Source organism: Candidatus Chromulinivoraceae bacterium (assembly GCA_035478595.1).
GTDB lineage: Bacteria > Patescibacteriota > Saccharimonadia > Saccharimonadales > Saccharimonadaceae > CAMLKC01.
This window is the reverse complement of record DATIJL010000010.1, coordinates 57,444-115,114: the sequence shown is the minus strand read 5'-3', so window position 1 is coordinate 115,114 and position 57,671 is coordinate 57,444. Positions and strand designations below refer to the sequence as shown.

At 46.6% G+C, this 57,671-nt stretch carries 59 protein-coding genes, 2 tRNA genes and 1 pseudogene (2 of these 62 cut by a window edge); 13 read left to right on the top strand and 49 right to left on the bottom strand.

Going from position 1 to position 57,671, the window contains the following annotated elements:
* The 7 genes from VLG36_02760 to VLG36_02730 form a co-directional block, all read right to left on the bottom strand.
* Positions 1–360, bottom strand: partial view of a hypothetical protein gene (locus VLG36_02760; protein ID HSW77693.1) — the 5' portion only. It extends 57 nt beyond the left edge of the window; the window shows 360 of its 417 coding nt (coding positions 1–360); the start codon lies at positions 358–360; its stop codon lies beyond the left edge, outside the window.
* Positions 361–443: 83 nt separating this feature from the next.
* Positions 444–1,781: a histidine--tRNA ligase gene (hisS, locus tag VLG36_02755; GenBank protein HSW77692.1), complete on the bottom strand. Its 1,338-nt coding sequence runs from the start codon at positions 1,779–1,781 to the stop codon at positions 444–446.
* The gene (locus tag VLG36_02750; protein HSW77691.1) at positions 1,753–2,379 is read right to left on the bottom strand and encodes a TIGR00725 family protein; all 627 of its coding nucleotides are present in this window, start codon (positions 2,377–2,379) and stop codon (positions 1,753–1,755) included. The genes hisS and VLG36_02750 overlap by 29 nt, the downstream gene beginning before the upstream one ends.
* Complete coding sequence (locus VLG36_02745) at positions 2,376–2,981, bottom strand: hypothetical protein (protein HSW77690.1); 606 nt, start codon at positions 2,979–2,981, stop codon at positions 2,376–2,378. The genes VLG36_02750 and VLG36_02745 overlap by 4 nt, the downstream gene beginning before the upstream one ends.
* Positions 2,953–3,075, bottom strand: a complete 123-nt coding sequence (locus VLG36_02740) for a hypothetical protein (protein HSW77689.1) — start codon at positions 3,073–3,075, stop codon at positions 2,953–2,955. The genes VLG36_02745 and VLG36_02740 overlap by 29 nt, the downstream gene beginning before the upstream one ends.
* A gap of 165 nt (positions 3,076–3,240) precedes the next feature.
* A complete protein-coding gene (locus VLG36_02735) occupies positions 3,241–3,834 on the bottom strand; it encodes a hypothetical protein (protein ID HSW77688.1) in 594 nt (197 codons plus the stop codon).
* A gap of 41 nt (positions 3,835–3,875) precedes the next feature.
* On the bottom strand, positions 3,876–4,475 hold the full coding sequence (locus VLG36_02730) for a TrmH family RNA methyltransferase (protein HSW77687.1): 600 nt from the start codon (positions 4,473–4,475) through the stop codon (positions 3,876–3,878).
* A 367-nt stretch (positions 4,476–4,842) separates the two neighbouring features.
* Between VLG36_02730 and VLG36_02725 the strand changes: the two genes are divergently transcribed.
* Both VLG36_02725 and VLG36_02720 read left to right on the top strand, forming a co-directional pair.
* Positions 4,843–5,007, top strand: coding sequence for a hypothetical protein (locus tag VLG36_02725; GenBank protein ID HSW77686.1), 165 nt, complete (start codon positions 4,843–4,845; stop codon positions 5,005–5,007).
* Between the two features lie 317 nt (positions 5,008–5,324).
* Positions 5,325–5,876, top strand: a complete 552-nt coding sequence (locus VLG36_02720) for a hypothetical protein (GenBank protein ID HSW77685.1) — start codon at positions 5,325–5,327, stop codon at positions 5,874–5,876.
* 443 nt (positions 5,877–6,319) lie between these two features.
* On the opposite strand, the gene VLG36_02715 is transcribed toward VLG36_02720, so the two are convergent.
* Positions 6,320–6,772 carry a MarR family winged helix-turn-helix transcriptional regulator gene (locus VLG36_02715; protein HSW77684.1) on the bottom strand — a complete coding sequence of 151 codons (453 nt, stop codon included), beginning with the start codon at positions 6,770–6,772 and terminating at the stop codon, positions 6,320–6,322.
* Between the two features lie 145 nt (positions 6,773–6,917).
* Between VLG36_02715 and VLG36_02710 the strand changes: the two genes are divergently transcribed.
* Positions 6,918–7,283, top strand: coding sequence for a VOC family protein (locus tag VLG36_02710; GenBank protein ID HSW77683.1), 366 nt, complete (start codon positions 6,918–6,920; stop codon positions 7,281–7,283).
* Between the two features lie 120 nt (positions 7,284–7,403).
* Here the strand turns inward: VLG36_02710 and VLG36_02705 are convergent.
* Together VLG36_02705 and VLG36_02700 are read right to left on the bottom strand one after the other, a co-directional pair.
* Positions 7,404–7,490: transfer RNA gene (locus tag VLG36_02705), tRNA-Leu, on the bottom strand.
* A gap of 46 nt (positions 7,491–7,536) precedes the next feature.
* A complete protein-coding gene (locus VLG36_02700) occupies positions 7,537–9,171 on the bottom strand; it encodes an FAD-binding oxidoreductase (protein ID HSW77682.1) in 1,635 nt (544 codons plus the stop codon).
* A 113-nt stretch (positions 9,172–9,284) separates the two neighbouring features.
* Between VLG36_02700 and VLG36_02695 the strand changes: the two genes are divergently transcribed.
* A tRNA-Leu gene (locus tag VLG36_02695) sits at positions 9,285–9,369 on the top strand.
* Positions 9,370–9,531: 162 nt separating this feature from the next.
* Here the strand turns inward: VLG36_02695 and rsmD are convergent.
* The 6 genes from rsmD to tyrS are packed head-to-tail and all read right to left on the bottom strand — an operon-like array spanning position 9,532 to position 16,663.
* Complete coding sequence (rsmD, locus tag VLG36_02690; GenBank protein ID HSW77681.1) at positions 9,532–10,080, bottom strand: 16S rRNA (guanine(966)-N(2))-methyltransferase RsmD; 549 nt, start codon at positions 10,078–10,080, stop codon at positions 9,532–9,534.
* 1 nt (position 10,081) lies between these two features.
* A complete protein-coding gene (locus tag VLG36_02685; protein ID HSW77680.1) occupies positions 10,082–10,885 on the bottom strand; it encodes a hypothetical protein in 804 nt (267 codons plus the stop codon).
* Between the two features lie 4 nt (positions 10,886–10,889).
* Positions 10,890–12,923, bottom strand: a complete 2,034-nt coding sequence (gene recG, locus VLG36_02680; GenBank protein HSW77679.1) for an ATP-dependent DNA helicase RecG — start codon at positions 12,921–12,923, stop codon at positions 10,890–10,892.
* Positions 12,924–12,972: 49 nt separating this feature from the next.
* A complete protein-coding gene (locus tag VLG36_02675; protein HSW77678.1) occupies positions 12,973–13,614 on the bottom strand; it encodes a hypothetical protein in 642 nt (213 codons plus the stop codon).
* Between the two features lie 5 nt (positions 13,615–13,619).
* Positions 13,620–15,401, bottom strand: a complete 1,782-nt coding sequence (locus VLG36_02670) for a phospho-sugar mutase (GenBank protein ID HSW77677.1) — start codon at positions 15,399–15,401, stop codon at positions 13,620–13,622.
* A gap of 47 nt (positions 15,402–15,448) precedes the next feature.
* Entirely contained in the window at positions 15,449–16,663 is a 1,215-nt protein-coding gene (gene tyrS / locus VLG36_02665) for a tyrosine--tRNA ligase (protein ID HSW77676.1), read from the bottom strand.
* A 109-nt stretch (positions 16,664–16,772) separates the two neighbouring features.
* On the opposite strand from tyrS, the gene VLG36_02660 reads away from it, so the two are divergent.
* The gene (locus VLG36_02660; protein ID HSW77675.1) at positions 16,773–19,475 is read left to right on the top strand and encodes a transglycosylase domain-containing protein; all 2,703 of its coding nucleotides are present in this window, start codon (positions 16,773–16,775) and stop codon (positions 19,473–19,475) included.
* Positions 19,476–19,524: 49 nt separating this feature from the next.
* On the opposite strand, the gene VLG36_02655 is transcribed toward VLG36_02660, so the two are convergent.
* The 8 genes from VLG36_02655 to VLG36_02620 all read right to left on the bottom strand — a co-directional run bounded on the left by VLG36_02655 (position 19,525) and on the right by VLG36_02620 (position 27,988).
* Positions 19,525–20,469, bottom strand: coding sequence for a hypothetical protein (locus tag VLG36_02655; protein ID HSW77674.1), 945 nt, complete (start codon positions 20,467–20,469; stop codon positions 19,525–19,527).
* Between the two features lie 19 nt (positions 20,470–20,488).
* Positions 20,489–21,841, bottom strand: a complete 1,353-nt coding sequence (gene radA, locus VLG36_02650) for a DNA repair protein RadA (GenBank protein HSW77673.1) — start codon at positions 21,839–21,841, stop codon at positions 20,489–20,491.
* 8 nt (positions 21,842–21,849) lie between these two features.
* The gene (locus tag VLG36_02645; protein ID HSW77672.1) at positions 21,850–22,848 is read right to left on the bottom strand and encodes a hypothetical protein; all 999 of its coding nucleotides are present in this window, start codon (positions 22,846–22,848) and stop codon (positions 21,850–21,852) included.
* On the bottom strand, positions 22,826–25,321 hold the full coding sequence (locus tag VLG36_02640) for an ATP-dependent Clp protease ATP-binding subunit (GenBank protein ID HSW77671.1): 2,496 nt from the start codon (positions 25,319–25,321) through the stop codon (positions 22,826–22,828). The genes VLG36_02645 and VLG36_02640 overlap by 23 nt, the downstream gene beginning before the upstream one ends.
* Positions 25,322–25,495: 174 nt before the next feature.
* Positions 25,496–26,620 (bottom strand): transcription termination factor NusA, encoded by a 1,125-nt coding sequence (gene nusA, locus VLG36_02635; protein HSW77670.1) that lies wholly within the window; start codon positions 26,618–26,620, stop codon positions 25,496–25,498.
* A gap of 127 nt (positions 26,621–26,747) precedes the next feature.
* Positions 26,748–27,056, bottom strand: coding sequence for a hypothetical protein (locus tag VLG36_02630; GenBank protein HSW77669.1), 309 nt, complete (start codon positions 27,054–27,056; stop codon positions 26,748–26,750).
* A gap of 14 nt (positions 27,057–27,070) precedes the next feature.
* Positions 27,071–27,637, bottom strand: a complete 567-nt coding sequence (locus tag VLG36_02625; GenBank protein ID HSW77668.1) for a DNA-3-methyladenine glycosylase — start codon at positions 27,635–27,637, stop codon at positions 27,071–27,073.
* Positions 27,638–27,643: 6 nt separating this feature from the next.
* The gene (locus tag VLG36_02620) at positions 27,644–27,988 is read right to left on the bottom strand and encodes a hypothetical protein (GenBank protein ID HSW77667.1); all 345 of its coding nucleotides are present in this window, start codon (positions 27,986–27,988) and stop codon (positions 27,644–27,646) included.
* Between the two features lie 130 nt (positions 27,989–28,118).
* On the opposite strand from VLG36_02620, the gene VLG36_02615 reads away from it, so the two are divergent.
* The gene (locus tag VLG36_02615) at positions 28,119–28,634 is read left to right on the top strand and encodes a hypothetical protein (GenBank protein HSW77666.1); all 516 of its coding nucleotides are present in this window, start codon (positions 28,119–28,121) and stop codon (positions 28,632–28,634) included.
* A 129-nt stretch (positions 28,635–28,763) separates the two neighbouring features.
* Positions 28,764–29,762, top strand: coding sequence for a CNNM domain-containing protein (locus VLG36_02610; protein HSW77665.1), 999 nt, complete (start codon positions 28,764–28,766; stop codon positions 29,760–29,762).
* On the opposite strand, the gene VLG36_02605 is transcribed toward VLG36_02610, so the two are convergent.
* Together VLG36_02605 and VLG36_02600 are read right to left on the bottom strand one after the other, a co-directional pair.
* Complete coding sequence (locus VLG36_02605; protein HSW77664.1) at positions 29,759–30,292, bottom strand: type 1 glutamine amidotransferase domain-containing protein; 534 nt, start codon at positions 30,290–30,292, stop codon at positions 29,759–29,761. The two genes, VLG36_02610 and VLG36_02605, sit on opposite strands and share 4 nt — an antisense overlap.
* A 14-nt stretch (positions 30,293–30,306) precedes the next feature.
* Positions 30,307–30,486, bottom strand: a complete 180-nt coding sequence (locus VLG36_02600; GenBank protein ID HSW77663.1) for a DUF6496 domain-containing protein — start codon at positions 30,484–30,486, stop codon at positions 30,307–30,309.
* A 265-nt stretch (positions 30,487–30,751) separates the two neighbouring features.
* On the opposite strand from VLG36_02600, the gene VLG36_02595 reads away from it, so the two are divergent.
* Positions 30,752–31,177: an Hsp20/alpha crystallin family protein gene (locus tag VLG36_02595; protein HSW77662.1), complete on the top strand. Its 426-nt coding sequence runs from the start codon at positions 30,752–30,754 to the stop codon at positions 31,175–31,177.
* A 173-nt stretch (positions 31,178–31,350) separates the two neighbouring features.
* A complete protein-coding gene (locus VLG36_02590) occupies positions 31,351–33,873 on the top strand; it encodes a M1 family metallopeptidase (GenBank protein ID HSW77661.1) in 2,523 nt (840 codons plus the stop codon).
* A gap of 110 nt (positions 33,874–33,983) precedes the next feature.
* Here the strand turns inward: VLG36_02590 and VLG36_02585 are convergent, their stop codons facing one another.
* Complete coding sequence (locus VLG36_02585) at positions 33,984–34,556, bottom strand: ribonuclease HII (protein HSW77660.1); 573 nt, start codon at positions 34,554–34,556, stop codon at positions 33,984–33,986.
* A 78-nt stretch (positions 34,557–34,634) separates the two neighbouring features.
* Between VLG36_02585 and VLG36_02580 the strand changes: the two genes are divergently transcribed.
* Complete coding sequence (locus VLG36_02580; GenBank protein HSW77659.1) at positions 34,635–34,961, top strand: hypothetical protein; 327 nt, start codon at positions 34,635–34,637, stop codon at positions 34,959–34,961.
* Positions 34,962–35,157: 196 nt separating this feature from the next.
* Here the strand turns inward: VLG36_02580 and rplS are convergent.
* A pseudogene (rplS, locus tag VLG36_02575) lies at positions 35,158–35,493 on the bottom strand (50S ribosomal protein L19).
* Positions 35,494–35,605: 112 nt separating this feature from the next.
* Between rplS and VLG36_02570 the strand changes: the two are divergent.
* A complete protein-coding gene (locus VLG36_02570) occupies positions 35,606–36,739 on the top strand; it encodes an NADP-dependent malic enzyme (GenBank protein ID HSW77658.1) in 1,134 nt (377 codons plus the stop codon).
* Here the strand turns inward: VLG36_02570 and VLG36_02565 are convergent.
* The 4 genes from VLG36_02565 to VLG36_02550 all read right to left on the bottom strand — a co-directional run bounded on the left by VLG36_02565 (position 36,732) and on the right by VLG36_02550 (position 39,761).
* Positions 36,732–36,956, bottom strand: a complete 225-nt coding sequence (locus tag VLG36_02565; protein HSW77657.1) for a hypothetical protein — start codon at positions 36,954–36,956, stop codon at positions 36,732–36,734. The two genes, VLG36_02570 and VLG36_02565, sit on opposite strands and share 8 nt — an antisense overlap.
* An 80-nt stretch (positions 36,957–37,036) precedes the next feature.
* Entirely contained in the window at positions 37,037–37,438 is a 402-nt protein-coding gene (locus VLG36_02560) for a hypothetical protein (GenBank protein ID HSW77656.1), read from the bottom strand.
* 39 nt (positions 37,439–37,477) lie between these two features.
* Entirely contained in the window at positions 37,478–38,122 is a 645-nt protein-coding gene (locus VLG36_02555; protein ID HSW77655.1) for a hypothetical protein, read from the bottom strand.
* Between the two features lie 16 nt (positions 38,123–38,138).
* A complete protein-coding gene (locus tag VLG36_02550) occupies positions 38,139–39,761 on the bottom strand; it encodes a GspE/PulE family protein (GenBank protein HSW77654.1) in 1,623 nt (540 codons plus the stop codon).
* A gap of 54 nt (positions 39,762–39,815) precedes the next feature.
* Here VLG36_02550 and VLG36_02545 point away from each other — a divergent pair, with 54 nt between their 5' ends.
* On the top strand, positions 39,816–40,304 hold the full coding sequence (locus VLG36_02545) for a TrmH family RNA methyltransferase (protein HSW77653.1): 489 nt from the start codon (positions 39,816–39,818) through the stop codon (positions 40,302–40,304).
* Here VLG36_02545 and VLG36_02540 read toward each other — a convergent pair whose 3' ends face one another.
* The 15 genes from VLG36_02540 to VLG36_02470 form a co-directional block, all read right to left on the bottom strand.
* Positions 40,305–41,501 (bottom strand): CHAP domain-containing protein, encoded by a 1,197-nt coding sequence (locus tag VLG36_02540; protein HSW77652.1) that lies wholly within the window; start codon positions 41,499–41,501, stop codon positions 40,305–40,307.
* Between the two features lie 60 nt (positions 41,502–41,561).
* Positions 41,562–45,305, bottom strand: coding sequence for a DNA polymerase III subunit alpha (gene dnaE, locus VLG36_02535; GenBank protein ID HSW77651.1), 3,744 nt, complete (start codon positions 45,303–45,305; stop codon positions 41,562–41,564).
* Positions 45,306–45,364: 59 nt separating this feature from the next.
* Positions 45,365–45,655: a DUF5665 domain-containing protein gene (locus VLG36_02530; protein HSW77650.1), complete on the bottom strand. Its 291-nt coding sequence runs from the start codon at positions 45,653–45,655 to the stop codon at positions 45,365–45,367.
* 73 nt (positions 45,656–45,728) lie between these two features.
* On the bottom strand, positions 45,729–46,007 hold the full coding sequence (locus VLG36_02525) for a YtxH domain-containing protein (GenBank protein HSW77649.1): 279 nt from the start codon (positions 46,005–46,007) through the stop codon (positions 45,729–45,731).
* 273 nt (positions 46,008–46,280) lie between these two features.
* A complete protein-coding gene (locus VLG36_02520) occupies positions 46,281–46,523 on the bottom strand; it encodes a GlsB/YeaQ/YmgE family stress response membrane protein (GenBank protein HSW77648.1) in 243 nt (80 codons plus the stop codon).
* A gap of 82 nt (positions 46,524–46,605) precedes the next feature.
* Complete coding sequence (locus VLG36_02515) at positions 46,606–47,499, bottom strand: sugar phosphate nucleotidyltransferase (protein HSW77647.1); 894 nt, start codon at positions 47,497–47,499, stop codon at positions 46,606–46,608.
* Positions 47,500–48,048, bottom strand: coding sequence for an NUDIX hydrolase (locus VLG36_02510; protein ID HSW77646.1), 549 nt, complete (start codon positions 48,046–48,048; stop codon positions 47,500–47,502).
* A gap of 59 nt (positions 48,049–48,107) precedes the next feature.
* Entirely contained in the window at positions 48,108–49,562 is a 1,455-nt protein-coding gene (gene gatB, locus VLG36_02505; protein HSW77645.1) for an Asp-tRNA(Asn)/Glu-tRNA(Gln) amidotransferase subunit GatB, read from the bottom strand.
* A complete protein-coding gene (locus tag VLG36_02500) occupies positions 49,562–49,984 on the bottom strand; it encodes a hypothetical protein (protein HSW77644.1) in 423 nt (140 codons plus the stop codon). Before VLG36_02500 ends, gatB begins: the two co-directional genes overlap by 1 nt.
* Entirely contained in the window at positions 49,977–51,386 is a 1,410-nt protein-coding gene (gene gatA / locus VLG36_02495; protein ID HSW77643.1) for an Asp-tRNA(Asn)/Glu-tRNA(Gln) amidotransferase subunit GatA, read from the bottom strand. The genes VLG36_02500 and gatA overlap by 8 nt, the downstream gene beginning before the upstream one ends.
* Positions 51,386–51,676, bottom strand: coding sequence for an Asp-tRNA(Asn)/Glu-tRNA(Gln) amidotransferase subunit GatC (gene gatC, locus VLG36_02490; protein HSW77642.1), 291 nt, complete (start codon positions 51,674–51,676; stop codon positions 51,386–51,388). Before gatC ends, gatA begins: the two co-directional genes overlap by 1 nt.
* Before the next feature lie 101 nt (positions 51,677–51,777).
* Positions 51,778–52,887, bottom strand: a complete 1,110-nt coding sequence (locus VLG36_02485) for an ABC transporter permease (GenBank protein HSW77641.1) — start codon at positions 52,885–52,887, stop codon at positions 51,778–51,780.
* Positions 52,888–52,894: 7 nt separating this feature from the next.
* The gene (locus tag VLG36_02480) at positions 52,895–53,656 is read right to left on the bottom strand and encodes an ABC transporter ATP-binding protein (protein ID HSW77640.1); all 762 of its coding nucleotides are present in this window, start codon (positions 53,654–53,656) and stop codon (positions 52,895–52,897) included.
* Between the two features lie 96 nt (positions 53,657–53,752).
* The gene (locus VLG36_02475) at positions 53,753–54,238 is read right to left on the bottom strand and encodes a hypothetical protein (GenBank protein HSW77639.1); all 486 of its coding nucleotides are present in this window, start codon (positions 54,236–54,238) and stop codon (positions 53,753–53,755) included.
* Positions 54,239–54,373: 135 nt separating this feature from the next.
* Positions 54,374–55,594 (bottom strand): DEAD/DEAH box helicase, encoded by a 1,221-nt coding sequence (locus VLG36_02470; protein ID HSW77638.1) that lies wholly within the window; start codon positions 55,592–55,594, stop codon positions 54,374–54,376.
* A 287-nt stretch (positions 55,595–55,881) separates the two neighbouring features.
* On the opposite strand from VLG36_02470, the gene VLG36_02465 reads away from it, so the two are divergent.
* A complete protein-coding gene (locus VLG36_02465) occupies positions 55,882–56,238 on the top strand; it encodes a hypothetical protein (protein ID HSW77637.1) in 357 nt (118 codons plus the stop codon).
* 123 nt (positions 56,239–56,361) lie between these two features.
* Here the strand turns inward: VLG36_02465 and VLG36_02460 are convergent, their stop codons facing one another.
* Positions 56,362–57,201: an endonuclease/exonuclease/phosphatase family protein gene (locus tag VLG36_02460; protein ID HSW77636.1), complete on the bottom strand. Its 840-nt coding sequence runs from the start codon at positions 57,199–57,201 to the stop codon at positions 56,362–56,364.
* Positions 57,202–57,203: 2 nt separating this feature from the next.
* Positions 57,204–57,671: the end of an excinuclease ABC subunit UvrB gene (gene uvrB, locus VLG36_02455; GenBank protein HSW77635.1), read on the bottom strand. It continues 1,506 nt past the right edge of the window; the window shows 468 of its 1,974 coding nt (coding positions 1,507–1,974); its start codon lies off the right edge, out of view — the gene reads right to left on this strand; its stop codon occupies positions 57,204–57,206.

The window sequence follows — 57,671 nt, the reverse complement described above, 5'->3', positions numbered from 1 at the left end:
AACGACAAGTTTGCGCTCGACGCCACCGAGATTGGCGTCCATGATGATGCGGTCGGGCGTCTCAGTCGAAGCACGCAGCATCTGCAGGGTGATGACACCCTCCAGAGCCAGTAGCAGTCCCTGGAACGGACCCACACCGACATAGGCGATCTTGTCACCGTTGCCATCACGGATGTCGCCAGCGATGACTCCCTCGACGTCTCGCTTGATCGGCGACGGGTTGATCGACGACAGTGCACCGCCGAGAAAGTCGACGGATACAACCCACTTGCTCTCTCTGACAAACCCCTTCTGATCGAAGATGGTGAACATACCACCTTCAACCGTCCAGTTAACACCAGACACGATACTAATCCCCATGAAACGCTCCATCTGTTGTCGGGGGTGGCAGAAGTGCCACTAGAGAAAAACTATAACACACATCGACTAGTATCGGCTACGTTCTACTCAAAAAGATCTGAAAGATCATCTTGCGATTTGCGACGACGATCCTTAACGCTGCTCACGATACGCTCAAACGCAAACTTTTGCTCTTCACTTGAAGCAGTATCCTTAAACGGGTAAATCTCTGATTGCAATTCTTTTTCACCTACGAATACAATGAATGGAATCTCTTTTTTAACCGCTGTCTTAAGTTGCTTGTCGAGTTTGCGACCAGTAATATCCACTTCAACCATCACACCCTCGCTTCGCAGTTCGTCAGCAAGCTTCATTCCGCCTTCGAGCGCATCACCCAGGACAACCATATAGACCTCAGTCGTTGAAGGTAGCTTAGGCAACAAATTGTGTGTTTGCAAGAATAGTTCAGTCATCGTGTAGCCCGGCGCCATGCCAACAGCCGAGATAGGTTCAGCACCAAATAAACCGACTAAACCATCGTAACGGCCTCCACCAAAGAGTGAACGATTATTTTCGGGGTCAGTATCAAAAAACTCAAATACCGTACCAGTATAATAGTCGAGGCCACGCATAAGAGTAATATCAAACGTCGCATTCTTAACGCCTGAGCGCTCTAGAAGTTTAAAAAGTTGTTGAACTTCTTTAACAGCTTCGTTTTCACGAATGCTATCCGGCAGCTCCGCCATTGCCTTAGCGCTAAGTAGCTTGGCGATCTTAGAAAGACCCTCAGGAGCTTTATCATCTCCAAAGATTTCGATCGCTTGATCACGGAAATCTTCGTTTGAGATTTTATTTTTTCGGTCAAATAGTTTAATCATAAGCTGCGACTGAACCGCATCAAGACCAAGATATTCACTCATCATATAGTTAATAACCTTGCGGTTATTAATCTTGATGATAAACATATCATCAGTCGCGCCAAAACGTTTCATAAAAGTTGCACCCATTGTAATGATCTCCGCCTCAGGCAAAGCACCATCCACGCCAAAGATATCGACATTCAGTTGCCAAAACTCGCGCTCACGACCACGCTGAGGGCGTTCATAGCGCATAAAATTGGCAATGCTAAACAAGCGAGCTGGATACGCCATCTCTTGACGACGAGCAGCAACCATACGGCTAATACTTGGTGTCATTTCTGGACGAATAGCAACCGTTCGCTCTCCACGGTCAGAAAAAGCATAGGTTTGTTCATTGGCTAGCTCTTGGCCTGATTTAGCCGCATAGACTTCAAGCGGCTCCAAAAGCGGTGCACCGTACTCTTCATACCCAAAACTTATCGCAATTTGTTTCCAGTTGGAAAAGATATAATTTTGCACACGCTTTTCAGCAGGATAGAAATCTCGGGTGCCTTTATATGGCTGTGATGACAACGTACTCATTGGGGTTATTGTTGCATTTTTTTCCTCGGAAAGCAAGGTTGAGCGGTTTTCTGCCGACATTATTTTTCTCCTTTTTTGCCAATTGGATGGCCTTAATGACTGCTAATTCTTCGGTATTTACTTGAACAAATTGCACAAGTTGACGCTCATCGAGATAGTCAAGTTTTGCAACACGGTCAGTCCAACCGCCAAAGCCCGTATAGAGAACTATCGGTTTGCGCATACGATAAGCTACTGACAACTCTTGAAGTGTTCCCGCACCACCGCCTAGAGAAATAACCGCGTCACTCATACCAACAAGCAGAGATGGACCACGAAAACCGCTATCAGTAGTTACGATCTCTATATCAACATAGTCATTACCCTCTCCGCGACCATCACCAGATATTTCGGCAACAGTGAGACCACCTGCACTTTTAGCGCCTCGACAAACCGCCTCCATAACACCGTCCTTACCGCCATTAACGATAATGCATTCTTTCTGCGCTAGGAGTCGACCTATCGTTTCGGCAGCAGCGTACATAGCTTTAATTGGTTTATCATAGGCATATTCCTCAGGTCCGGCCGATCCAATAACGGCAATCTGTAGTTTTTTCATAAAAGAACTCCTCGTTCGTAGGTTTTTATAATGCTCTCCATGGCTTTCTCATTACCAAACTTTGCAACCGCATACTGACGCCGTATATCCGAGCGTTCCGCGAGGGTAGCCAGAGTATTGACGGCGGGACGCCCTCCTCCCTCCTGCTGATACTGAATAGCGCTGTACACTTTCATGCCAGCTCGTTTTTCAAGACGCTTTGAGGCCATAGCCATACCCACAGCTGCTATTGATGTGTCGTCAGCATCGAAAGCTTCGCGCGCTACGGCAAGCGTCAGGCCACTTACCGCCACATCATCAACAAAGCAGAAAGGTCCGTTTGCTACAGTTGTATCCCCGGCTTCGAGTCGGCGAAGCTCTCTTACTCGATTGTCATCGACCGTACGCATTCGTAACTCCGTAATAGCCAAGCTGCGGGGCCAGAATTGTGTAATATCTCCTGCGCTATTGCCGACTGAAATGAGTTGCTTGCGCTTTTCACATAGAGATAGCGTCGTGAGCGCAAGTTTTTGAAGTGCTATGGGTACAATGCGTTCGTCAAGTGCCTCGGCCTCTTCAGCTACTTCTTCAAAATTACGGTCGATGAAGCCAGCACAGAGCACCCGAAGGTAGTCGAAGATCTACAGACTCACGATTATCAAGCATATCGTTCAGTTCGCGTTTAGTTCTTTTATTTGTAATTTCAAGTTTATTCATTTAATTCTCCTTGGTTATTTTTCACAACATAAAAACGCCGAAGCGATATCCGGCGTATTTATATAAATAAGGGTTATAGAAAACTATCCGGATCACTTCGGCAATATATGTGAATGATGGAATGAATGATGGATAGCAATGTAGTTCATGTAATAATTATATCATTTATTCTGCAAGTGGCAAACCTTCGCGTTCAGCAACGGAATACATCATATCTCTCGTGACGATATGTAGTCCGATTGCCGTCATACGATATTGTGCGGAGGGATGCCGCAACTCCGCCCCTATCAAATCACGTCCCTCCATCACCTGCTCTCGACGCCGTCTGCGCTCGTGAGCTAGGCCGCCCTTGGCAATCTCGACATAGAGTAAATCGTTTTCGTCTGGTTCTTCAAGTCCTTCAATAGCGTTCAACTGTTCGCCGACCCACCGAAGATCGCGTGTGTTTTTAGATGCAACATTAAAAAACAGACGGCCACTGCCGTCTTGATGCTCTTGCAGTCCAAGTGGCTGCGCTAGAACAAACGCACGCTGCGCAAGTGATCGCTTTCGCATTTCTCGTTCAATATCAGCAAGCTCAAGTGCGTGACGTGTGCGATGTTCGCCCTGGGTTACGACTGTCTGCGCTGTCGTATACATCCTCGCGGAACGTTCATCCATTGGTTTTTCAAGAAAGCGATTTACCGCGCGAACGACCGCCGGAGAGGGCTGTAGCTCACCCCGTACGCGCGTCACCGGTTGTAGTCGCCGTTCGCTCATACCGTAAGTATGACATGCACTCGACACTTTGCCAAGCACTCTTATAAAGCATACTCTCTAAGCCACTCGTACATCACAATTCCTGCCGCTACGCCTACATTAACTGAACGCGTACTGCCAAACTGTTCAATCATCACCATAATATTTGCCACTTTCTGCATCTCTTCACTCAAACCTGGACCTTCTCCACCAAAAACTAATACACACTCTTTTGGCAAAGTTGTTTGTGATAGGGGTATTGCACCAGGAAGGTTATCAACGGCTACAATCTGACGTGTACCGATATTCTTTATGAAATCGTCAACAGTTGGATGCTGGATAATCTCGATATACCTATCCGTCACCATCGCACCACGCCTGTTCCAATGACGTTTGCCAATAATATGCACTGCACCAGCATTAAAAGCATTCGCACCACGAACAATCGTACCGATATTTAAATCGTGCTGCCAATTTTCTATTGCGACATGAAATGTGTGACGACTAGCCTTTAAATCAGCTTTAATAGCCTCTACTGTCCAATAGCGATACTTATCTTCCACATTACGCTTGTCACCGTTTATCAGTAGTTCGGGATCAAGTCGTGGGTCATCTGGCCAAGGCTGAGGATATGGGCCAACGCCAATGTTTGCTTCATTCATAGTGACACTATTGTAACTCATCTTGGAATAGGTGGTCATCCTCAAAGTATGGTGCTATTGTTTTTTATAAATAAGTATCCTATGATTTCACTGTTCTTTACAATGAGGTAAAGAACAAAATTGCTAGGGTTCTTGAAAGGAATCCGAAACGATGACAGATTCACGACGTAAGCACAAGTGGGACTCTGGCCAAAAGGATGCCGATGGGGATACGTACAAGACGTGCCGGCGAAAGAATTGCGGCATCATCTGGTCTCCCATGCATGATCGCTCAGAGCCAGTCGGCTGCAGCGGACAGGACTAACAAGGACGGTAGGCCATGAGCATCACCGCTCCGAAAGATCCTAGGCCTCCACACTCCTGGAAAATGGACACAGACGTAGACGGCAATCCGTACAAGTATTGTGTCCGCGGAAAGTGCGGCGTCATCTGGTCACGTGCACACAGTCCCAACCGACCAGAACCTCTAGGCTGCAAGGGTGAACCAACAGCAGAAGACCGACGCCTCGCAGCACTTCGTCCCAAGCAATAAGGCAAGCTCCGCCTATAACTCAGCCGATGCAGCGTATCTGCTTAGGGCCCACTGCTCCTCGTCCGACCAGTGGGCCGCCGCCTTACAGATTTATTTAACCAAAAAAGTAAAACCCCTGGAGTTATTTCCGGGGTTTTACTTTAGTGCAGAGCGAAACAGCAAGTAGTTCACAAAAAGAAATAAATATCCGCACCCATCAAGGCTCTGTGTTGCTAAAACTTACATAAAGTGGTATTAGTATATGCACGAGACCGCTCGCACTTGCGGTCTCGTACCGCATAAGACAAGGCGATTCGATTTGGACAAAGGAGACAGCCGTGTCAATCACTCCAGCGCTTACCGCACCAGATGCGTTCCGCGCCCTTCAGACGAAGGTTCGACGTGGCGGTGCCGATCGTGCCGACACCATCATCGGAGCAGGAACTCACGGCGAAGACTTCATCCTCGACGTGAGTGTTCCGGACCAGATGGTGGTCCAGCCACATCGTCGGGTCGAGACACACTCGCGACTCCGCGTTGCCATCCTGAGTGAGACCGAGCTGGCCATCCAGCTCCTCATCAGATGGCGCTCGGTCTTCGGAGACCATGCTTCGGTGTCGGCCTACAAGGTCACTCTGGACGGTAACTCGATCGCCGTCCAGCCCAGATGGGAGCAAGCGGTGCCGACTCCCACTCTGGAGAACATCAATGTCCACACTGGTAGCGTGACCGCGTCGGTCTACCACCGTCGGACGATCGACGAACTGCGCAATAGCAGCTCATCACCGGTCGGCGGCATGTTGTTCGACGGCAACGTTGGGCGCCCGGTCGACTCCGCAGCCTTTACGCTGCTGGCCGCCCGGATCATGCCTATGGTCATCGAGTTCTAGGCTTCACGGCGCTCGCATGGCCACTTCTGGTCATGCGAGCGCAAAGCCATCATCTTGTCTTATGCGTTAAAACAGTTATTATTTCTATAAAAATCACTTTGCGAGTCGCGACGGTCGTTCTAGTCCGTCTGTAGGGAGATTAACGCACCAAAGTAAAATGACCAGCTTGCGCTGGTCATTTTACTTTGGTGCAGCATAAAGGACAATTATAGAACTTTAGCTGAACTCAAAAGTGTTAGTGTACTCATGGGCGAGAACTGCTTTCCATCACCCCAAAGCGTGAAGGCGGTCTGGAAAACAACATCGTTTATAGTGCCTTTAACCTTCACTGAACGCGCTGAACCGAAAAAAGATACCGATTCCGACACATGATACAATTCAACCCGTTAACCATTTCCGATTGTTGCCGTGAATGTTTTGTTAATGATCACTACTGTCCTCTTTTAATGCTGTTCATCTTTCTCTAAAATCGCTGTAGCTAGTTCAAGCTGATAGGCGAGTTCGGCAACTTGTTGTTCATCCAGTTTAGTCAGCATACGTTTTGTCCAGGCCGCATTTTGGGTATAGATGTCATTAAGTACCAAAACACCTTGCGGCGTTAACACAAGCAAGCGCGCCCTTTTATGTGCTGGATTTATTGCATACGTTGCTAAGTTATCCTTAACCAAAACGTCGGCGATTCGTTGGACGCTCTGACGAGCATGTCCGATTCTCTTCGCAATACTCGCAACCGTCTGTGATTCCTGACTAATACTTCCGAGTATCTGCCATCTAGCGCTGCTTTGTCCAAGCTCTTTTGTTAACCGGTCTCCGTTACGGAGAAGTAGGCCATGCGCATGGAATATAGCTATAGCAAGCCTACTTAGTGGATCTTGAGGCGTATTGATCGTAATCATCTCTTTAATAAGATTAATAGTATGACAACATCCTGTCAAATAACAGTGAAACCCACAATGTTCTAGTAACTTGACAGCACGCTGTCGATTTGTTAAGCTCTGATGGTAAAGTCATTTTAATAAACAAGAGTCGGAGGCGTTAGTCATGCACATACAGTTTGCCGAGTTGCCAGTACTCAATCAGGAGCGGGCTAAAAAGTTTTATATAGATAACTTCGATTGCGAAATTGCCGCCGAAACTACGATGGGTATGGACGATTGGCGATGGATAGAGCTTGCATTCAAAGGTTCAGAAACAACGTTGCATTTCCTCAAGCGCAAAGATGACAAACCATCGGAGGGCCCTGTCCTTGTACTCGTGGATGATGATGTGGAAATGACTGCTAAAACCCTGAAATCGCGAAGTGTGGAGATCGTCACCGAGCCCCAGGAAGCTCCTTATAAGCCCGGATGCACTGTAGCTGAATTCCGGGATAGCGAAGGTAACCTAATAGTGTTAAGCAGTAAATGATTACGGCAAAATGACGATGAATCCTTAGTAACCCTACCGAACTTTCTCATCCTTAAATAGCCAGCTAAACTAAAGCACCCCATTTACAGGGGTGCTTTTCTGATCTTGATATCGTATTCTTGGTGCGCGAAAGAGGACTTGAACCTCCACGTCTCGAAAGACACTAGCACCTGAAGCTAGCGCGTCTACCAATTCCGCCACTCGCGCATGCTTTTGCTATGATACCCGTCCGCTGCAGATAATTCAAGCTCTATTAGTTAAACGGTACAAACGATGCAATAGCTGCCGTGTCGTAACCGCTTCGAAGGTGCGATACAAGTTGACGAATCTCCGTCGATTGCTTAACGCCCGGGTTAAGAATACCGTGTGGATCGAAGATTGCCCGAACGGCCTCGAACAATGCAATAACCTCAGGGTCGAGTTGCTTATAAGCAAACAACGCTTTTACCCGACCTTCGGCACCGTTACCAATGAGATGACCGCCAAGATGCGCCACAAGACCCGCATATTCATCTAAGAGTTTAAAGATTTTTTGCTTGTCACCGATCTTATGTAACTGCAAAAGTGGACGCGCATAAAACGTATTGTCGAGGACACGCGCATGAATTGGCATAACAACATCGTACTTAGTAGCCATAACTTTAACCGCAGCCATAAATTCTTCGGTACGTTCACGTGGTACATACGCCCCATCTACAATAGGTGGCGCTGAAACTGCTTTTTCACCTGGCGTAACTACAAATGCTGTAACTTCACGGATCGCCAATAGTTCCACTACAGTCTCGTCATCGGCCGCCTCAACATAGGCATCAGTTTTGCTTAACTGCTTAATAAGGCGCTTCAACTTTTTAGTACGTACATGGTCACTAAAATCGTCAAACCCAACAACTACTATCGCACCCGTTTTATCGCCAGCATTTTTAATAAAGCTATAGGTTTTACCACGAGCGGCAGCTACCGTAAAGAAATCACCGTCATAGAATTCAACAAAGGTCGGTTCCATGCCATCAATTACTTGGTCGAGTGCATCACGTGCCGCCTCACCACTCACGAACCCTATAACCGCAGCCGCCATATTAGCACTCTTAAACTCTGTTTTCATTATCATTTCAGAGATAATACCAAGCGTCCCCTGGCTCCCAATAAGAAGTGGCGTCAAATCGAACGAGCCATCATGGTGCTTTACTTTAGAGAGTGTCGAGTATCCCGCATTGTCGCGGACCATCGAACCAAGCTGCTGTTCAATGAGCTGTTTATTATCTTCTATGAGGTTATCGAGGCTCCGATAAATCTCACCCTCAAAGTTTTGCTGACCTTTCTTTTTATTAAGATCGCGCTTTGAAAGTCGCTCAGTTTGTAGCACATCACCATTTGCAAGCACTACTTCAAGCTGTGAAACCCAGTCGTTCATATCGCCGTACTTACCGGCCAGTGTACCATTATTATTTTTAGCTATAGCGCCACCGACCGTACTGTACGCACCGGAATCAGGTAGCGCTGGAACAAACATACCTTGCATTGCAAGTGCCTCATTGAGTGTGGCGGACATAACACCTGGTTGAAGACGGATGAGCTTTTGCTTGACATCAAACTCAAATATCCGGTTAAGATGCGCTGGTGTAACTACTGTTATACCTTTACCAATTGCGCCGCCGGTTTCGTCCGTTCCACCGCCACGAGTCGTAAGACCAAGTACATGACCTTTCTCAGCAAGCTGCCATGAAAAACGAGCAATCTTGCGAATATCGTTCGTGACACGAGGATATACCACCATCTCTGGCGTCATCTCCAATACGCTTAGGTCATGGCTCATTGCCGCCAAGATAGCTGAGTTGGTCGTGACCTCACCTAAGATATGTTCCTGCAGATACGTAGCAACTTTACTCATACGACCCCTTATTCCTTTGTCACCCTCGTTGTCATTTTCTTCATGATAGCATAAGCTCGTTTATTTTTCAGCTTTATCTATCAAATAATATCTGCTATAGTAATAAAACAAATGCGCGAGTGGTGGAATTGGTAGACACGCTAGCCTTAGGAGCTAGTGCCCTCGGGCGTGAAGGTTCAAGTCCTTTCTCGCGCACCAAATGAAAAAGCAGATCGGCTGGTCTGCTTTTTCATTTGGTTTGCATTTATCTTAAAAGACTGATATACTTATCATATAACTGTCCTACGTTATGATCGCACCCCAAGAGAAATCTTGGGGCTGCTTTTTTATGTAAACAAATTAACAAAATAAAAAACGCATTTAAGCGTCTTCACGGCGGTAGAAGGTGAGGTATGCATTTCCATAACTACGGTTATCCACCACAACAACTCCAGTTTTGGTAAGTCCCTCACCCCTACCTGGATGTGATAATACCATAAAACCACCCGGTTTTAATAGCCCCATCAACCGCGAGACTGTGGAAAACTGCGGATCGGCATAAGGGGGATCGGCAAAAATAATGTCATACGGATTTTCTGCTTGTGTTTCAAGCCAATTATTAACTGTCGTACGGATAAGAGTCGTTCGCATTTCAACACTAAGCGCTATAATATTTTTTGCAAGCACTTTTTGAGCAATTCTATCTCGCTCAATAAACGTGACATGATGTGCACCTCGACTAAGGGCTTCAAGACCGATTGAACCCGTCCCAGCAAAAGCATCTAGTACTTCAGCACCAGCAAGTCGCTCCACACCAAGACTGTTAAACATAGCATTGCGAACACGTTCGCTCATAGGGTGCGTTTGTTTTGTATCAGGTGCTTCTATTTTACGACCGCCGAACTCGCCGCTGATGAGACGAATATTCATTTCACTCCGCCCTTATCATTGCCTGGTACCAGGCCAACATTACCGCACGGATGATATGAGGAACGAGGACATCTCGTGTCTCACGCGCCAATAGTCGCGTCCAACCACCTCGAGCGAATTCTTCATACATTTTCATTTCGCTGACTTCCTGAAGAACCTCGAAAAAGTACACCTCGAAAGACTCCCGCTCCATGCGGGCATACTCTTCATAGCTTGGTTCTGTACCCTCGAAACGCAAAGGTGCAATCGAAGTTGCGATCCCAAGTTCAAAACTAAGATGCGTCGTCATTACCCCTTTTGCGCCCCAAAACTCCCAGTTATTACGGAGTTGTATGCGACGGTTTTTACCTGGCAGTAATAGCTTATCTTTAGTCGTGAGACGGGTTTCAAGGCCTTCTCCTCGTAGCTCTTCAAGCTTCTCCTCTAGTGGATAGTGATGCGCTGGTGTGAGACCATCTACAATAGCATGAGCAAGCCATGCAGCCTCGAATGCCGCTCGCTCACGGTTTTTGTTCTTTAGGGCGATCGACATGTTCATAATATGATCATTAATCATGTCTACAATCGCTCTATCATCGGAGTTAGTAGGATCGATATAGTGCCACGGCTCGTCTTTAGCGGGACTTTTGCGCTTGATACCATCAGGGCCATTGAGACCCTCGAAGTGGAGAATTTCGTGTGCAGTAGGAAAACCTAATTGTTTCGCAAGCTTAGGAGTAATCAGTCGTCGTGCAACACGATCAATCTTCTGATGGACACCCATCACACGACCGGATTTTGTTCGAAATGTCGTTCCAGAATACATATAACTAATTTAACGTGGTTAACCGCTGATAATGTTCTACTTCAGCGGCCAATTGTTTATATTGTAGCAGATCCTCGCCTCTTTCGACGAACGACTTGGCTTGCCGCTGCGCCCTAGCGATTAGTTTTGTATCAGACAATGTGGCGATCTGCAGGTTAAGCGCACCATGTTGTGCGCGCCCATAAATTTCACCAGGACCCCTGAGTTTTAGATCAACTTCAGCCAAATAAAAACCATCGCTAGATTTTTCAATCTCCTTTAATCGCTGGCTCGGTTTACTGCTATCTGACATAACTAAGTAGCAGTAGCTTTGGTGGCTCGAACGTCCCACGCGACCACGTAGCTGGTGAAGCTGGCTCAAACCAAACCTATCGGCATTTTCGATCACCATAACTGTTGAATTTGGTACATCCACACCAACTTCAACAACTGTCGTGCTTACTAGAATGTCGTACTCACCGATGGCGAACTTGGTCATGACTGCATCTTTTTCATCGCTTTTCATCTTGCCATGCAGTAGACCAATTCTACGGTGTTTAAAAATAGAGTTTTGAAGTTTTTTATATTCAGTCTCAACACTTTTGATTTCGTTATCCGGGTTTTCATCTATCAAACTGCAGATGACATACGCCTGGCGTCCAGCGGAGAGCTCCGTATCCACCAGTTGATACAGCTGCTCACGACTATTCGGCGACCAGATCTTAGTTTTGATTGGTTTTCTACCCTTGGGCAGTTCATTTAAGATGCTCACGTCAAGTTCACCGTAAACCGTCAGCGCTAAACTACGCGGAATGGGCGTCGCAGTCATAGCCAAAAGATGCGGCATATGAACTGACTTATCTAATAGCTCCTGACGCTGCTTAACTCCAAAACGATGTTGTTCGTCAATGACCACAAATCCAAGTTTATGAAACTTAACCGGACTCTGAATAAGCGCATGCGTTCCGACGACTACATCTACTGTGCCTGCAGCAATCTGCTCGTACAACGTCTTGCGCGACACACCCTTTACACTACCTGTTAAAAGGCCTACCGATACCCCAAACGGCATTAACAACCTTGCTAATGTTTCAGCATGTTGATTAGCCAAGATCTCAGTTGGCGCCATAAGAGCAGATTGGAATCCCGCATGTGCTGCTTGCCGAGCAGCAAGACCCGCAACGACAGTCTTACCAGAACCTACGTCACCTTGCAGTAAACGGTTCATCGGCGTTTTACGTTCAAAATCTTGAATAATATCCCAGGCGGCTCGACGTTGCGCACCGGTAAGCTCGAAGGGTAGCTGCTTTACAAATTCGGCCACCACATGTTGGTCAAACGGGATATGCCAACCAATAAGTTTGGCATTTTCCTGACGATTGAGCTGACTTGCAAGCAGTAACTGGAATAGTTCTTCAAACGCCAGACGCTCCCGAGCCTCAGCGATCTCTTTCTGATCTTTCGGGAAGTGCATCTCTAAAATCGCAGCCGAACGCGGGACAAGCTTTTCGGACTGCACCACGCTCGCAGGTAGCGTTTCTGGAAGCATCGACATGAGTGGTCGCAATTCGTTGAGTATCTTACGAACAACTTGGCCTTTTAATCCCTTTACAACCCGATACACAGGAAGCAGTCGTTCCGTCTGGACGGGTGCTATATCACCTACTTTTTCAGCACTTGGATTGGTAAGTTGATATTTGTTGTAGTTAAACTCGAATTCACCCGAGAAAAAGAACTCCTCACCTGTTTTAAGCTGTGCTTCGCGATATGGCTGATTAAACCATACCGCCTGCAGCTTACCCGTGTCATCCACAAGAACAGCCGTCGTTATGCGCAAACCGCGACGAACAGGCCGTGTGGTAACTTTTTCACAGCGCGCCCTTATCGTTGCCTTGCCCGGGTGAATATCGGCGATCTTGGAAACTTCAGTAAAATCTTCATGTTTTCTTGGTAGAAAACTTACGAGATCACTAACCGTCTCGATTCCGGCCACACTAAATTGTTCGGCAGTCTTAGTGCCGACTCCTTTAACCTTTTCCAGCGATGTCTGCAGATTCATCTGTTTTCTAGTATATCAGTTATACCTCTGCCTCTCCGTTCAACCTAGCCTATTCTAGTTCATGCATTCGTACTGCAAGTTGTAGCGCGCGCTGTCTGAACGAGCTCGACTGGTCTTCTAACGGAAATGGTGTGCTATAGCTTGTCGGATTCCAAATATCACGAAGTACTTCTTCTTTTTCTCCTAAAGTCGTACCTACGAGGCTGTTTTCAGGAGGATAGGAAGATAGACCAACAGGACGACGACGCGCTACTTCCGATTCGATTGTATGCATATGTACCGCCATCCTATCAGCAAACGACCCAGCCTTATCCGCTCTGATCACTGCTATCTTATCGGAAGGAAACAGCTCCTTTAAGGCAGGCTGTGCTTTAGCTGCATCCTGACTTAATCCTACATAAGTAAAAAATTGTCTATAAGAAGGGTCAATCATCTGCCCACCTTGGAACAAACTCACGTGCTGGAGAGCACGTGAGTTGAGACCACATGGCGCCTTTCTAGGAGTCGCGATTCGACGGTCAAGATCCATATCGTGCATCTCACGCATATAGAGTTGCAGCGCAGCCGTAGCCAGTCCACATACTGATCCTTGGAGCTGCAAATCTACATCATACTTATGATTTTCCTTTTCGTGCAAGGCTTTTTCGAGAAGCAATGCACTCTCAGAGAAGATGGTATAGAGTTCGCTCATTGGAATTAATTATCGAGCAGCATACCCTCTAGCGTCTTGGAAAGCATCTCAAGCCTCTCGCTCAACGCATCGCATTGATTGCGCATATTCTGACGAGAACTTGCCTCTTCCCACCACTGAACATAGAACTTCAACTTAGGCTCTGTACCGCTAGGGCGGATGGTTACCCTACAACGTGCGTCACCGTTTAATTCCAGAACAACAACATTACCTGAGAGGCAATCGATTTTTGTCGTCTTTCCCGTCTTAAGGTCCTTGCGTTCTAGTGTTTTATAATCTTGAATAGCTGTAATTTCGTGATGACTTAACATTTTTGGAGGCTGAGACCTAAGTTCAGCCATTACCGACTGCATTGTCTCAAAACCGCTAGCACCTAAGAAGTATGCACTGGCCAAACGTTCCATATATACACCATAGTCGACGTACAAGTCGAGCATACGATCATAGAGCGTCATACCCTTCTTTTTAAGTTCAGCGGCGTATTCAGCAAGCGGAAGAGCTCCGACGGCACCGTCCTTATCGCGGGCATAATCGCCCTTCAGAAGACCATAACTCTCCTCGCCACCAATGACGAAAATTTCATCTGTCTTTTCTTTTTTAAGGATCAGTTCGCCAATGTATTTAAAACCAATAAGCATATTTGTATACATCGTCACATTATAATGATGCGCCAAAGCCGTTAGCATATCAGTAGTGACTATTGTTTTTGCGATGTAATGCCTTGGGGTTAGTTCACCTCGCTCTTGAAGCTTCCCAAGAGCATAGTCTGCAGCAAGAACAGCCGACTGGTTACCATTAAGATAGATCGCTTCATCATTATTCCGGACCATAACACCTATACGATCCGCATCTGGATCATTTGTTATGGCAATATCAGCATTCTCAGCGAGCATCTGAGCAACGGCACGTTCGTTCGCCGTTTTTTCCTCTGGGTTTGGCTTTCCATTTTCGATAGTAGGAAAATTACCGTCTGGGACCATCTGGTCTTCAACAACAGATATATTCTTAAATCCAGCCGCACGTAATACAGGAAGTGTGTTAGTTTGGCCAGCGCCGTGCAAGGGTGAATAAACGATTTTCACGTCACGCTCGATACCCTCAGCCTGGTCGACCACAGCTTGCACGTAAATACTGTCAACCTCTTTACCAATAATGATAATTTTGCCTTCATTTACTGCTTCGTCAAAGTCAACAGCATGAATTTCCGTTATTTCCTCGGCAACCGCTAGAACTCCCTTATCATGTGGAGTAACTAATTGACCACCATCAGCCCAATAGGCCTTAAAGCCATTATCGAGTGGTGGGTTATGGCTAGCGCTAATAACAATACCAGCTGCCGCCTTAAGATGACGAACCGCAAAACTCAATTCAGGAGTAGAGCGAAAATCATCAAAAAGATATGTCCTAAATCCATTTGCGGCACACACCTGCGCAGTATATTTACTAAGCTCAGGTGAGCTTAGCCGCGTATCACAAGCAATAACGATGCCCTTTTCGGCCGCCTCCTCATCAAACGAACGAGCATAAATACATAAGGCCTGTGCAGACTCGCCAATCGTAACACGATTAATTCTATTAGAACCGATACCGGTCGTACCGCGTCGTCCGCCCGTTCCAAACTCAATAACTTTGAAAAAAGCATCTTCGAGAGCCTTCCATTGTTCGGCCTCGATGAGCTCCACAAGCTCATTGCGGTATTCTTCATATTTAGACTCTTCCAGCCAAGCTGTCACGTTTTTTACAGCCTCTTCTGAGAGGTTTTTTCGCAAAGTCTCGGTATACGGCATATACCCTCCTTTTAGGTTAGATTCGAGTCTTCATTATAACAAATTTGCTAGCGAACCAAAACGAAGCTGTTCTTGCCTTTTTTGACAAGCGCGAGATTGGTAAGTTGTGTATCCTCGATAATTTTCTTGCCATTAACGGATATAGCAGCGCCCGAAATTAAGCGACGAGCTTCGCCATTACTTGCAGCAATCCCAGCCTCCACCAGCACTTCAATAACAGATTTGTTACCAGCTACGGCAGGTATTTCTTGAGCGAGTGCTTCCAGATCAATGTCATTCAGTTCATTGATGTCTTTACTATCAAATAGAACTTCAGTCACGCGTTCTACAGATTCGTACCGACCCTTACCATGGACTAGTATCGTCACCTCCTTGGCAAGTGTTTTTTGAGCTTCACGGGCGCTCGGATTCTCTTTTTGCTTAGTGGCCAATGCTTCGACTTCTTCTTTTGTAAGTAATGTAAAGATCTTTATGTAATCAACTACGCCCTCATCATCGACATTTAGCCAGAACTGATAGAACTTGTAAACACTCGTCTTTGTAGGATCAAGCCAAACTGCTCCACCCTCAGACTTACCAAACTTCACGCCCGTCGCTTTATTAATTACAAGAGGCGTTGAATATACATGTGATTCAGCGCCTTCAATACGACGGATAAGATCAACACCCGCAACAGAGTTACCCCACTGATCAGCACCACACACCTGTAGTGTTACGCCATGCTCACGGTACAGATGCAGAAAATCATACCCCTGAATAAGTGAGTAGCTAAACTCAGCATAACTAATGCCACTACCGTCCGTTCCGAGGCGTGACTGTACAAAATCACGGCCAAGCATTTGACTCATTGGCACATGCTTGCCGATATCACGCAGAAAATCCAGGTAGTTTATGTTTTTAAACCAGTCGTAATTATCGACAATCGTAAACTCTTGGCCAGCAAATGCAGTTTTGTACTGAGCAGCGATGCCCGCCTTGTTTTTAGCAATTTCATCGAGTGTCTTAAGATTACGCTCATCTTTTTTCCCATCCGGGTCACCGATCATTCCGGTCGCCCCACCTACAAGCAGAAATGCTTTATGGCCATGGTCAATAAAATGTCGAACCATCATGGCAGCGGCAAAGTTACCGATCGTCATACTATCCGCGCTTGGATCAACACCCCAATAGAAAGAGATAGGCGCCCCGTCAAGCTCGGTAATATCCCCATATGTGGTTTGGTTTATAAAACCCCGCCACTGCAGTTCTTCGGAAAGTTTCATCCTATCTCCTTATCTGTTTAACTCTAGTCAGTATACCAGAAATTATGCCTTGGCAGCCAAAAATTAGTGCTATAATAAATGGTAATATTGCTTATGGGAAAAATTTGACGTGACCAAAAGACCGAACAAATCACGCAGCGTGAGTCTATACTCCAATCTGGCTCACAAACGGAGAACCAAAAAGGATGCAGCGGCACGAAAAAAGGCCGAGTATCTTGCTAGCCTACCAAAACACCCCCTAAAGCGACTTCTTTATCGCCTTCATCCTAAGCGCGTAGCTGGCTATTGGTTTAGTAAAAAAGGTGGCATTATGGCGCTTAAGATTCTTGGAGTTGCCGTTCTGCTTACCGTCCTCAGTGTTGGGGCACTTTTTGCTTATTTCCGTAAAGATCTCGACAGTATTCGTCCGGGCGAACTTGCAAAACGCGTCCAGACTACTGTCACTAAATACCTCGACCGTAATGGCAACCTATTATGGGAAGATAAAGGCGACAGCAACTATACTCTGGTTGTAAATGGCGATCAAATCAACAATTACATGAAACAAGCAACCGTCGCCATTGAAGATAAAGATTTCTACAAACACGGCGGCATTAGTGTCAGTGGAACTATCCGCGCAGCTCTATCTGACGTCGGCGGCGGAAGTGTGCAAGGTGGATCAACGCTTACGCAACAGTTGGTTAAACAGGTATTCTTTGCAGATCAGGCTTCTGATCGTGGACTAAGTGGCATTCCTCGAAAGATCAAAGAAGCTATTCTTGCTATCGAAGTTGAGCGGATGTACGACAAAGACCAAATCCTTAACCTCTACCTTAACGAATCGCCATATGGAGGCCGTCGTAACGGTGTAGAATCCGCTGCAGAAACATACTTTGGCAAACACGCCAAGGACCTAACTCTCCCTGAAGCATCTCTTCTCGCAGCTATTCCTAACAACCCAAGTGTCTATGACCCGTACAACGTCGATGGACACAGCGCCCTCATTGAGCGCCAGCACAAAGTACTCGATAGTATGGCTGAACAGGGTTACATTACCCAAGCACAAGCCGACGAGGCAAAGAAATCCCCAGTACTTGATACTATCGTTCCTGAGTCTGATCAGTACAAAGACATTAAAGCTCCTCACTTTGTACAAATGGTAAAGTCCGAACTCGAGCAGAAACTCGGTAAAGCTACAGTTGGACGTGGCGGGCTTACTATCACGACCACTCTCGATATCCGTATTCAGAGCAAGCTTGAAGAATCTATGACGAACATGTTTAACAATAAATATGGCTACATAACTCCAAAGTATGGTGGCTTTAACGATGGTGCAGGTACGGTCGAAGATAATGCTACGGGCCAGATTCTCGCACTAGACGGTAGCCGTGACTATAATTATCCAGGCTTTGGTCAGAACAATGCCGCTATGTCATTCCTACAGCCAGGATCCAGTGTTAAGCCGCTCGTCTACTCACAGCTCTTTTCACAGCAACCTGCCGGTCAGCAAAACTATGGAACCGGAAGCATCTTAAGCGACGTTAACATTGACAACCTCTATGGCGCACCACTCCACAACGATGATAACAAGTTCCTTGGGAATGTCTCCATCCGTGACAGTCTTGCGCAATCTCGTAACGTCCCAGCGGTTAAAGCTATGTATATTGCTGGTGAGCAGCCGACGCTTCAAACAATCCGCAATATGGGTGACGCCTATTACTGTACACAAGGACAAGAAACTCAAGCCGGGCTATCAGCCGCTATTGGTGGATGTGGTACACGCCAAGTAGACCACGTTAACGCTTTCGCTTCTTTAGCCCGTGGCGGTGTCTATAAGCCATGGTCAACCATTCTCAAGGTCACCGACAGCCAAGGTAGCGTGATTGACCAATACCAAGATTCTAGCAAACAAGTTATCGACCCACAGGCAGCCTACCTCGTTAGCGATATCCTCACAGATCCTAACGCACGCAGGGCGCTCTTCGGCAGCATCACAACCGGCCTGAGCTATGGTAACACTGGCATCAAGACCGCAACAAAAACAGGTACTTCAAACATCGGCGATAGGCCAAAAGATGTCTGGATGATGACCTACAGTCCTGTTGTGTCTATGGGCGTGTGGCTTGGAAACGAAGATTCGACCCCACTTACCAATGGTAACTCTACAATGCCAGGACCAATCATCGACGCGGTCATGCGTTATGTACACCAGGACATCTACCAACCTCAGGGTCTTTGGAAACCGAATGACTGGATTACACGTCCTGCAGGCATCCAAACTATCAATGGCGAGCTTTACCCATCGTGGTATAACAAAGATCAAGGCAAGACAAACGCCAAGCTGAGCTTTGACAAAGTATCAAAAAAGAAGGCTACAAGCTGTACACCCGATGGCGCCAAGATCGATGTAGACGTTCAGAAGTTTACTGATCCGATTACTAAACAGGACAGTTACATTGCACCTGATGGTTACGACTCGACAAAGGATGATGACGTACATAAATGTGATGACGCCAAACCAAACGTAGGTACGATTGCCATCACTCCTGAAAGCGGCAACACCTACAAGATCAGCGTTAGCGTTGTACAGGGAACGTTCCCTCTTCAAACACTCCTCATAAAAGTTGGCGATACAATCGTATCTAACCAAACTATTAGCTCGAGTGGTACCTACACTGCCGATTACACCTTTACCTCAAACAGCACGCAGACAATTAGTGCCGATCTTACAGATGCAGGCTTCTATACAAGCACTGGTACACAAAGCTATACTCCATCAGGAATAACTAGCTCAGCAAATCCCGGTCATAATTGGAAACGATTGCTTCCATAAAGATAAAAACCACCTCATCAACGAGGTGGTTTTTATATGAGCTGGCTTGTTATTGATTTTGTTTATCAACGAGATCAAGCAAGCTAGCTTCGCGGTCTTGCTGACGACGTGGTTTTTGCTTACGTGGCGGCTGTGTTTGTTGCTGCACAGGTTTAGTTTGCTGTGGCTGACGATACGGTCGTGGCTGTTGCTGGACCTTAGGACGGTTCTCCTTTTTAGGCTCCTCAACCTGAGGCTGTGGCTTTGGAACAGGCTTTTTACCAGCTGGTTTATTAAATGCGGGTGGATTAAGATCACGCTGCTCGACTAGACGTGCAAACATCATCTTACCAGCAGCCGTTTGAAGACTGCGAATAAATTCTATCTCAACGTTTTTGCCAATGTATTTGTTGGCGTGTTCTACGACGACCATCGTACCATCACCAAGATAGCCGACACCCTGATGTGAGTCTTGACCTTTTTGAACAATATCTAAATGAATTCGTTCGCCTGGAAGGTGTGCCATGCGAAGACTTTGCGCCAGTTCGTTTACGTTTAGCACCGCAATACCCTCGACAACAGCAACTTTATTAAGGTTGTAATCAATGGTACAAATTGCACCACCATTCTTCTTAGCCAGTTTCAAGAGTCGCTCATCAACTCCTTCTTCCGCCTTGCTTCCATCTTGTAAAATAGAGACGTCAACTTGAGGAATATTTTGTAATTCCGTAACAACATCGAGGCCAAAACGAGCACGCATGCGCTTGTCGTGATCAGCATTATCTGCCAAGAACTGTAGCTCACCAATAACGCTGCGAGGAATTACTAGTTCCTCACCAATAAATCCTGATTTTGCAACGGCCACAATGCGACCATCGATAAGGACTGACGTATCTACGTATATTATGCGACCAGAGCGTCGATTAGCTTGACGTGGCAATTTAACCACTAAATAAGTTACTTCTGTTAAAACCGCTAATAGTACAACGGTAATAATCGTTTGGAGTGTATCCATATGTTTTTCTTTCTCCTGCTTACTGCAGGTAGTCTATGAGCGCCTGGCGAAGATCGCCGACACCCTTGATAAATGAGTTCTTCGCTCCTGTTTTAGGAGCAATTGCTTGAGTAAAACCAAGCTTTTTTGCTTCAGCCACCCGACGGTCATTGCTGTGTACACTACGAATTTCGCCGCCTAGACCGACTTCGCCAAATACGACAATGCTGTCGTCCAGTCTTTTTCCAGCAGCCGCACTGGCAATTGCCATACAGATAGCCAGATCAGCAGCGGGGTCGTTTAACTTTAATCCACCCACAACATTAATGTAAATGTCTTTATCAGATAAATTCAGTTTTGTGCGCCGCTCAAGCACGGCAATAAGCAGATTAAGCCGGTTAAGATCAAACCCCGAGGCTGTACGCTTAGGATACCCGAAACTTGTTGGATTGACAAGCGCCTGTATTTCGACGAGGAGCGGCCGCGTACCCTCAAGCGTTGCCATGACTACTGATCCATCTGCATTTTGGCGTTCCGCTAGCAAGGCAGCGGACGGATTCTCAACGATTCTTAGGCCTTGTTCGTACATTTCAAAGATAGCCGCCTCGTTTGTAGACCCATACCTATTCTTAGCTGCCCGCACTACCTTAAAACCACCGTAGCGGTCACCCTCGAACTGCAAGACAACGTCCACAAGATGCTCTAGTACTTTTGGACCAGCTATACTTCCCTCTTTTGTAACATGCCCTACGAGCACCACTGCGGCACCAGACTCTTTTGCCGCCCGAATAAGCACATTACTACTATTAGTGATTTGACTTACCGTTCCTGGCGCTGACGTAATTTCCTCAAGGCTGAGGGTTTGGATCGAGTCGATAATAACAAGTTTGTACGCGCCCGATCGAATAGTTGCGGCAATATCATCAGCACTCGTACTGGCAACAAAGTGTAGCTGCTCACTGGAGGAGGCGCCTAGTCTCTCTGCACGTAGTTTAACCTGCGAGGCCGATTCCTCACCGCTAGCATAGAGCACGGGACTACTTTTTGCTACATTGCTCGCCACCTGCAGTAGCAGTGTGCTCTTTCCGATACCCGGCTGACCAGCCATGAGCATAACCCCACCTGGTAGGATACCACCACCTAGAACAACATCCAGATCATCATAGCCCGTTGACATGCGGTGAACGGCTGATTCCATCGTGATAGACTGCATTGTTTGAGGAATAAGAGTATGACCGCTATGTGCGCTCTTGGCAACAACCGATTTACCGATCGAAGGGGCCGCCTGTTCAACTAGCGTATTCCATTCACCACAGTTTTCACAGCGTCCCGACCATTTTGGATAGACAGCACCACAATTTTGGCACACAAATTGTGTTCGAGATTTAACCATTACTCTGATTATAAACTAGGAGCAGGCGCGAGGCTACTGTTTATGCTCTGATTAAGTGCCTCAGATTGGCTTGCAACGTTGGCAAGTTGATCACGCAACGTATTATACTGCGAAATTTCGGCATTTATTTGCTGACGTTTGCTGTCAAGACTGTCTGCCCTGTCTACAAGCGAAGCACGTTGACTGTCGAACGTAGCTTTACTCGAAAATCCACCACTGTTCGCCTGCTGATTAAAGGCTGCGATATCATTATTAAGTATCGTAACCGCCGCGTTGTAATCTTGTGTTTGCTGCTGAATCGTATTGCCAAGCTGCGTGAGCTGCGCCGAAAGCGTATCACTTTGAGTCTGCAGCTGAGTAAACACACTCGCATACTGGTCATGTTCAGCTACAACTTTTGATCGATCTGTGAAGTATTTGCTGTAGTAATGTTCAAGATCCGGACTCAGCGAACCCACTTCTGTACCAATTACAGAGTGTAGCTCATTGTCACGCTGGCCCGGTTCGGTTCGTGCATAAAAAGACATTCGTTCAGCAAAATCTTTATTATCCTTTAGCTTGTTGTATTCAGACTCAAGCATGGTATCTACAGACTGTTTTTCACCATCGCTTAAACGCGCGTAGGCAGCATGCAGCATTTCGTGAGCCGCGGTCGTTTCTTTGATTCCATTCAATCTCGTATCTGTCACGTTATAGATGTAAATATTTTGACCATTATAACATCCCAAAATAGCCGTGCTCGTCTCCTGCTTACTGCAATTTTTATTGAAATCCTGAGCCGCCTGGACGGCCGGATGACTTGCATAAAAATAGAACTTGCCCGTATTGCTCATGCCTGAACTATCCGCTAATTGAGCAATCTCGCTGCTTGGTTGATATTGCCACACGCTCACTTGGTCAAGCACAACTTGACGGTTAACAAGAAGCAGTAAGGCAGCCACAACCGAAACTACCGTCGCCAGAATCCCTAAGAGAGCGCCGTAACTAGAGTGTCCTTGTTGTTTCATGTTGGGCATCAATTACTATCGTACCCTTCCTCGCGCTAATCTCCAATACGCTTCCTTTTTCATATTCGCCGCTTAAGATACCATCTGCAATTTGATGTTCGAGTTCATCTTGAATGGCCCTGCGGAGCGGCCGTGCACCGAACTTTTCACTGTAGCCCTTCTCAATCAGAAAACGTTTTGCGGTTGGCTTTACAACCAATTGGATTCCCTTACGAACTAGTCGTTCACCGAGTTCATAAATGAGATTATCAAAGATCTTACCAATTTCTTTGGAAGTGAGAGCTCTAAATGTCACGATAGCGTCAAACCGGTTAATCAACTCTGGGCGCATCATACGCGAGAGTGCCTCTTCAGCGACCGAAGCGTTTTCTTCGTGAACGACGTCTAGCTGCTCCTTGTCTGATTTAGTACTAGCATGGAATCCAAGACTCGATTCTTTCATCATACTTTCAGCACCAAGGTTGCTCGTCAAGATGACAATTGTATTAGTAAAGTCAACAACGTGACCTTTTGCGTCAGTTAATTTTCCATCCTCAAGTAACTGTAAAAGTAGCTGGAACACTTCTGGATGAGCTTTTTCAATCTCATCGAACAGCACGACGCTATACGGCTGGCGACGGATCTTGTCTGTCAGCTTGCCGCCGTCTTCATATCCGACATAGCCAGCAGGTGCACCAAGTAAACGACTTGTGTTATGACGCTCACCAAATTCGCTCATATCAATCTTTACCAGGGCATTGTCACTTCCAAAAACCTCACGAGCGAGAATGCGCGCAAGCTCAGTCTTGCCCACTCCTGTTGGTCCCATAAAGACGAAAGAACCAATCGGCCTCTTAGAGCTCGCCACACCACTTCGACTGCGCCGAATGGCGCGAGCAACCTTTGCGACTGCTTCTTCCTGACCAATAATGAACTTACCAAGATGTTTTTCGAGCCGGCGCAACAAACGAGCCTCCGACTTCTGAACACGCTCTGCTGGAATACCTGTCATCGTTGCGATGGCACGGGCGATGTCATCATCGGTTAACGCGACGGGCGTTTTACTCTCATAGTCCGCCTTCGTTTCGTCAATTTTTGAAGTGATTTGACTAATACGCGTTTTGTAGAGGGCAGCCCGCTCATAATCTTCACCTGCGACTGCTTCTTCCATTTTTTCATTGAGGTTTTTCAGCTGGCGTGTAAAATCACGAAGCTTGCTCGGTTTGCCACTAGCTTTTACTCGCACACGTGCCGCTGCCTCGTCGATAACATCTATCGCCTTATCAGGCATATAGCGTTCACTTACATAGCGATCGGCCATATAAACTGAGTCCTCTATAATTTCATCCGTCAACGAAACGTTGTGATACTTTTCGTAGTATGTACGAAGTCCCTTAAGAATAGCGACTGTATCTTTGAGTGTTGGTTCTGGTACAACAATGGTTTGAAACCTGCGCTCAAGTGCGGTATCTTTTTCAATATGTTTACGATACTCATCGAGCGTTGTCGCGCCAATCAGATGTAATTCTCCACGCGCTAGCGCTGGCTTCAACATGTTGGCAGCGTCAAGTGCACCTTCAGCAGCCCCGGCGCCAACCAATAAGTGCAACTCATCGATAAAGACAATAACATTCTTTTGCTCGCGCAACTCCTCGACTACTTTTTTAAGTCGCTCTTCAAACTCACCTCTATATTTTGTGCCAGCGATCATAGCTGCAAGGTCCAGCTGAACTACTTTTTTGTCGAGAAGATGATCTGGTACTTCCTCACGAGCGATACGCTGTGCAAGACCCTCAACAATTGCCGTTTTACCGACACCAGGCTCGCCGATCAGCACCGGATTATTTTTAGTACGCCGGCTCAGAATAGTAATCATACGATCTTCTTGCTCACCACGACCAATCACTGGATCAAGCTCACCTCGTCTTGCCCTTACTGTGAGATCAGTGCCGAATGTCTCAAGCGCTCCGTGTCGGCTCGCGTGTTGTTTTTTAGAGCGTGCCGTCGCCTCTTGCTCACCTTCACTCTCATACGCACCGTTCTGACGATCAAAAAACTCTTCAAGTTCACTTGTAATCTCGGCAACATCGACACTCATGTCACGGAGCAACACGGTTGCCCGGGCATTCTTTTGCGTCAAAATGCTATACAAGATATGTTCGGTTCCTAAGTAATCTTGATGGAACTCCTGTGCAATCTCCCAGCTCATCTTTAAAGTGAGCTTAGCTGTTTCAGACAAACCTTTTGCGCCCGTGCTTACAACAAGGGTGCGTGGAGTTAAATTAAGTGCAAGCTCCGCTCTATCTAGCGTCACGCCAGCATCGGCAAGAACCTTAGCACCTACTGACGAACCTTGGGCAAGTACACCAAGTAAAAGATGCTCTGTGCCAATATAAGCACTACCGTACCCACGAGCTATTGCGTCTGCATGCTGCAGACTAGTCCGGGCGTTATCGGTTAAATGCGATACGAACTCGGCGAAATCATCTGCCATAATTCTATTATCAATCCTCCCTGTGACGAGCGCAAGCGTTTTATCTGCCAATATCGTGCTCGCCTTTACTTTATCTAGTATATGACAAAATTAGCACTCAGGTCAATAGAGTGCTAATTTATTTTCAATACAAAAATAGCCGCTTTATCAGCGGCTATTTCTAAAGTGTAAAACCTACTCTTCAGCAGACTCTTCAACAGCGTTCAAGAGACTATCCTCGATATTTTTACGAGGTTTTGGCTCAGCTGGTTTTGGCGCTTGAGCCGTCTCGATGTCAAGTTCATAGCCAGTAAGACGACTCGCAAGACGGACATTCTGACCACCACGACCAATGGCAATTGACTGCTGGTCTTCGTTTACAAATACCTTAGCGCGTTTCGCAGTCTCATCGACCTCCACCTTAACAACTTCGGCTGGGCTTAGTGCATTTCGTATAAACTGCTCGGGCTTCTCATCAAAAGTGATGATATCGATCTTTTCTTGGTCACCGATCTCGTTCATAACAGCCTGGACACGCGTACCATGACCGCCTACAAATGTACCGACCGGGTCGACGCCTGGAACGTTACTGTGAACAGCGAGCTTGGTACGACGACCAGCTTCGCGCGCAATTGCCTTAATATCTACGGCACCAGCTTCCATTTCAGGAACTTCTTGACGGAAAAGGTATTCGATGAAGGCTTCGTTAGCACGGCTCAAGATAAGCTGTGGTCCACGGTTATCGCGCTCGATATCTTTAATAAAGACTTTTACACGTGCGCCGATACCATAGTATTCTCCCTGGATTTGCTCACCCTGAGGAATAATACCCGTAGCCTTGCCGAGCTCGACGCGCACTACGCGTGGCTCAACGCGTTGTACGATACCGGTTACAACCGTACCGATCTTATCTTCATACTCTTCAAGTACAACTTCGCGCTCTGCTTCACGTAGACGCTGCAGCACGACCTGCTTTGCGGTCTGGGCTGCCACACGGCCAAAGCTCTTTACCTCGTACTTTTCTTCGATAGTATCGCCAATCTCAGCATCTTTCTTAACCTTACGAGCATCCTCAAGGCTAATCTCGACTGCATCGGAGCCAACTTCTTCAACAACTTCACGTGCTACGTAGACCATAGCCGTACCATCGTTGATGTTCAGCTCAGCACGGACATCCTGGTCACGTTCGCCATTATCACGACGCCATGCTGCCGCAATTGCTTGCTCAATGACAGAAAGAACTGTCTCCTCTGGCAGGTTCTTCTCTTCAGCGATCGTACGTACAGAAAGCGTCAGTTGTTTAATGTTAATATCATCCATAATTGTTTCCTTCCTTTTTAGCAAAAAATCCGACCTGATGGCCGGAATGTACTATCTATAGTATACGCGAGATTTATTGTATTGCAAGCAAATTCTATGCGCAGCCGTCACTCCCTTCAGCTAGTAGCTAGAGGGAGTGACGGCGGCGCGACACCTGAATAATCAGATCATGCGGCCGCGAAAGCCCAGTGCACGCTGAGCGTCCGCCTGGGTGTACAGCGCTTCTCTGCGCTGTATTCCCCGTGACAGCGAAGGACGCTCCGACTGGCTGGCCGGAGGCTGGGACGGAACTGGGGGTTGGCTCTGGCTCTCGGGCGTGGGGTGAGACATGGCTGTCGGCCTCCGTGTCACAAGGGTCGAGACTACCGCTCGCGGCAGTCACTTGACGTGGTGCTAAGAAATGATGATACTCTTGCTTGTCTGTGACGTCAATCACACTTCGTTGTAATTTTAGCAACGAGACACATAGGGATTGTCCTTAATATAAAACCGCCACGGCTTATCTTTTGCTTGGCTAACGCCAATACGTGTTGTCGTTATAAGCTGGTCTTCTAAGAGCGGTGGCTGAGAAACAAGCTTTAGTGGAGCCTGCCGAAGATTATGGCCATTCATTGCTTTATTGATTGCAAGCGCCTTGCATAGCTTGGCTGGCCCGTTTGAGATTTCTACTCCCTGCTTTCCACTCCTATAGACAGACAATAGATCCTCACCCTTGAGGGGCTCAACCGCCCTAATAAGCACTGCAGCTCCAATCCCCTCCGAACCAACCGTTACATTACAGCAATAATGCATGCCGTAGGTAAAATATACGTACAAATGACCAGCCGGCCCAAACATAACATCTGTCCGAGGAGTCTTGCCCTTATAGCTGTGACTAGCCGCATCTGTTTGGTCATAGCTTTCGGTCTCGACAATTCGCACACGCACAATCTGGCCGTCAAGCTGGCGCTCAAGCATACACCCAAGTAGTAAAGGTGCGACTTCGCTTGCCGATCCTTCAAGAAAAGAAAAATCCATGAGCCGCTAGAATAACCCGATCGGGCCTCCCCTAAGATTTCTCTTTTGTTTTTCAAGATCATCAATTTGCGTCTGCGCATCTCGCTTCACCTGTTCTTGTTGTCGTTCAATATTAGCCGCCTCACGCTCTTTTTGCAGTGCCTCTTCCTCGGCCTGCTGTGCCTGTTGCTCTAGGTGACGCGCCTCTTCTTCTAACTGCACCACGCGATCATACTGAATTCGCGCTTCATCTTCGCTACCCCTCTCTTGATAGCCGGAAGCAGTTACTTTCGTCAGCTCAGCATCAGTAATTGACGCCTTAGCCCGAGTACGCATTTTGCCTGCCTCGTCTCGTAATTCACGTGCATTCATAATTTCGTCCTCCTTATACTACTAATTATAACGCTACGCACAGTTGGCTCTATTACAATTTGCACATTCATATTTTTTCTGCTACCGTAATCACGTCAGAGTACCATCCGCACAAGCCTGGGGTAAAATCATGAATGAGTCGGCACTCAACCTCGCCGTTCTCAGCGACACGCAGATCGCGACGATCGCGCTTAATGTCGGTGAGGCCACGTTCCATGCACTCTACGTCTCCGGAGTTACAGCTGGGCCGAACGGTCCTGATGCGCTGCACATGCGCGTCGGCACCGTCGTGGACGGCCTGTTCGTCCAGTGGGGCGAGCGTACGGTTGGTGATGGCGAGGCATTCGCTGTCAACACCGTAGGCAAGGCCAATACCGCCGCAGCCTACCGCATGAACTCGGATGATGCATTCGCTCAGTACGGCGAGGCGATTCCTGAAGGACCCGGTCGCTGGACCGGTGGCGTGTACGTCTCCGTATCCACCAAGCTCGACAATGACTCGCGGACCTCGCTGGACCCGAACGTCGCTGCCTGCTCGGGCGTACAGGGCGAACTCGACCGCGTGGTCAGCGCTGCAATCGGTAACACGGCAGCATCGTTGGTCTCACTGCGCGAGAAGGAGCGGACTATCACCGACCGGTCCTGACGTCAGCCGCGTGTAGCGCTTCGACCCCTCCGGGAGATCGAAGCGCTACACCGGCGTAAAAATATACTTGTATTCAGCGTTCTTCTGTAGTACAATAATATCTCTGAAAGCATACTCTAATTTATCATTGTGAATATAGTTCTTGTCGTTTTAATTGTCATTGTCCTTATTGGCTTTTCGGCCATTTGTTCTGGACTTAACGTAGCACTTATGTCGCTTGATATTCATGATCTCCAGCGAAAAGCCAAACTTGGTAACCTCAACGCCAAACATGTATTGCCGCTTCGTCACAATACTCATTTAACCCTTGCGGCCATCCTCATTACTAACGTTGCCGCCGTTTCCGCCACATCACTTGTACTTGAAAGTGTCGTATACGGTATTTTTGCAGGAGCGATTGCTACGCTTGCAACAGTCATTTTTGGTGAGATTTTGCCCCAGGCTATTTTTAACCGCCACGCTCTCGCTTATACCGCTAGGTTTCGTTGGGCTATGTATATTATGATTACGGTTACTTTTCCGGTTTCAAAGCCGCTACAACTGCTTCTCGATAGTCTTTTTAAAAAAGAACCTATGCACCTACAGTCACGCCGTGAACTTGGCATAATGATCAGTGAACATCTTGGTCACGAAGAAAGCGAACTCGATGAAGATGAGGTTGAAATTATCCGGGGGGCTTTGCAACTAAGTGAGAAAAAAGTACGTGATATTATGATGCCAATCGAAAAGGTGTTCTGGCTCACTCCAGATACTATTTTGACCGATGCTAAAATCGATGAGATAAAAGCTGCAGGACGCAGCCGTATACCTATCTTTAATCGAGATAGATCACAGTGTTACGGCGTTCTACTCATGAAAGAGCTCGTCGATGTTGACTTCGATGAAAAAACCTACCGTGTTGATGATCTGACACTACACCCTGTGCGTCTAGTTGGCAGTAAGACCGCACTCGATACGATGCTTCGCAAGTTTATTGCCACCAGCACCCACCTCATTCCCGTCGAAAAAGATGAGCGCATTGTTGGCATTGTTACGATCGAAGATATTATCGAAGAGATCGTAGGTCAAGAGATCGAAGACGAAACTGATCGTAGCCGCAAAAGACGCTACTCTCCCGTCGCCGATTAGCGTAACGCATCTATAATAGCTGCAACAAACGCAGGAATATCGTCGGGCTTACGACTGGTAATAAATTTACCGTCAACTGCCACTTCTTGATCTACCCATTTGCCGCCAGCGTTGATTATGTCGTCAGCTAATGTATGGTAGCTTGTCAACGTTCTACCGCGCACAAGCCCACTCGAGACTAGCAACCAGGCTCCATGGCATATTGCGGCGACTGGCTTACTCGCATCAGCCATGTCCTGCACAAATTCCTGTGCAGCCTTTTCTATCCGAAGATGATCCGCATTTACTACCCCACCCGGGATAACCACCGCATCAAATTTAGATGAATCCAATTTATCGATTGTCGTATCGACCGGCACCTCACGGCCCATTTCAACATGTCGTAAAGCTTGTATAAAGTCATCATGCGGAGCAGCCACGATTACCTCGGCTCCCATGTCTCGAAGCTGCGTTAATGGTTCAACAAGCTCTGATTCTTCAAAATAATCCGTTGCCACAATGGCGATTCGTTTGCCTGTAAGATCTGTCATATACCCCCTACGAACTAAGATTTCTTTTTAGGCACTTTTGCACCCTCTTTACGAGCTTCACTGAGCCCGATGGCCACAGCTTGTTTTTGGCTAGTTACTTTTTTGCCACTCGTACCGCTTTTAAGCTTGCCCTTTTTCATTTCTTCAACTGCTTTTTTAACTTTTTCTTGTGATTTTGGACTATATTTTGCCATAATAATCTCCTTTTTACCACAAGGGCGGCCTTTAGGCCGCCCAGTTATATCCTATTTATTGTTGTGTGAAGAAGTGCCAGGTTATCGTTGCGACTACTGACAGTCCAAGTGCAATTTCTACCATTCCCATATATATTCTCCTCTGCAAGAGCATTTATTTGGTTATTTGATGGTGCACACCACAATCCTTATTATACCAAGTTTTGCTTGATAGGACATAAGCATAAGCGTTACAATAAAGGGGTAAGAAGGAGAGGAGAATTATATGACAAATATACAAAAGTTCGATCCATTTGCGGAGATTAACGCACTGCAGCGACAGTTCTTTGGAGATGATTGGTTGTCACCCAAAAGTATGACCATACCAACAACTGACGTCTATACAAAGAATGATAAGGAACTCGTTATTGAATCGCATCTACCGCACTTCGACCAAAGCGACGTTGATGTACATGTAGAGAATGGTTCGCTCATCATTCAGGCTGAAAAGCATGAAAAAGAGGACGACAAAGACAAAAAATATGTCGTACGAGAAAGCTCTAGTAGTTTTTATCGTCGTATCTCTCTACCAGATCGAGCAGACAGCGACTCTATAGTCGCCCACCTAGAAGACGGTATCCTTAAGGTTGCCATACCACTTCAGCCACTTCCCAAACCTAAAAAGATTACTGTCAAAACCAAGAAAAAGTAAATTCATCCGCCCTATGGCTTCGCCTCCACGAAGCCATATTTATTTTTTGGAGCATCTTTTAGTTTCGAACAAGAAACAGAACAACCATACATCGCTCTAGACGACTCTTGATCGTGCAGTAGCCTAGTAGTTTTCGTTTCATATCTTTTGCATACCTTTGTTACAATAGATATATGCAGACTGTTTCTCGACTCATAGAAAAATTCGTACCAGAACATTATCAACTTAGCCTCGACCTAAAGCGAGTAGAACGTACATTTAGTGGAATTATCACAATGAACGGCATTAGCACCGTACCTGGTGGAATTGCTGTTCATGCTAAAGATCTGACCATAACTTCGGTGTTGGTTGATGGTAAAAAAGCTGAATATAGTCTAGGTGAAAACGATGAGTTAACAGTTACACGCGCTGACATCGCCCCTGGCCGTCATATCGTCGTCTTCGAATTTGATGGTATCATTACCGATGCTCTACACGGTCTCTATCCCTGCTACTACGACGATAACGGCGTTAAAAAAGAATTACTTATGACACAATTCGAGAGCCATCACGCTCGGGAAGTCTTCCCCTGTATTGATGAGCCAGAAGCAAAGGCGGCATACGACATCGCTCTTACGACTGAGCCAGATATAATTGTACTCGGGAACATGCCTGTTCACAGCCAAAAGTTAGAAGACAACCGTTTAATAACAGTTTTTGATACCACCCCTCGGATGAGCTCGTATCTAGTTGCCTGGATGGCTGGCGAGTTACACAAAAGGACTGCCATGACAAAGCGTGGCGTTGAAGTAAATGTTTGGGCTACACCTGCGCAAAAACCCACAAGTCTTGATTTTGCACTTGATAACGCTGTAAAAACCATCGACTTTTTTGAAACATACTTTGATACACCCTATCCACTACCAAAATCCGACCACGTAGCTGTACCAGATTTTAGCTCGGGTGCAATGGAAAACTGGGGTCTCATCACTTATCGTGAAGTAGCCCTATTGGCCGATCCAGAAACAACAAGCATCAGCAGCAAGCACTATATCGCAACGGTCGTTGCCCATGAGCTAAGCCACCAATGGTTTGGCAATCTTGTAACTATGAAATGGTGGAACAACCTCTGGCTCAACGAAAGTTTTGCTACACTTATGGAATATATCGCCGTGGACGCTCTTCATCCGGACTGGAACATCTGGCTAGACTTCTCTACAACCGAGAGTATTCTTGCCCTCCGTCGAGATAGCCTTGAAGGCGTGCAGCCAGTTCAAGTAGAGGTTAACCATCCGGATGAGATAAGCACACTATTTGATGGCGCTATAGTCTACGCCAAAGGCGCTCGCCTACTCCGCATGTGCCAACAATATATCGGTCACGAAGCATTCCAGACTGGTCTGAAAGCGTATTTCACTGCTCACAAATATAGCAACACCGAAGGTAATGATCTATGGTCAGTGCTCTCACAGGCGAGCGGCAAAGACATTACCAAGCTTATGAATACCTGGATCTCACAATCTGGCTATCCAGTGATAGAGGCGACGGTGGTTGACAATAAGATTACCCTTTCACAACACCAGTTCTTTATTGGACCACACGAGCCCACACAAAAAATATGGCCAGTACCACTGAATGCTTCGGACCCACAGGTGCCAGCTTTGCTTGAAACCCCAACTCTTACCGTAGATTACCTGGATGCTAGCACATTACGTCTTAACGTCGGCGATAGCGCGCATTTTATCACAAAATATGACGACGAACTCCTTGCGAAGCTCATCGCACAGGTTCGTACTGGCGAGCTTGCGCCACTCGACCGCCTGCAACTTCTACACGAACAAACACTCCTAGCCCGAGGCGGTATCATCTCCAGTGCTACACTGATCCCTCTTATCGAAGCATACCAGCACGAAACTACAGAAGCCGTTTGGGATATCATTTCACTCGCCCTAGGAGAACTTAAAAAGTTTGTTGAGACCGATAAGACAGCTGAGGATCAGCTGCGAGCTTTGGCTGGTAGAATTGCCCGCGCCCAATACGAACGACTTGGCTGGGAAGTAAAAGACGCAGAGTCTGAGACCGATACAAAGCTGCGGGCCAATATCATTGGCATGATGATCTATTCACAGGAGCCAAGTGTACTAGAAACAGCCAAAAAGCTTTACACTGACGTGTCCATTGACCGGCTCGACCCCGAACTTCGTGCGCTTATTATTGGCACCGCGGTACGCTACACTGACAGCCAACGTATTATAGATACGCTCGTCACACAATACCGATCTACTGCATCATCTGATCTTAGACAAGATATCGCCAATGGTCTCACGTCTACCCGCGACGCAGTAGTAGTAAAGCGTCTTCTTGATCTCATTCCAGATGCTTCGACTGTTCGTCCGCAAGACGCAGGACATTGGTTCGTCTGGCTTATTAGAAACCGTGATGGGCGCGTGATGGCGTGGCAATGGATGCGCGACAACTGGTCATGGATCGAAAAGACGTTTGGTGGTGATAAGAGTTACGATGATTACCCACGTTTTGCCGCAAGTGCCCTCGTGACAAGGCAACAACTAAGCGAATACCGTGCATTCTTTGGCCCACTGAAGGATATTCCGGCCTTAACGCGAGTTATTACGATCGGAGCAAGCGAAATTGAAGGTCGCGTTGCTCTTCTTGAGCGTGATACTATAGCTGTTCGCGAAGCCTTAGCCAAGCTTTAAAAGTCACTAACTAGCTGCAAATGAACCATTCATCCCCGAGCTTGAAAGCTCGGGGATGAATGGTTGGGGAATAAACACTACCAATTGCAGGCTCATCACGTATGCAACCTTTATCCACGTATCATAACTGACGTATCATACTTAACTAGTGGCGCATAGGACAGTCTATGAAATGGCGTCACACCCAATAGGTCAATCGCGCTACGATGTGCTGCCGTACCATAACCGACATGACCACTAAATTTGTAGCCTGGAAAAATCATATCAAGATGTTTCATATAGTTATCTCTAGCTACCTTTGCAACGATCGAAGCAGCGGACACGCTCGGCACAAGTAAATCAGCCTTTTTCATAACTCTTACGCGCGGATCATCAATGAATTTTACAGTACCATCAATGATGATCTCGTCATAAGTCGTATGTATATGCGCAACGGCCATCCTTGAAGCAAGTTTAAGTGCCTCGCTCAGACCAATACGATCAATCTGTTTGGCGCTCACCCACCCAAGACCAATGCCGGCTGCTTTTTGACGTATTTCGACATTGAGCCGTTCACGTTGTAATCGTGTTAGCTTTTTACTATCGGTCAAACCTTCAATCGGAACACTCGCAAGAAGAACAGCGCCCACAACAAGCGGGCCAGCCCATGCACCTCTTCCTACCTCATCAATCCCGACAATCATACAGCTAGTATACAGAATTTGTCATTATTAATCGAATAGTACACTATATGCAAAGTCCTACTCACTGGGAGGTGCTTCGTGGACTGGGAGACACTTCGTGATCTTCACGACGAAACTGTATCGCAACTCAAGGACATAACGTTCCATTGCGCGCTCGTGACTCGAACCAAGGTTATTCTTACTGCAGACGAAGAGATTTACACCTACACTCATTTTCACTGCGGTGAGGAGGGTATGGTAGCACACTTCACAGCTTCACTCCTCGAAAGGTTGGGGTTTGGGGATTTTTCCAAGCTGCTCAAAGCACTTGCTCGCTGTGACGAGCTCCTTGCATTCCAAACTTCTTCAGACTGGAGCTTCCACACCCGCACAAGAGGCGACAAGACTATGTCATCCCGTCAGTAGGACGCTCGCCTGCCTATGAAAACGGCAGGCGAGAAAGTCCTAGAAATTAAGAAATCAAAAAACGCCTTGTGTGCAATCAAGGCGTTTAATGAACAAGAGAATGGTTTTACGCTTCAGTTTCAGCTGGAGCTTCTTCTTTGGCTGGCTTTACGTTGTTTGCGGCGTTTATTGCTTCGCGATCAAAGTTTTTTGCAACAAGACGAGCGCTTTTGCCACTACGGTTACGTAGAAATGAAAGATAGTTACGGCGAACCTTTGCACGACGTACAACCTCTACCTTATCAACAAGTGGGCTGTGAAGTAAAAAGCTCTTTTCAACACCAACACCGCTTGCAACCTTACGTACAGTAATGCGTGCTGTATGAGACTGCTTATTGTCAGTACGGATAACAACACCTTCAAACATCTGGATACGCTCTTTAGCACCTTCTTTAATTTTTTGGTAAACACGAACGGTATCACCGCTGCGAACATCAACGATAGCAGGCTTTTTCTGCTCGTCGTTCACTTTTTGGATTAATGCAAAACTCATTCTTCTCTCGCTTTACTATTTATAGATACAATCAGCTATTAACTATAGCAGATAGATGCATTTTTTGAAAGGGGTCACGAGCATTTTAGACGAAAGGCGATATAATAGAATAATGAACTACGACGAAATGGCCCTCGAACTGCACAAACAATATGCCGGCAAAATCAAGACCACGCTTCGAGATACAAGCGAACTCACAAAAGAAAAACTCAGCTGCTACTACACTCCAGGGGTAGCGGCCGTCAGTCGAGCCATCGCCGGGGACCCCTCTCTTCTGCCAGTCTACACCTGGACAAATAACCTCGTTGCTGTTATTTCCGACGGTTCAGCCGTTCTAGGCCTTGGAAATATCGGACCAAAAGGCTCCATGCCTGTTATGGAAGGTAAGGCCCTACTTTTTAAGCATTTCGCAGGCATTGATAGTGTTCCTATTACACTGGACATCCATACACCAGACGAAATCATCACCACTGTTAAAGCAATATCATCAAGTTTTGGCGCTATTAATCTCGAAGATATAGCCGCTCCTCAGTGTTTTGAGATAGAAGAGCGGCTAAAGGCAGAGCTAGATATTCCGGTCTTTCACGACGACCAACACGGCACGGCGATTGTCGTACTTGCTGGTATCATAAATGCCATGAAAGTAACTGGTAAAAAGCTTGAGGATTGCAAAATTGTTATTGTCGGCGCAGGAGCGGCCGGTACTGCCATCACAAAATTACTCCACCTCTACGCTAAACCTCAGATCCTTGCGGTTGACAGTAAGGGCATTATCGGTAATTCACGACAAGATCTTAATGAAGCTAAAAAACTTTTACTAGACTATATCGATACCTCAGCTCAGGGGTCTCTCGCCGACGCACTCACAGACGCCGATGTCTTTATTGGCGTCAGTCAACCTGGACTCCTCACTCCTGAATTAATTAAAAAAATGGCAACTCAGCCCATTGTTTTTGCGCTCGCCAATCCAACACCAGAGATCATGCCAGATGTCGCCAAGCAGGCCGGTGTTGCTATTATGGCTACCGGACGAAGCGATTTTCCTAATCAGGTGAATAATGCGATAGCTTTCCCGGGAATTTTTCGCGGCGCGCTCGACAACAAAGTTAAAACAATCACTGATCAGCACAAGATTGCAGCAGCTAAGGTTATTACTAGTCTTGTTGACACCCCAGACGCTGAGCACATTATTCCGCCCGTATTTGACGAACGACTCGTTCCTTCTATCGCTAAGGTAATCAAGTAATTTCGCGTAGTTGTTGAAGTTTTGGCTGTGACAAGGCGACGGTGATAAGACCGGTCGCTTCACCCGTTACCCCTCCTTGCTCATAGGCGCGCAAGATACGACCCGGCATCTTGATAAAATCTTCATGTACACCCGGAACAACAACGATGTTAACACCTGCGCGTCGTGCAACTTCGATCTTACGTGGGTGAGATTGAAACAACTTGTCATGTCTCATGAGCGCAAGACCAGTTATAATTCCCGCTCCCTACGCTGCGCTAGACGTCTTCAGTGCATCAAAGAGTGCTACCTGACCCATCAACGCATATTACCTTCAAGGTGTAGTAGCAGCTCTGCTGTGCCGTCACGGATGCAACCGTTCACCTCGTCAGGTTCATAGCCAGGTACAACACTGTGAAGCGCAAGCTCCGTTGTACTTGCAATTCCTCTCAAGGCAAGCAATGGAGCCCATACAGGAACCGGTGGCGCGATAGCAGTTATCGAATCTGGGCTCATATCCTTTAGCGCTACCATCCCTGCTGAATGAGTTATCACATCCGCTTGGCGAGTCATCCGTTCAAGCCGAGCAGCATCGGTCATCGCCTCTCTAAAAGGTATCGCTTCGACATCCTCGTCGTAATGCGCCGCGAGTGACTGGGCAACCTTTTCCATTTGCCGTGGACCGCTCGCAAAACCGCCTACCAAGACTTTGTGCGCCATAGTTTAATTATCATATCATAAAAAGTGACACACCGCCACCTATAAAGATCCCTGATCAAGCTGCGCTAGAACCTCTGTTGGATACAGCACAAACTCATCGTGATGACCCAAAATCATATCGACTATCGTTACTCCCTGATCTTTCGCGAGTTCAAGATGCGGATGTGTTGCAGCCTGAGGAAACAATTTGTCATTCTCCATGAATCCAAGCGTCACTTTGCTACCGCATCTTACCATTTCTACCGCTTGTTGAGCAGCATCGAACGCGCCTATCTCACGCACTAATGCATTATTGAGGTATGGACGTAGAATATGTTCTTTTATGAAATGCAGGTGATAAGCAAGCAACTTTTGTGGACGATCTATAGACTCTCGACCGCTTGCAATAAGTGCAATCGTTTTAGGGAATGACCTCCAAAGAAGTAGTGACGGCAAAGATGGCATTGGAGGTGCAATCGCAATAAGCTCTTTTGGTGCCATATTTTTCAGCAGCACCATGCCTGTCGAGTGAGTAATAACCAAACATTCCGGTACGAGCCGCGCTACCTGTGCGTTATTCTTATATGCCTCACTAAAAGACATAGCCATGACATTAACGTCAAATTGCGTCGCTAGCGCAGACGCAAGTGCATCAACAAGATGCGAATCACTTCCCACCCCGCCAATATACAAGATTTTTTTCACAGGCCTCCTTAAAAGGCTAGATTACCCGGTTTATCTCCTCGAGCGTTGTTTCTCCTCGAAGAGCGGCTAGTACACCTACCTGCAGCAACGTTAGCATGCCGCCTGCCATCGCTTCTTTTTCAATCACCTCTGCATGGACGTCTTTTACCTCTCCACGAAGGAACTTCTGAATGTTTTCAGTCACTAGCATTTGTTCCATTATAACGATTCGGCCTTTATAGCCAAACGGCACATCGTCGCTCGGAACAGGTTTCCAGAGCTTGAAGTTTTCAAGATCAGGCTTGTCCATATCATCTGGTAGGTTCTCGAGGACTTTCTGAACATACTGCTTGGTTGACTCGTCTGGATCATATTCTTCTTTTGTATCGTCATAAAGTCGACGGACCAACCGCTGTGCGATGAGCATACGAATAGCTGAACTAAAGATAGGGTTGACCCCGATAAGATCTATCATGCGACTAAACGCAGCACTCGTGGAGTTGGCGTGAAAGCTTGAGAGCACCAAGTGACCTGTAATTGATGCTTGGATAGCTGTTTTAGCCGTATCCTGGTCTCGAATCTCACCGATCATCACAACATCTGGGTCAAGACGAAGTACCGACCTTAAGCCTTCGGCGAAGCTTTGGCCATTTGTTGTACTAATTGGAATTTGTGAAATACCGTCAAGACCATATTCGATCGGGTCTTCGAGTGTAATAAGCTTACGATCTGGTGTGTTGAGAGCGTTCAGCATGCTATACAGCGTGGTTGACTTACCAGAACCAGTCGGACCGACCATCAGCACCATACCGCGAGGGTGGCTAATAACCTCATCGATCTCTTTACGTTGTTTTTCAGGAATACTCAGACGATCAAGATTTAGAAGACTCTCGTCAAAGTTAAAGAGACGCAGCACCGCGTCCTGCCCATACATTGTAGGTACTGTCTCAACACGGATGTTGAGCAAATGTGTTGCACTATCACGCGTTATCTCCTTTTGCATATGCCCGGATTGTGGTTCGGTTGCTGCCGAAGATACATTTGCGCGCGATGCCAATTCACCCATAATGATTCGATAGCGATCCTTATCGAGATCAGCGACAGGGTGTAGAGCACCATCAATACGCATGCGAATACGGATGTAGGTTCGCTCGTTTTCAATGTGAATATCGCTCGCATTAAGCTTATCCGCCTGCGTAATAAGATAGTCAAAAACTTGATCACTTCCCACGGAATTAAGCGTTTTACTGACCTGAGTAATCGTTTCACTATCACCTTCTTTGGCGATTTCAATATCCTCGTAAATAACTTTCTTCGGAGGATCGAAGCGGTTCATAAATTGCGTGAAGCCACTACCGCTAATGAGCAGGAACTGCGTGTTATCTCCTCGATCGCTGAACTCTTTCTCCATCGCCTTGATAAGAGACTGGGGGGTCTGGCTTGTAACGCCAAATCTATATGGCTCACTACCAGCACCCGGAATAAGCGGAACGATGTGTCCTCGATACATTTCCTCGATGCTTAGCATATCTTTTGCGAGCGGAAGAGTCTGCTCTATACTTCGGGTGTCAAGATATTGCAAACCCAGGATGGCTGCACGCTGCTGTGTAGACTTTTCATCTTGTTCTCGCCGTCGTTCCTGAATCTTGTCTTCGTCCATTACATGTAGTCTATCAGAAAGCGCTAGCATTTTACAGTGGTATAATCATGAGATATGCGAGAAATCATCGTTATTGCGCACAACATTCGCTCCACTCATAACGTAGGTGCAATTTTCCGTACCAGCGAAGGTTTTGGGATATCCAAGATTATTTTTAGCGGCTATACGCCTCTACCATCTTTTCAAGGCGATACTCGTCTACCTCATATTGCTGAAAAGTTGACAAGTCAAATCCATAAAACAGCTCTAGGCGCGGAAACCATTGTGCCTTTCGAATATCAGGAAATACCGAATCTCGAACAGCTCAAACAAGCTGGCTACGCCATTGTAGGTCTCGAACAAGCTGAGCGATCATACAAGTTGCCAAACTACACGCCTCCACAAAAAATCGTGCTCCTTCTTGGCGAGGAAGTACATGGCATATCCCAGGATCTGCTAGAACAGTGCGATGACATTATCGAGATTCCGATGGTTGGCAAAAAGGAGTCATTCAATGTTAGCGTTGCTGCAGGCATAGCGCTTTATGCATTGATAATGGCCTAGTTAGCGGCTCTGGAAGTGAATAAATACTACGCCGGAGCTCTGAATGTCCATTGTACTGTATTCGCCTGTGCCACCAAAGTTGTATTGGCTTACGCCGACCCATCCACCGCCTTCAATCGAGTTTACAAGCATGGCATGTCCAATTGGTGCAAATCCAGGTGTCGGAGGCAAAATAGCGACTGACCCCACCTCAGGTGTGTTATCTGTGTACGCGCCCATACGCGAAGTCGTTGATGGCCATTGGTACGCGTTACCTGCACCCGCAAAGTTTTGCACATCTTTACCATAAATACTGTAAGCGCCCCATGCGGTGTAACTAACGCATTCACGGTTTAAAAGACCCCACTGATCAGAGTAGCTGTCCTGTGCACCACAAAGGCTATAGCCACCACCGCCACAACCAGTGTTACCGCTGTAATTACGAAACTGGAATGAACCAACGGTACCATAGTTGTACATACCACCGCCAGTAATGCGCTGCAAGGCTGCACGCTGCTGAGCTGCGATGGCCGCCATTTGCGCCTGACCATCGGCAACCTTCTGTTGATACGCGGCTTCATTGCCCTGAGTTTGCGTTAGCAGTTGCTGTTGCTCAGCCTGCTTTGCAGCGAGCGTATCTTGTTGGGCTTTTTGCTGAGCGAGGACCTTAGCAACATCCTGTTGATCTTTTTCTAGTTGAGCTTTGAGGGTTTTAACTGCATCGATTGTACCGTTAAGCTTATCCCGAGCCGACGTCTGGTAGGTATTCTTATCCATATACTCACCCACATTCTTACTGCTAGCGAGCATTTCAAGCGGTGAAACACTTCCATTTACATAAAGATCCGCAATAATATCGCCTAGTGCCTTTTGATTATCGGCTAGTTTTTGCTTATTGACAGTAATATCATTCGTAAGTTTATCGTACTGTGCCTGCGAGAGATTAACCTCTGCCTGAATTCCATTGACCTCAGCCTGGATAGCATCAACAGCAGCCTGAAGCGAGCTGGCTTGCTTGTGGTATTCATTCGCTTGAGCCTGGAACTGGTTAACTTGCGCCCGTATTGCGTTAATCTGATCGTCATATTGATCCGCATGGACCGCATTTGTTGTCAGCATTAGCGGCGCAGCTATAGCTACGAGTGCTGCACACACACCAATAGTAGCCCGGGAGACTCGGGAGCGGAAGGATGATGTGTGTCGGTTGAATCTATTCACTAGTACCCAACCTATCACAAGCATAAGAGGCATGCAACGGCCGACCTCTATATACGTTGTTTATTTTAATACGACACAGTCTTCACCAAGTTGCTTTACCAACACGCTTATTAGCGCATCGCTCCCATCCACCCTGAACGGTAACTTGATAGCCGATCTTTTATCAGCACCGAGAACAAGAACAATATCTGTATTTCCTGAAAAATCACTACACGTGCGTTTTAACTCGACAAGCGCTTCGTGATTGTCCGGTTCTTTAACATGAACGAATAATTTTTTAACCACAGGTATATCTTCAATCGGGCGCGGGCGTTCCGCTATAGACGCGGCCGGTTTAGGTTCAGCTGGCAAAGTGCTAGCTGATGCGCTCACAACAGGATCGGTTTTTTTAGCACGGTGCTCGGCAACTCTCATAGCTTTTACCTTAGAACTCATACGAGGTGTCTCCATCTTGCGCCCGGTCCCTTCATAACTACGCAGCTCCTCATCAGTCACAACAACCACTTCATCGGCTATCATTTTGGCTTCGTCACCTAAATTGCCATCCCGGTCACGCGCGCTAACCTTACCAGATACTCGAATAACTGCATCTTGGACTAGCTTTGCACCTGTTTGTTCATACAAGTTAGGAAAAATAATAACCTCAGCCTCATTCGTCTTATCCTCAAGCTTAACGAATGCCATCTTAGTGCCTGATTTGGTTACAATCGTACGAACGGCGCTTACTAGACCTCCAATGGTTGCTTTCTTACCATCAATCTCTGGCTTCATATGCGCAAGTGGAATTGTCTGCTCTTCAAAATACGTGTCGTAGTTATCAAGCGGATGCGCACTAATATACAGGCCTAAGAGTTCTCGTTCCCATGTAAGATGCTCTTTCTCGGTATATTTGGTTGGCGCTATTTGGAACGTCATAGTCGGCTGGATACTCGCACCATCGCTCAAACCACCGAAAAGATCTGTCTGACCACTCAGTGCCTCTTTTTGTATCTTACTTGCAAAGGCCTGAATCGTTTCAAGATTAAATAGTAGGTCCGAACGATCGCCGAATTCATCAAAGCCACCAGATTTGATTAATGATTCCCAGGCCTTTTTATTGAACTTACTAATGCTCACACGCTTTGCGAAATCCTCAATACTCGTAAATTTACCGTCTTTGCGAGCACGGAGAACTTCCTCAACTGCGCCCATACCCACGCCCTTAACAGCAGCCATACCAAAACGGATTTCATTCTGACCTGGCACAACAGCAAATTCTACATATGAGTCGTTGACGCTCGGCGATAGCACAGTTAGCCCCATATGCTTACACTCACTAATCTCAATGGCCAATCGATCAATATCATCATGGTCACTTGTCATAACCGCCGCCATAAAGGCGTCTGGGTAGTGCGCCTTGAGGTAGGCTGTCCAGTATGATATAAGTCCGTAGCAAGCAGCATGCGACTTGTTAAAGCAGTAGTTAGCGAACTCTTCTAGCTGACTCCAAAACGTCTCAGCCTGCTCCCGAGTAGCGCCACTGACCTTAACAGCGCCCTCAACAAACTCCGGCTTTACTTTCATCATGAGATCGATCTTCTTTTTACCGACAGCCTTACGCAGCGTGTCAGCTTGACCGCCGGTAAATCCGCACCATTCCTTAGAAATCTGCATGAACTGCTCTTGGTAGACCAGAATACCATAAGTACTTTTGAGTGAATTCTCCATTCCAGGATGAAGATATGTAATAGGTTCGATACCATGTTTGCGCTTAATAAAGCTATCAATAAACTGCATTGGACCAGGGCGATACAAAGCCACCATGGCGATAATATCCTCAAAAACAGTTGGTTTAAGATCACGCAAGTAGCGTTTCATTCCTGCAGACTCAAGCTGGAATACCCCGGTGGTATCACCGCGCTGAAACAACTCATACGTCTTCTCATCGTCTAGTGGCAAATTAGAAAGATCAATTTCGTCTTTGTATACTTTGCGAATAATACGCAGAGCGTTATTGATAATCGTTAAGTTAGAAAGACCCAAGAAGTCCATCTTAAGCAAGCCGAGTTCCTCAACCTCGCCCATTGGGAACTGTGTAGAGATGACGCCTTTTTGTGCCATCTCAAGCGGCAGATATTTTACCAGTTCATCTGGTGCAATTACCACACCACAGGCGTGCACACCGTGCGAACGGATTGTGCCCTCTAGGCGCACCGCGTAATCAAACACCTGTTTTGCTGTCGGATTGGTTTCATATTCCTTTTTAAGATCAACATCTTCTTTAATACTCACTTTGAGTGGAATATGACGCCCTTGTGCGGGTGGTGGAATCATTTTACTGAGACGGTCAGCCTCGGCATATGGAACCTGCAGTACACGTGCTACGTCGCGCACAGCAGCACGTGCAGCCATCTTACCAAAGGTTACAATATTTGAAACATGGTCAGCGCCATATTTATCTGAACAATACTGGATCACCTCATCACGACGCGTATCCTGAATATCCACATCGATATCCGGCATGCTAATACGGTCAGGGTTAAGGAATCGCTCGAAGAGCAGGCTATACTTTAACGGATCGAGATCAGTGATATTAAGTGCATAGGCAATGATCGATCCTGCCGCCGAACCTCGTCCAGGTCCAAAAATAATCCCTTGCGCCTTACCCCAGTTAATAAAGTCCTGCACAATTAAAAAGTAACCGTTATAGCCCATGTTATCGAGAACTGCCAATTCCATATCGAGACGATCTAGCTGCTCTGGCTGGAGAATTTGACGAATCTCCTCTACCGAAAGTTCGCCTGCCTCCTCGCGCGTTTTACCAGCGTACCTAGCGGCCATACCACGAAAGACTAGCTTATCAAGAAAGGTTTTTTCGGTTTCACCTTCGGGAACCGGAAATGTTGGAATCAAGATCCGACCCAACTCAATCTCAACGTTGCACCTGTCGGCAATTCGACGTGTGTTAAGGATTGCCTCTGGATGGGTCTTACTCCAACGACCAATAATGTCCTTAGGGTCAGTCACATGAAGCTCAAAATCCTTCAAGCTCATGCGCTTTTCGTCAGACAGGAACGAGCCAGTACCAACACATAGCAAAATCTCATGAGCATCTGTGTCATCGTGGCGAACATAGTGCGCATCGCTTGTCACAACGTAGGGAATGTCAAGCTCATCTGCAAGTCTTAGTAGATACTCATTTAGTTTTACCTGCACATCCCATTGTGCTGGCGCATCAGGATGACCATGGTCTTGAAGCTCTAAATAATAGCGATCACCAAGGAGATTTTTATACCAAGATGCAATTCTCTTAGCCTCTTCATAATTATCTGCACGAAGATTTTCTCCTAGTTCACCACTTGCACAACCAGATAGGACAATAAGACCCTCGTTATGTTGTTCTAGGAGGTCGTGGTCAATACGAGGCTTATAATACATTCCTTCGAGGTTAGCAGTCGTCGAAAGTAACATAAGATTTCTCAGACCTGTCTCATTCATAGAAAGAAGTGTTAAGTGATAACGCCCTTTATCTTTAGCTGGATCTCGATCAAAGCGTGTTCTAGCGGCAACGTAGGCCTCCATACCGAGAATTGGTTTAATGCCCGCAGCCTTAGCAGACTTATAAAAGTCAATGGAACCCGACATCGTTCCATGGTCGGTAATGGCACATGCCTCCATGCCCATTTCTTTGACCACATCAACAAGCTCGCCTACTTTTGTAAGACCATCGAGCAGGCTATGATGTGTGTGATTATGCAGATGCACATAATCAGACAACTTCAAGTCTGATGCCGCAACCGGTTTTTCCTCTACTGCTACCCCCATACTATCCTTATTATAGCAAGTTCCTGCTTTTGCTTAGCCGTGATGTTTACAACGACCAATTATTTTTTGTTATTCTGTAGTGTTTGTTGGACCTGCTCGATAGACTGGCCTATACCTGGAACATTCGTAAAAAGACTCAGCGTCCAAACAAGTAGAACGACAACAACTGTGCCGCCAAGCACACTACCCAAACCAAAGAATATCCCCCTAAAAAAGTTCATCTTGTATATCTGAGTCCGACTACGATTAAAATCATAAAATAAATCTTCAAGCACACTCTCACGAGCGCTACGTTCGTTGCCCTTTTGGATGTTTTCTTTTGTTTTTGTGATAATGTTTTTCTCGCTCATAACCCTCTCCTTCACATAGAATGGCACACTAGATCTAGTGTGCCATTGTTTTTACGTTCGTTCAAGTACAGGATTACTTGTCTTTTTCGCTGAATCCTTTTTTTGCTCCTTCAAGCGCACGTTCACCTCGATCCTTAAGATCTCCGGCTTTCTCTTTGAGATCTGTCACCATCTCATCCGAGTAGTCTTTAGCTTCGGCACTCTTGCGTGCTGCACTTTCCTTAAGCTCCGTAGCCTTATCCTTGATATCTGCGCGCGTCTCTTTGCCAGATTTCGGTGCAGTCAGAAGACCAGCAACAATACCAGCAGCTGCACCGATAATTGCCCCTAATGCGAATTTGCCTTTTGTCATTTACTTCTCCTTTTTCGTCTTCTTCATAAACTTAGTAACCATTCGCATGATAAGCATCGGAGAAATAGTTCTGCTAACCCCAGATACTGCCTTTTCAATATGCTCAGCCGTCCGCTGAGCGGAGTCAGTTACCGTCCTTATTTGTTTCGTTACTTTTATTAGCATTGCAGTAAGAGCAATCGCTAGTAGTAAAAATACACCCAAAAATATTGACAGAATTATTACCAGAACTTGAGCCCAATCCATAGAGCAGCTTCCTTACTAGACGTACCGTTATTTTTTAATCATTTTTACGATCCATATAAGGAGAAGTGCTCCTAATACGGCCACGACAAAGCTGTATATATTAAATCCATTTACACCGCTGCCACCAAGAAGTTCGACAACCCATCCACCGATAACACCGCCAACAATACCGACAACTATGTTTTTGAGAAGGCCACCCTCCTCTTTCATTATCATGTTAGCTACCCACCCAGCGAGTCCACCGAGTATTATCCATCCAATCCAGCCCATTAAAAACCTCCTTTGGATTAGTTGATATTTACATACACTATTGTAACGGTTTTTTGCTGCAAGCGCACGTTTACAGCTAGATCTACTTGAGTTTTGACTGGAGATGGCGAAGAAGGTCGGGACCAAGCTCATCGTGAGCAAGACCGAAGTCAATGACCGTCTTAAGATATTCTAACTTATCACCAGTATCATAATACGTGCCGTCTTTAATCTCATAGGCAAGGTAGTCGTGACCTTCATCAATCATCTTTTGCATGATTGGTTGGAATGTAAATTCACCCACGCCATCGAATGTCTGCTGCGCTTCTTCAAGGTAGTTAAAGAAATCGCCCTTTAGAAGATAGCTACTTACCGAAGCTAGGTCGGATGGAGCCTTGTCTTTCCCTGGCTTTTCAACGATATGTGACATCTTGATAAGACCATCCTGCATCACCTCACCAGCCGCAATACCGTACTTGTCGTACTCGGCATCTGAAAGAACTTTTTTACACGAAAGTACCGCACCATCATATTGCTCGTAGATATCGATCATCTGACGGAATCTACTTGGCGAAGATACGATGAAATCATCGGCCCAGGTGTAAATAAACGTCTCGTCCTTGCCAATAAGGTGTGCGGCACTCATAAGTGGGGTCGCATTTCCGTATGGTCCTTTTTGACGGATGTAAATGAAATTAGCCAGGTTAGAGAGACGGTCGAGTTCATCAATATAGTGTTGCTTTTTAGTGCCACCAGCACGAAGGTTAGCTAACAGATCTTCATTTGGTACATCAAAATGATCTTCAATCGCACGCTTGTTACTACTGCCTACAATAATAATATCTTTAATGCCTGCCTCAACAAGCTCTTCTACGACATACTGGATAATCGGCTTGTCGATGAGCGGAATCATTTCCTTCGGCATTGCTTTGGTTTGAGGCAAGAACCGCGTCCCAAATCCGGCTGCTGCGATAATTGCCTTGGTTGGTTTTTTCACTTACTTTTCCTCCTTCTGAATTTGCTTCAATCTGTCGTATGCCGCCAAAACAGCAGCTGGATCTGTCATCCGGCCCGCCTTAGCAGCCACGATGAATTCATCAATACTCCTTAACTCGAGGTTGATGAACTCATCATGATCAAGCGACTGGTCGTCCACGAGCATACAGTCAGTGGCAAGGTAATAGAACCATTCCCCATTCAAATATGCATCGCGACTGAACTTTCCTAAAAATTCGACCCCTCCGGGCTCATAGCCCGTTTCCTCACGCAGCTCTCGGATAGCTGCGGCTTGAGGATCTTCATCCTCATCTACATAACCCCCGGGAATTTCTCCCATTATTTCTTCTGGCCCCGGCCTAAACTGTCGACAAACAATCACCTGCTTATCTTTTGTTATAGCGATCACTCCAGTGGCACGCCGACCTTCTGCAAGAAAGGTAGCTCGTGTTGCCAGTTTGCCATCCGGTAATTCAAACGTCTTAACAACAATGTTATGGTAATCAATCTTATTTACAATCGTAGGATCAATACGTTTCCAAGGTTTCACAGTATAGCCCTCAAAACAACACATAAGGCCTACCTTTTGGGCAAGCCTTACGACATCATTTACTTTAATTTTTCGCGAATCAGTTTTTGTGCAAGCGCCGGATTGGCCTTACCTTGGGACTTTTTCATAATTTGGCCGACCAGATAGCCAATGGCTTTTTCTTTACCCTCTTTTATATCAGTAATCGACTGTTCACTTAACGGATCGGCTAGCACTTCATCGACAATCGCTGCAATTGCCGACTCGTCACTGACCTGTAACAGGTTCTTACTTTCAGCTATCTCGCGCGCCGTTTTCTCACTTGTGAGAAGTTCCAAAAAGACCTCTTTAGCAGTCGTCGAACTAAGCTCATTCGCTTCAACCATATGAGCTAGTTCGATAAAGACATCTGGTGAAAGCTCATTCATTTGAACGGTCGTTGGCTCGTCATCGTTATGACCGAGCGCGCTCGCAAACCAGTGAGCAACACGTTTTGCGATAGCATTTCCGGCTTTTTCCTGAATATCAGTAACAAGCTCTGCGAATTGCTGCGTCGCAAGTAGTGAATCCACAACCGAGCGATCTAGTTCAAGCGTGAGCCAGCGTTCACGGTATTCGGGTGGTAGCATCGGCACAGCGGCCTGGATTTCTTCAATCTCAGTATTGCTCAAAATAACCGGTGGAATATCTGCATCAGGCATATAACGGTAATCCTGTGCGTCCTCTTTTGAACGCTGTGAGTTGGTACGCATCTTAGCGTCATCCCAACCACGAGTCTCCTGTACTACCTTCTCACCTTTTTCAAGCAATTCTACTTGACGATGAAATTCGTATTCGGCTGCTTTTTCAACGCTTCTAAACGAATTAAGGTTTTTCACCTCGGCACGTTTACCAAGTTCTGTCGCACCCTTTGGCGCAACCGAAACGTTTACGTCAAACCGCATGTTTCCATGATATAGATTACCGAACGTCACGCCGGCGTAGATCATAAGACGATGCAATTCACTTGCATACGCCTTTGCCTCTGCCGCTGAATGCATATCCGGCTCCGATACAACCTCAATCAGTGGCGTACCTGCTCGGTTGAGATCAACTAAACTGTAATCACCGAAATGCGTCAACTTACCAGCATCCTCTTCCATGTGGGCGTGATGGATTCGCACCTTCACTGTTCCGCCATCCTCTAGAGGTGCGTCAATATACCCAGCCAGAATAATAGGCTGATACATTTGAGTGGTCTGGTAACCTTTAGGAAGATCAGGGTAAAAGTAGTGCTTGCGGTCAAATCGACTTGTATTTGCTATCTTTGCATTGAGTGCTTTGCCTGCCTTGATAGCAAAATCTACGGCTTTCCGGTTTAAAATAGGCAGCATGCCAGGTAGACCAAAATCTATTGGACTCACTACACTGTTTGGCGCCTTGTCACGAGCATCATTATCAGCACCGCTAAAGAGCTTCGTATCAGTAGCAAGTTGAACATGACATTCTATACCAATTGTCATTTCATATTTATTTAAGATATCTTCACTTACCATTAAATTGCTCCTACATCTTTTAGCGCTTGCTTAAATGCGCCGAGCGCACGGCGCGCATCGTCATATCCCACGGTAACTTCGGGCTCGTGAGCTATTTGGTTGCGTAGTTTATGGGCGGTCCAAACAGCATTAGCGTTACTCCAGGTGTCTTTAGCAACCTTCATACGTTCACCCATCGTCTCCCCTTTGATGCCGCGCTCTTTCAGCGCTTGATCAAGTAACTTGTCTGCATTTAGCACAGTCATAGAAAGACTCGACGGATCATCACGATTCAACTGTTTTTCAATGGCAAGCCAGCGCATACGGTATTTTTCAATATCAAGAGGTGCTGGGCCTTTTTTTGTAATAAAGATCACTATCACCAACAAAATGGCAACAACCAGTACTCCAACAAGAAAAGCAAAAATAGTCGTACTATCCACGGTTAGTTACCTCCATAGATCGAGCGAGAGCTAGAAGCGCGGCATCACTTTTACGTGGACCCATCAGCTGCACACCGATAGGCAGACCGTCGTCAGTTACACCGGCAGGAACGCTAATAGCAGGAATACCAGCAAGACTTGGTGCTACAGTCATAATATCCGAGAGATACATTTTGACAGGATCGGCCGTATTTTCACCAATACCAAAGGCCGGTGTCGGAGCTGTTGGCCCAACAAGTGCATCATACTGCGAAAATAGCCTATCATATTCTTTTACAAGCAGTGTGCGAGCTTTCTGCGCCTGTAGGTAGTAGGCGTCAAAGTAGCCACTCGAAAGAACATAGCTACCAATCATGATACGACGCTTGTTTTCCGTCACAAACCCTTCTTCACGGCTTTTACCATAGAGTTCTGCAAGTGTCATATCGCCTTCAGCACGATGTCCATATCGAATACCGTCATAACGAGCCAAGTTACTCGTAACCTCGGCTGGCACGATGATGTAGTACATTGCCAGCGCATACTTAACCATAGGAAGACTAACTTCCTCTACCGTATGGCCTGCTGCACGAAGTTTTTCAACATATTCTATAACATGCTGACGAACAACTTCATCCACGTCGTCACTCATATATTCTTTTAAAAGACCGACCTTTTGAGCAGGTTTTACCTCTTCTGGTGCAAAAAAGTCAGGTAGTGTCGTCATATCATTAAAATCACGACCACTCATTACATCCATAACCAGCTCAGCATCAGCCACTTCTTTCGTGAAGCAACCGATTGTATCAGTACTGCTTGCCATTGCAACAACTCCATACCGACTTACCATCCCATAGGTAGGTTTTACACCTACGACACCATTAAAGCTCGCAGGCTGACGGATAGAACCACCAGTGTCGCTACCCAGCGCAAAGGGTACGACATCGAGTGCAGTTATAACAGCGGAACCACCACTACTACCACCAGCAACTTTGGTTTTATCGTAAGCATTTTTTGTAACACCAAAGGCTGAGTTTTCTGTACTACCACCGTGCGCGAAAGCGTCAAGATTAGCCTTTCCAATACAAATAGCACCTGCGGTCTCTAGCTTCTCGATGACAGTCGCCTGCAGAGGTGCCTCGAAGTTTTCAAGCATCTTGCTGGCCGCCGTCGTTGGCGCGCCAAAGGCTAAGAAGTTATCTTTTGCGACAAACGGTACACCAGCAAGCTTACCGAGCTTTTCGCCGCTCTTAATACGCGCATCAATATCGTCGGCACGGTCTAACGCCCGCTCTCTTGTGAGAGAAAGTAGCGCATGATAATCTTCATTATCTTGAGCTTTCTGAAGTGCTTCTTCAATATGTTGACGAGCGGTTTTTTTACCGCTTTTAATATCGCTTACAATTACATCAATTCGACTCATTATAATACTTTCGGCACCTTAACTTGGTTGTTTTTAGCCTCTGGTGAGAGAGCCAGAAGTTGCTCACGCGTTACATGATCGTCGATCACCTGATCTTCACGCCATACGTTCTCTAGATCCGTTACTTGGTAAGTCGGTTCAACTCCTGTCGTATCGAGCTCGCCGAGTTGCTCGATATACTGCAGGATATTACTAATATCTTGTTGCAACCCATCAGTATCGCTATCAGAAAGGTGCAGGCTGCTTAACTGTGCAAGGTGTTGCACGTCGTCACGAGAAATTTGTGTCATAGTCCTATTATAACCGATGAAAAAGGTAAAATACACATTTAACACGTATAAACAAAAGACGCCCCTCAAAGAATGGGCGTCTTTATAGTCAGAGATCTATACTATTCCCAGCGGAATACGCGGAATGCAATAAAGTAAATTACTACCATCCAAATGCCAACAAGTCCAAGCTGTGGTAAGATGTCGGTAAAGTGCTTACCTTCCGTTGCGATAAGACGGATGCCGTCAATAATCGGAGTGAGCGGTAAGAGCCCTGAAAGGTGCTGAAGCCAATCTGGCATCAAGAACCGGGGGAAGAATGTACCAGAGAGGAACATCATTGGAAATACAATGATGTTCGATAGTGGTGCCGCCTGGCGCTCATTGCGCGCCCAACCACCAAGCGCTAGACCAATTCCCAAGATGGTAATAATACCAAGTACAAGGAATATTCCCAGCTCAAAGTAGTTGCCCACCACCTGAAGATGAAACACGACAATGGCGACAACGAACATGATGGTAAGTGAAATCAAACCAATAATAGCCTGTCCAACCATCGTTGCTAAGAAATACTGCCACACCCTAAGTGGTGTCGTGCTAAGACGACGAAGGATTCCCATCTTCTTAAGCTCTGGAAAGACATTAACTGGCCCAAAGATACCCATACCAATGATTGAGAATCCGAGAAGTCCTGCAAATGTATAATCAAAGGCCGTCAGACTCTTCTCGTTTAACATCTGCGTCTGGACACTAAAGGGCTGTTGAACGGTTACGTACTTAGCATTGATTTGCTGGAAGTGCGCCTGCAACACACTACTAAGCGCCTGACCTGATTGTTCGTTGTTCTGTGTGTATACAACTTGCGCCTGACCTGTTGGCGTCTGAGTTCCTGATTTAACCGTTCCAAAATCCTGCGGCAGCACAATAGCAGCATCAAGCTCTGAACGGCTCATCTTATCTTTTGCAGCATCTAGAGTTGTTATCGTCGCATCAACCTTGAGTACGCTACTCTTATCAGCATCTTTTACAAATTGCTGTGCAAAACTACTATTTGACTCATTAATAACAGCAACATTGAACGATACGTTCTTGTTACCGCTATTTAAACTACCAAACACGAACAAGAAAATAAGCGGGAATCCCATGCTAAAGAACAACGCTAGCTTATCACGGAAGAAGCGTCGCGTGTTGATCTTAACGAACGTCCTCACTGTATAGAGTGATCGTTTCATGCTATTACTACTGGCCATCGCGTAACTCCTTGCCTGTCAGATCAATAAATACATCCTCAAGATTAGCCTGCTCAACATGCTGCTTCTTTGAGAAACCGCGGTCGAGTAACTGTTTGATGAGGTTCTGCGGCGTATCGGTTGCAACAATCTTTCCGTTGTCCATCACGGCGATGCGATCACAGAGGATCTCCGCTTCGTCCATATAGTGGGTAGTCATGATAACACTAATCCCCTTGTCTCGGACTTTCTTAATCAAGTCCCAAAGGTGACGACGCGCCTGCGGATCCAATCCTGTCGTTGGTTCGTCCAAAAAGAACACTTTCGGACCATGCACTAATGCTGTTGTAATACTAAGGCGCTGCTTTTGGCCACCAGAGAGCGACTCCACGTAACTATTTGCTTTCTCTTCAAGCTCGACATCTCGCAAAAACTGCATTGCATCAACGTGCTCACCATATGCAGCGGCGAACATCTCGACTACTTCGATTAGCTTTGTTTTATCCTGGAATGCAGGTGACTGCGGCTGCACCCCAATAAGATACTTGATGCGCTGTGGATCTTCTTTAACATCAACGCCATCAATCAAAACCGTACCACTGTCGATAGGACGAAGCGTTTCCATCATTTCAAGCGTTGTTGTCTTACCGGCACCATTCGGCCCTAAAATACCGAATATCTCACCTTTTTTAACCGTAAAGCTGACACCGTCGACCGCTTGTTTGTCGCCGTATCGTTTCTTTAGGTCTCTTACTTCTACCATTGCTTTCATATCTATTTATTTTACATGATAAGATACTTACTGTCATTAGAGGAGTCCTATAAAATGAGCATGCCCCGCACCTGGAGTACGGGGCATGCTCATCGCTCAGCTACTGCGATGCTGCTTTGAGCGCTTCACGCGGTTATGATACCGGTGCTGGTCTGTCTCGAACACGACACCGTCTCCAGACCTGGCGGCGACTTGCCTGAAGACAGACCACTCGCCGCTTTCTAGGCGAACTGCGCCTAGAAGCATAGTGCACACTTTGCCCTGAACGGTGCAATTCACTACCGTCCAGATGTGGCTACCGGTTGGCTCAAGCGCGAGGTCGATTGCCTCTTCCACGATCCCGCCAGTGGCCACATACAGCCTCGTTCCTTTCGGCTGAGGTAGGAGGCGCGACCCTTGCGTCCTATACGCCTTAGGCTCGCCTGCATCCTGACTTGCCCATAGCTCCAAAAGCGCCGCTAGCCTATCCGGAGGCATGTCAATCGCCGGATTGGGACGCCTTTGGCGGGCGGCTACTCTACGGCTAGTTGTGTGAAGAGCAACCCGCGCCGCCGCTAGGACTTGTTCGACTTCAAGAGCCACTTCAATCTCCAGTTAACTCGCAGGTCCTGAACAATGACAAATTGCCATTGTAAAAGCCATAAAGTCGTATGTCAATGGACGGTATAAAAATAAAATACAGCCCTTAGGACTGTATTTTATAATTTTCATACTAGCTTAGCGCTGTTCGATGAACGTATGTGCACGACCAGATGCGCCACCACGGCCAGTACGACCGATACGGTGAACGTAGTCTTCGTAGGTTTGTGGAGTGTCGAAGTTAATGACGTGTGTCACGTTTGGAATATCGAGACCACGAGCTGCAACGTCTGTTGCCACCATTACACGAACACGCTCGTCCTTAAATTGCTTCAAGGCACGCTGACGCTGCGACTGGTTTTTATTACCATGGATAGCAACTGAGCTAATACCCATGTTATCCAGGTGATCACTTAGGCGCTGGACACCAAATTTGGTTTCACCAAACACAAGAACCTTCTCGTATTCTGGCTTACCAAGCATGTCGGTCAGTACCTCAAGCTTTTCATTCTTGTCACGAACTTCGATGACATCTTGTTCAACATGCTCCGCCGTTTCAGTTGTACGAACAGACACTGTTACAGGATCATTCAAAAAGTCATTCACTAAGACTGAAATTTCAGGAGTAATTGTAGCGCTAAAGAACAATGTCTGACGTTCCTTTGGCATTTCACTCACAATCTGCTTAATGTCAGGCAAAAAGCCCATATCAAGCATACGATCAGCTTCATCCAAAACAAGTGTTGTCATGTTTTTTAGTTGTAGTACACGGCGCTGCATAAGGTCTTTAAGACGACCAGGAGTACCAATAATAAAGTGAGGACGACGCTTAAGGTCACGGATTTGGCGATCAATGTTTACTCCACCCACAATAAGGGTTGAGTAAAGGTTAAGACCATGCGCAAATTCGCGAAATTGTTCGTCGATCTGCTGAGCAAGTTCGCGTGTCGGTGCGACAATAAGTACGCTTGGGCGTAGCATAATGCCACTTTGACGCTCAATAATTGGAAGTAGGAAGGCTGCTGTTTTACCAGTACCTGTGTTTGCAAGACCAATAACGTCTTTTCCGTCAATGATGTGAGGAATAGCCTGGTCTTGGATTGCACTTGGCAATACATAACCCTTTTTAGAGATGTTGTGAAACAGCTCAGCGCCGAATGGGAAATCAGCAAATTTATGAGTCGGCTCGTAAGTAACCTCATCAGCTTTTGTGACTGCCTTATTAATAAATTTTGATGGGTGGATGTACTTTTTAGCTGGACCACGGTTTCCACCGCGATGTCCACCGCCAAAGCTACGTCCTGCGCCTTGTGGGCGCCCTTGATTAGGGCGACCGCCGCGTCGTTGTTGAAATGCCATAAGAAATAACCCTTTCGTTATTCAATTTGATAGCTGTATGCAGTCAAAAGAGACGAGATGTCTCAGGAGAACAGCGAGATGATATTTCGGTGGCCGCCCACTAAGGGCCAGACTTTGAAAGAGGCTCGACATTCATCGAATGCAATTTTGTAATTGTAGCACAAATCAAACGAAAAAACAAGCTACTGCTTAATTTATCCATCATCCACCTCCATTATAAATTGACTTAACATAAATATTATGCTATAGTTATAAAGGCAATCCACCCCGACAAAGGAGACTCCGAGATGTACGGTTTTGGCCAGCCTGACCCGATGATGGAAGCCATGCAAGCTGCGATCCAGCCCGCCCAGGCGCGGCTCAAAGAGCTCGTAGCGACCGGCTTCGACACCAACGCAGCATTCGACATCACGTGGATGCGACAGCGAGAGGGTCAGCGCGTCCAGATCACCTCCCTGGGCACCCAGACGACCTACGTGGTCGTCCTTCTGCCCGACACCGGTGACGACAACCACATGCACTGTGCGCTGGTCGTAATCGGCGTAAACAACCTCCGCTCCGACCAGTACCGCAAGCTCACGATCGCCCGAGGCGATCGTGGCCAGATGGTCGTTCGCCCCGGATGGGTCTCTCCACGTCGCTAACCTAGGACGTGTGTTGCCTGCCACATTTCGTGGCGCGCGGATGGTATCTGCACTCATGGAGTCTACACGACACCTGAGCGCAGACCATCCGCCTGTCCCATAGTCCACAACATCGGTTATGGCTTATGGAATAGTTATTTTCACTTTTACTGAACGATGATCTGACCCGCCGTCTCTGCCTATGGTGGGGATTGTACACGTTACACCCTTCGATACAAGCACGTGGTCAATCTGCACAAAGCGTACGCTCGGCATAAATGGCATGCTGCGCATTTTTGGTGTTGTGGTTGCACGCAAGCGTGGATCAGCCTCTGTTAGACCAGCTTTTTGCAGTCGTCTCATGACCGTACCAGTTGCCATGCGTGATAATCTTGACAGCACATTGCGCAACTCACCAAACATCAGGTGGTTAATGATAAACCGCATAAACGAAGTTGTAAGCAGTCGCGGCCAACCCTTATGCCACATCGCGTTAAGGTCGCCAAGCATTATCACTGGCATGTCGCTCTTCTGAATAAATGGGATAATCTCATCCAGCTGCTGAAGACGACGCTCCTCGGTGAGATCGTCCAGATGTGTGGCAATGATACAAAGTTTCTTTTTCGTTTCAGGATCTTCGACAATAACCACGGGTAGATCACGCATATTACCCCAGCGCCGCGTCTCAGCACTCATAATCGGAATACGATAGAGCACTCGCATAAACGGGTAGCCCCATTTCGCCACATCTTTCTCATGCAAGGTATCGTGATACTGCACATCGTACCACTCGTACCCCATATTTTTTAGACGTTCACCGCTCTCTTTAAGTGGCTCGTTGAGGTATGCCTCCGGTAGCACGACAATATCCGCATTCAGTTTGGCAATTTCTTCCACAATCTGTTCGGGTGTTCCTCGTTTTTTGCCACCCTTATAACGAGTAAGTCGGCCTTCAATGTTCCACGACGCTATTTTTATTGCCATTGTTACATCTTTGATCGAATATCAGCGATCATATCGCGGATTTCTGCCGCCTTTTCAAACTCAAGATTAGCACTTGCTAGTTCCATTTGCCCTGTCAGATCTTTAATAAGTGTCTTGTATTCATCTTTTGGAATCTTTTTAAGATCCAGTCGCGGCGGTTTATCTTTATCCTTATCCGGGATAATTGCCCGGAGTCCTTCATCGATCTCTTTTGCGATACTAATAGGCTTTTGGTTATGTTCGGTATTATACGCCTCTTGGATAGTTCGGCGACGGTTCGTCTCGTCAATTGCTGCTTTCATTGAACGAGTGATCCTATCAGCATACATTAATACCGTACCGTTCTCGTGACGAGCTGCACGACCAATTGTTTGGATAAGCGCACTTTCACTACGCAAAAAGCCCTCTTTATCAGCATCCATAATTGCCACCATACTTACCTCAGGCAAATCCAGACCCTCACGCAGCAA

Excerpts from the sequence above, each read along its gene's own strand:
- hisS (HSW77692.1), bottom strand. The coding sequence starts at position 1,781 with ATGAGTACGTTGTCATCACAGCCATATAAAGGCACCCGAGATTTCTAT.
- VLG36_02750 (HSW77691.1), bottom strand. The coding sequence starts at position 2,379 with ATGAAAAAACTACAGATTGCCGTTATTGGATCGGCCGGACCTGAGGAA.
- VLG36_02740 (HSW77689.1), bottom strand. The coding sequence starts at position 3,075 with ATGAATAAACTTGAAATTACAAATAAAAGAACTAAACGCGAACTGAAC.
- VLG36_02735 (HSW77688.1), bottom strand. The coding sequence starts at position 3,834 with ATGAGCGAACGGCGACTACAACCGGTGACGCGCGTACGGGGTGAGCTA.
- VLG36_02730 (HSW77687.1), bottom strand. The coding sequence starts at position 4,475 with ATGAATGAAGCAAACATTGGCGTTGGCCCATATCCTCAGCCTTGGCCA.
- VLG36_02725 (HSW77686.1), top strand. The coding sequence starts at position 4,843 with ATGGACACAGACGTAGACGGCAATCCGTACAAGTATTGTGTCCGCGGA.
- VLG36_02715 (HSW77684.1), bottom strand. The coding sequence starts at position 6,772 with ATGATTACGATCAATACGCCTCAAGATCCACTAAGTAGGCTTGCTATA.
- VLG36_02710 (HSW77683.1), top strand. The coding sequence starts at position 6,918 with ATGCACATACAGTTTGCCGAGTTGCCAGTACTCAATCAGGAGCGGGCT.
- VLG36_02700 (HSW77682.1), bottom strand. The coding sequence starts at position 9,171 with ATGAGTAAAGTTGCTACGTATCTGCAGGAACATATCTTAGGTGAGGTC.
- rsmD (HSW77681.1), bottom strand. The coding sequence starts at position 10,080 with ATGAATATTCGTCTCATCAGCGGCGAGTTCGGCGGTCGTAAAATAGAA.
- VLG36_02685 (HSW77680.1), bottom strand. The coding sequence starts at position 10,885 with ATGTATTCTGGAACGACATTTCGAACAAAATCCGGTCGTGTGATGGGT.
- recG (HSW77679.1), bottom strand. The coding sequence starts at position 12,923 with ATGAATCTGCAGACATCGCTGGAAAAGGTTAAAGGAGTCGGCACTAAG.
- VLG36_02675 (HSW77678.1), bottom strand. The coding sequence starts at position 13,614 with ATGAGCGAACTCTATACCATCTTCTCTGAGAGTGCATTGCTTCTCGAA.
- VLG36_02670 (HSW77677.1), bottom strand. The coding sequence starts at position 15,401 with ATGCCGTATACCGAGACTTTGCGAAAAAACCTCTCAGAAGAGGCTGTA.
- tyrS (HSW77676.1), bottom strand. The coding sequence starts at position 16,663 with ATGAAACTTTCCGAAGAACTGCAGTGGCGGGGTTTTATAAACCAAACC.
- VLG36_02655 (HSW77674.1), bottom strand. The coding sequence starts at position 20,469 with ATGGATACACTCCAAACGATTATTACCGTTGTACTATTAGCGGTTTTA.
- radA (HSW77673.1), bottom strand. The coding sequence starts at position 21,841 with ATGGTTAAATCTCGAACACAATTTGTGTGCCAAAATTGTGGTGCTGTC.
- VLG36_02645 (HSW77672.1), bottom strand. The coding sequence starts at position 22,848 with ATGAAACAACAAGGACACTCTAGTTACGGCGCTCTCTTAGGGATTCTG.
- VLG36_02640 (HSW77671.1), bottom strand. The coding sequence starts at position 25,321 with ATGGCAGATGATTTCGCCGAGTTCGTATCGCATTTAACCGATAACGCC.
- nusA (HSW77670.1), bottom strand. The coding sequence starts at position 26,620 with ATGGATGATATTAACATTAAACAACTGACGCTTTCTGTACGTACGATC.
- VLG36_02625 (HSW77668.1), bottom strand. The coding sequence starts at position 27,637 with ATGGATTTTTCTTTTCTTGAAGGATCGGCAAGCGAAGTCGCACCTTTA.
- VLG36_02620 (HSW77667.1), bottom strand. The coding sequence starts at position 27,988 with ATGAATGCACGTGAATTACGAGACGAGGCAGGCAAAATGCGTACTCGG.
- VLG36_02615 (HSW77666.1), top strand. The coding sequence starts at position 28,119 with ATGAATGAGTCGGCACTCAACCTCGCCGTTCTCAGCGACACGCAGATC.
- VLG36_02605 (HSW77664.1), bottom strand. The coding sequence starts at position 30,292 with ATGACAGATCTTACAGGCAAACGAATCGCCATTGTGGCAACGGATTAT.
- VLG36_02600 (HSW77663.1), bottom strand. The coding sequence starts at position 30,486 with ATGGCAAAATATAGTCCAAAATCACAAGAAAAAGTTAAAAAAGCAGTT.
- VLG36_02595 (HSW77662.1), top strand. The coding sequence starts at position 30,752 with ATGACAAATATACAAAAGTTCGATCCATTTGCGGAGATTAACGCACTG.
- VLG36_02590 (HSW77661.1), top strand. The coding sequence starts at position 31,351 with ATGCAGACTGTTTCTCGACTCATAGAAAAATTCGTACCAGAACATTAT.
- VLG36_02585 (HSW77660.1), bottom strand. The coding sequence starts at position 34,556 with ATGATTGTCGGGATTGATGAGGTAGGAAGAGGTGCATGGGCTGGCCCG.
- VLG36_02570 (HSW77658.1), top strand. The coding sequence starts at position 35,606 with ATGAACTACGACGAAATGGCCCTCGAACTGCACAAACAATATGCCGGC.
- VLG36_02565 (HSW77657.1), bottom strand. The coding sequence starts at position 36,956 with ATGAGACATGACAAGTTGTTTCAATCTCACCCACGTAAGATCGAAGTT.
- VLG36_02560 (HSW77656.1), bottom strand. The coding sequence starts at position 37,438 with ATGGCGCACAAAGTCTTGGTAGGCGGTTTTGCGAGCGGTCCACGGCAA.
- VLG36_02550 (HSW77654.1), bottom strand. The coding sequence starts at position 39,761 with ATGGACGAAGACAAGATTCAGGAACGACGGCGAGAACAAGATGAAAAG.
- VLG36_02545 (HSW77653.1), top strand. The coding sequence starts at position 39,816 with ATGCGAGAAATCATCGTTATTGCGCACAACATTCGCTCCACTCATAAC.
- dnaE (HSW77651.1), bottom strand. The coding sequence starts at position 45,305 with ATGGGGGTAGCAGTAGAGGAAAAACCGGTTGCGGCATCAGACTTGAAG.
- VLG36_02530 (HSW77650.1), bottom strand. The coding sequence starts at position 45,655 with ATGAGCGAGAAAAACATTATCACAAAAACAAAAGAAAACATCCAAAAG.
- VLG36_02525 (HSW77649.1), bottom strand. The coding sequence starts at position 46,007 with ATGACAAAAGGCAAATTCGCATTAGGGGCAATTATCGGTGCAGCTGCT.
- VLG36_02520 (HSW77648.1), bottom strand. The coding sequence starts at position 46,523 with ATGGGCTGGATTGGATGGATAATACTCGGTGGACTCGCTGGGTGGGTA.
- gatB (HSW77645.1), bottom strand. The coding sequence starts at position 49,562 with ATGGTAAGTGAAGATATCTTAAATAAATATGAAATGACAATTGGTATA.
- gatA (HSW77643.1), bottom strand. The coding sequence starts at position 51,386 with ATGAGTCGAATTGATGTAATTGTAAGCGATATTAAAAGCGGTAAAAAA.
- gatC (HSW77642.1), bottom strand. The coding sequence starts at position 51,676 with ATGACACAAATTTCTCGTGACGACGTGCAACACCTTGCACAGTTAAGC.
- VLG36_02485 (HSW77641.1), bottom strand. The coding sequence starts at position 52,887 with ATGAAACGATCACTCTATACAGTGAGGACGTTCGTTAAGATCAACACG.
- VLG36_02480 (HSW77640.1), bottom strand. The coding sequence starts at position 53,656 with ATGAAAGCAATGGTAGAAGTAAGAGACCTAAAGAAACGATACGGCGAC.
- VLG36_02470 (HSW77638.1), bottom strand. The coding sequence starts at position 55,594 with ATGGCATTTCAACAACGACGCGGCGGTCGCCCTAATCAAGGGCGCCCA.
- VLG36_02465 (HSW77637.1), top strand. The coding sequence starts at position 55,882 with ATGTACGGTTTTGGCCAGCCTGACCCGATGATGGAAGCCATGCAAGCT.
- VLG36_02460 (HSW77636.1), bottom strand. The coding sequence starts at position 57,201 with ATGGCAATAAAAATAGCGTCGTGGAACATTGAAGGCCGACTTACTCGT.